We start from the raw sequence: 57,671 nt of genomic DNA, 5'->3' as shown, positions 1-57,671 counted from the left end.
CCGCCATATTTTTTTGTTAGCAATTCTATGATATCGGTATATATTACGTTTAAATAAGACTTGAGTTCTGACCTTATTCCTTGATTTTTAGTGACTTCTGTCAGAAGTTTATATATTTCTGCTAAGAAAAAACTTTTAGATGATCCATCTAAATCAGGGTTTTTTAATTGTGAAAATGTAGCAGCAATAAACTTTAGCTTAGTATAAAGATTATCATCAATATTTGAACAACTATAAACACGATTTACTTCAGCAAGAAATTTTTCTTGGTCTGGTAGGGCCTTGAACTGAGATAAAATATGCATTGGTCTATCAAGTGGGCCTACTACATGAGTTCTGCCTCGGGTGGGAGTGGGGGGTTGCTTCAAGGCATCATCTAGTGCGTTATGCGTTACTTGCGACCTTTTGGGTTTTGCAGGTGGCTTTATTTGAGGACTTCTTGGTGGCTTTGCAGGTATACCACTTCTTGGTGGTTTTGCAGGTATACCACTTCTTGGTGGTTTTGCAGGTGCATCTTTAGCTTGTGGTGATGTTCCTGTTCCTGGCTTTAACTGGCTTTGTTTTAGAACTGCAGCTTCAGCAAGTGCTTTCATATTTACAGTTGGGGTGCTTGATGTTGTATTTCTGCCCATGATTTTTTCAGTTGTCCATAACTGAGTCAATTGTAGACAATATTTGGCTGCAGTTTTGCCGATAAGAAGATAAAATAACCGGTTCGAACCTATCACTGCGACCTTGCATGTTCTTTACTGATCAGCGACTTCACTTCTTTCGCCCCCTTACCGGCAAGTACCGGGAAGCAGTGGTGCAATGCCTGCGGCTACTTTATCGTCGTCAATTCAGTGCCTTAGCTGACTACGGACATCATCTATCGCGCCAGCAAATCCTTGAAATCTTTACCGAAGCACTGGTTCAGGCACCGGCTTTGGAAGACCAAGTTGCTCAGCTAGATGAAGATCATGAAGCGGTTTCAGATCGTGAACGTGCGGCGCAATTACTCAATAGGTTGATTGAACATGGTTGGATCGAACAGCATTTAGACGATGCAACCATGCAAACGGTGTATCGTTTTTCTCGTATGGGTCGTCAGTTCACCCAGCCTTTGGTTGATAGCGAGGGGGCTCGAGTTCATACCCGCCAGCGCAATACCCGTAATTGTAAAAATTCACTGCGGGCGTTTCTGGATAATGGCGAAGTCTATGAATTACTCGATGCTTGGGAATTCTCTGAGCGGATTATTTCCGACTTCACTGATTTGATTACCGAACTAGAAGATCGCAAGCGCGAGCTGGTTAAAGATATTGAAGTGCAGCACCAAGTAGAGTTAGCCAGTGAACAGTTCTTCGATTATATGAACCATCGTTTCCAGCCAGATATTTCAGTGCGGCTTTCGGCAGACTCGGTAGAAAAGCACCGGGAAGAAATCCGTGATTTGATTGACCAGATCATGTCACTGTCAAAAGAAGCCAAAGCCAATTCTGAGCGGCGGTTGCGTGAATTATTGCCAGAGTTGCTAGACGATTCTCGCCAATCATTATTGTGGATGATTCTGGAAGGTATTAATCAGCGCTTAAAGAATGCCTGTGAAATTATGATGCCTGAAATTCGCCGCGCCCTGCAAAGCTACACCAATCGAGCCGATATTATTATCCGCCAGATGACCTGGTTAGCTTCCCAGCAACAAGAAGATATTCGCGATGTTTGCCAGCAACTTAACGATCTAGAACCAGAATTACAAAAGCAGCGATTAGAACGCGCTGCTGATTTAATGACCGGTATTTCGGTGGGTTATCTCGACCCGGCCAGTTTGAAAATGCGCCAGCCTCGCCGAAAATCTGCCGAGCCAGTGTTTAGCGAAGCGCCGCCAGAACTCGATCAGCATTATCGTAAGCAACTGTTTATTCAAGATGCACTCGATCAAGCATTTATGCTCAATAGCAGCGGCCAGATTGAGTTTTTAAAGCAGCAGCTGGCTGATGGTAATGAAATCACTACCGAAACGATGATAATTAGTAGTGCACCTGATTTGCTATCGAGTGCGCATATTATTGAGCTAGGTACGATTAGTAATCGTTCCAGTGAATATCGCTTCAAAATTGAAAAAGTGTTGGGCAGAGAGCAGGTGCAAACTGATTACTTTGTTAAAACCGACAATTACCGTATTCAAATTCTCGAGGAATAACAGAAAAAGGATTGTCTGTTTTTACCGTATTTTAATGGAGAGCAACCTTGCTTAGTCAGTACCTTGAACAGCAGCTGCAGTCTCGCCAGCTGGAGTTAAATGACTTTCGAGTCGTGACCCAGCGTTTGCTGGACTTTGGCGTGTTATGCCGCGATGAAAACCTGACCGAACAGCAGTTGTATGATCAATACCTGCGAATGCGTGATCTGGTGGATGACTACATGGCATTGGTTGGTGTTCGCCTGCAGCACGATGGGCGATTTAATACGGTACGGCTTTTCCCGCCAAATGCTCGAATTCCGGGTGAAGAAGACCAAGAGCAGCCCTTCTCTGGAATGCGCGCTCGCCTAAGTCAAAATGAAGTGGCGGTGGTGCTGGTATTACGCAATCAATATGAGCAATTGCTGCGGGAAGGCAAAATTGATGAGCAAGGCTGTGCAGCATTATCGCTAGAGCAGCTATCGATTGCGTTGAAATCTTTATTAGGCCGCAGCTTGCCAATAAAAGCCGTTGAACGAGCAGAATTATTCCGCCGTTTACGCCGACTACGAGTGATTCACTATCGTAATGAAGAAGATCAGTTTGGTACCGATGTTTGGTTTAGAATTCGGCCGATGATTACTTCAATGGTTCCACCGCAAGTGATGGACGAACTCATGGGTAGAACTGATGAAGACTCACCTGTTGAATTAGAACAATCGCTTGATGACAATATGCCTGTCGAACAGCAAGAAGAAGATGTAGCGATTAATGTTACCAATTCAGATGATTCATCTGAAATCGAGCCGATAGCATCACCTGACCAGTCAGCGGAATAACTTTATGTATTTAAAAAAATTCATTTTTGTAAACTGGGGCAATATTCCTGATCAGGAATTTGAATTAGGCCCGGTTAATTTGCTGTCTGGTGCTTCTGGTTCGGGTAAAACTACCGCAGGTGATGCAATTCAGACCATTATGACCGCGGCTAAAAGTTCGCTGTTTAACTTCAACCCAGGTCAGGAAGAAACCACTCAACGTGGTCGCAGCAAACAGGTTCGTACCCTGGCATCTTATGTTTTGGGTTGTGATGACGGCTCTTTCGGCCGCACCAGTCAAACCAATGGTTATTTGGCCGCGGTGTTCGATGCCACCCAAGGCGAAGAAGACGGTAGCTTTACCGCGATTATTGCGATTCGGGCAGATATTGAACGGGTGGGTGAGCGCAAGGTGGCCCGTGAGCTAGAAAGTCGCTTTTTAATCGTTCCCGGCCAGCAGCTAACCATTGAAGATTTCCGAAAATCAGTCGATAAAGACCGTTATTTAGTGACCGGTCTCGATGCGATTACTCGAAATTTGCGCAAAAGCTACGGCGAGAAAACTATCGAAGAATATCCGACTAAAAAAGGGTATTTATGCCGATTGTATGGCGTGCTACGTGGAAAAAAAGGCTCAGTTTCAGAACGAGAGGCCAATTCAGCTGCTAAAGCTTTTTCTCGTTTTATGGCATATAAACCGGTTGGTTCAATTAATGATTTTGTTCGCCAGGAAATTTTAGAAAAGAAAGATCTTGGCGAAGCGATTCGTGCTATTTCTAATCTGATGAAAACCATTAATGCGATGGAACAAGATGCCCGATTAATTCAGGGCTCTATTGATGTATTAAATCAGGCTGGGCAATATTCTAATGGTTTCATTAAAGACTGGATCCAGTTAAATCTTTCTGAATATACCTTGGCGCAAACGCGTTATTTGCAAGATCAGAAAAAATATTTAACTGAAAAAGAAAAACAAGTTCAGTTACGGCACAATTTACAGCAAAATCGTGATGAATCAGAAAGCTTACAAAAAGCCCATGATCAGTCAGAAGAGTTATTAGTTCAGTTGCGTGCTCAAGCTGAAGGTGTTGATGTTCTACGGCGTAAAAAAGAGCTAGATGAGCAGAAAAATACCCTGGCGAGTCAATTGTCATCTAATGGCGCTGAACTATTACGCCAGCAACATCAGCTGGGGACTAACTTAAAATCAGCAGAACAGCTGGTTGCCTTGTTAGATACACCCGCACCAGAAATGGCGCTGTTTGCTGATAAAAACTTAGTTAAATCTGCCAAAAATGTTTTAGAAGCCGGTGGTGGTGATTTGGATTACCACCATTTAATGAATCATGACTGGATTGATTTATCTCCATGGCAAGGGCATTTAGAGCAAGCGCGTAATATTCAACACATGCACGGAAAATTGGCTGAGCAATTAAGCCAGTCCAATGGATTACGTGACCAGCTACTGGGGATAAAAAGCCGCCGCCAAGAGGAATTGGTCACCCTTGAAAACCGACAAAAACTGCTAGAGCGGGATATTGCCAGTTTGCAAGCCGGCCATAGAACTCGTTACCCGAAATATGTTCAAGAAGCGCTGGAAAGAATTCACAGTGAATTACCCAACGCCGATCCAAAAGTACTCTGTGATTATATTGAAGTCACTGATTCCGGTTGGCAATCGGCAATTGAAGGTTATTTAGGGCAAAACCGCTTCTGTATTTTTGTTGATGCAGAATATGAAGCGGAAGCAATTCGACTGGTTCGTGGCATGAAGGGCCGCAGCCAAGCCAAGGTAATTCAGGGCGAAAAAGCCCGCAGCGATGCCGCCAGAATGTCAGACACTAAAGATTCGATTATGGAAGTGTTGGATATTGGCCATGCAATTGCTAAAGGCTACCTTCAGGCAAGTTATGGCAACGTAAAACGAGTTAAAGATGCCGAAACATTGCGCCGTACGCCCCGAGGAATTTGTGCCGATGGCATTGGTTCTGGCGGTTATGCGATGTTCCGCTGTGATATTGCTGATGCTGAATTAGTTTTTGGTAAGGCAGCTCGCCAGCGAGCGTTAGCAGCTAAGCAACAATTATTAGAACAGTTACACATTGAATTTAATCAAGCTAAACAATTACTCAATTCGCTTAACCAGTTGTTTAATGCAGCAGATAGTTTCCAGCAATTAAATCTGGGTGAGCAGGTTGACGGTTTGTTGGGTGTATTGCGACAACTACAGCAAGTTGAGCAAACTCTGTCTGGGCTAGATCTTACTGACGCTAAACAATTGCAAACACAACTGGTAGAAGTAAAGCAGCGTCGAACAGAAGAAAAGAAACGGTTGATGCTGCTGGAGAATGATTTCGGCGGTATTGAGAATGAATTAAAGTCGATCACCCGTCGGGTAGAAAACCTTAGCGGCCAGCAAGAACAAACCGAACAAGAAGTTGAGCAGCGGGCACAAAACCTTGAGGCGATTTCTAGAGTCTGGGAAGTGTTTGATCCAGAAGCTCGGTTAGCCAAGGCCGACGAGGCGGCAAAGTCAGCAAATGCCAACCGGTTGGTTGAGCAGATCGAAACAGTTCGTGGTGACTTAATCGGCGAGACTGCTTCTTTAGTCAGCATTGTTCGCGACCACAACCAGCATTGCCAGAAAGGCGATAGCATTTACTTAATGGTCGATCCACAGCAAAAGCCTTGCCCTGCATTGTTTGCTCAGATCTGCGATATTCAGCGAGATATCGACAAAATACTCGATCGCTTGAAAGGTAATGTGCTGGTAGAAAAGCGCGACCAAATTTTAAAGCTGAAAGACAGTTTTGATTCCACTTTTATTGACCATTTGTGTGGTGCGATTCACCAGTCGATTAGTGAAGGTAAGCAAATTCTTGAAGAATTAAACCGGGAATTAAAACATCACGCATTCGGTAATGAGCGAGAAACCTATCGCTTTGACTGGAAGTGGGTGCCGGAATATAAAGAATATTGGCAATTCTTTGATGATATTCGTGCCCTGCCAATTGGTGAAGGTGTCAGCTTATTTGATAACAGTCGTTTATCTGAAACATCAGAAAAAATTCGTGACAAATTAATCGAATTATTACTTGATGAAGAAGAAGATCGAGCATTGCGTGCGCTAGAGCGAATTTCTGATTACCGCAATTATCGTGATTATGAAATTTACAAACAGGTGCCAGATAAACCAGAAATTGCCTTATCAGAATATGGTACGGGCTCGGGCGGTCAGTTGGAAACCCCTGCTTATATTATTCGTTCTGCAGCCATTACTTCAGCTTTCCAGTTTGGTCAATCAGGTAGTCACTTACGCATGGTGCTGGTTGACGAAGCCTTCTCGAAAATGGATGAAGCCCGTTCACGGGCAGTGATTAGTTATTTAACCGAAACCTTAGGGTTGCAACTGGTCTTTATCATGCCGTCCAAGGCTTCGGGTGCCTTTATGGATATGATCTCTAATCAATTTGTATTCGCCAAGAGCCCATCGGTAGAGATGGTAGGTGAACTTCATACCCGAGTGCATGTTGACCGCAAGATGCTCGACTCTGAGAGAGTGCAGGCTCTGTGGGAAAATCATCGTAAAACGATTCGTCATCAAGCGATGATGGATTTTATGGAAGAGTTTGCTTAAGTATTTTCTAAAATAAATGACTTTGTTTAAAACAAAACATTTAAGACGAAATATCTCAAATAAACCATTTAAAAAACCGGGTTACCTCGGTTTTTTTTCGTTAGTAATTGTTGTTTTATTAAAAATAAAAAAAATATACTATGTTGCGTTTCATTGTGGCAAGTTTTTTTTCTTTAGGACTGTTAGTGGCTTGTCTGACAGGTAATACCAATAGTCTGCTTTAAATGCGCTACGTTAGGAAGTTCTGAAATAAAAATTACTGGAACTAATCAAAAAAATATAACCTAATTGCCTCAGGTAAATTAAATAATAAAAGACATTTAGTCTTTATGTTTCTAACGACAAAATTGTCGAAAACCCCGAGGAAGTAGTAATGAAATTGTCCCTTGCATTGCGTCTTAGTTCTGTTTCTGTGGCGGTTGCAGCATCAATGATGGCGACGAGTGTCTCTGCACAATCGCTGGAAGACCGCATTCATCAGTTGGAATCACAAATTGGCCAAATGGAAACTGTAGCTGGACAAGGTGCTGGTGGCTCGGTTGAATTGTATGGCTCATTGCGTCCAAAGCTGAATTACACCAATACAGACCCTGCAACCGGCTCTGATAACAGCACAACAGATGTTCAAGATGCACTGTCACGTGTAGGTATTCGTGCTAAGACTGATATTGGTAATGGGTGGCATGCCGCTGCTCGTGGCGAATGGCAAGTTGCTATTGATGGTGACGGAAGTTTTGGTCTCCCACGTTTAGCATATGTAGAACTGGGTAATGAATCTTTTGGTACGGTTGCTTATGGTCGTCAGTGGACTGCTTTTTACAATACAGTTGGTGAATTAACTGATATTGCCAACCATAGAGCTAGCCCATTTGGTTATGACGCCATTGCATCTTTCCGTGTTGATAATCTAGTAACTTATCGCAATGACTTTGGTCCGTTGAATATTCAACTTGATACTCAGTTTGATGGTAAAGGTGAAGGTGACTCTGAAGCAGCTAATTCTGATGGGTTAGATCGTTATACCATCGCTGCTGGCCTGAATTTAGGTGCGTTGCGTTTGGGTGCAGCCTATGAAGAGCGTGTAATAGCAGGTGCCGATAATAATGAATTAATTGGTTTGGCAGCTTCCTATAAAGTCGGCGATTTATATCTTGCAGCAACATGGGTAGATCGTGATAGCGGTAACAGCTCAGATCAAACATCAGTGGATTTAGCCGCTAGCTATGGTTTGGGTAATGGTTTGACTGTGCAATCAGTTATCTCAGATGTTGATGATAGCAATAACGCTAATGACACCGATTCTTACTACTTTGCAGTGCAAAAGCAGTTAAACGATCAGGTTCGCGTCTGGACAGATCTTCGTTTCTCTGAAGTAGGCAGAACAGCCTCTACAGATGTAGTCGAAGCTTCTATTGGTCTGCGTTACGACTTTAGCCTTAGTTTGTAATATATAAACTAAAGCAATAGAAAAAAGAGCTCTTAATGAGCTCTTTTTTTATGGAAAGTCAAAATCTGTAATTAATAAGAATTGAGAATGTGATTTCTTATCATGCATTCCTAATTTTTATTTAAGCGGATAAAATGAAATGCAGTGCTTTCTCTAATGACTTGTATGACCTTGAATAGTGATTGGCTAAGCTGTTGTTTCAAAAATATTTGATGGAAAGTTTTGCTTGAAAGATACAAATGTTGTCAAAAAAACAACTTAAACAATAAACTTTTTGTTACAAATAGATTACTGAACTAATTTTGACAGGCGATCTAACAAAAAAAGAAAGCGAATTAATCGTTTCGTTTCTTTCCTTGCATTTTTGCTTTGCACTCCATCGGGGGTGTAGTTGGAGGTATCCAGTAATGCGTTTGTCCTTTGCTTTTCGTCTGTCTGCAATTTCTTTAGCTATGACAGGTTTATTCGTTTCAACAGCCGTTTCTGCTCAGTCTCTTGAAGATCGAATCAGATCTCTTGAATCACAAATTGGTCAGATGGAATCTACACCCGGCCAAGGCAGTGGTGGTGCGGTTGAAATTTATGGTTCTTTAAGAACCTTCGCAACCTATCAATCGGTTGATTCAGATCTTGGTGATGACAGCTCTACTGATATCAATGATGCTGCATCACGTATCGGTATTCGTACCAGCACCAGCCATGGTGACTGGACTGCGACAGCTCGCGGTGAGTGGGCAGTCAGAATTGGAGGTAATGCTGACTTCGGTGATGGCCGATTAGCTTATGTTCAAGTGGGTCATAAAGCACTTGGTAAAATTGGTGTTGGCCAGCAGTGGGGTGGTTTTTATAACCATGTCGGCGCAGTAACAGATATCGGTAACAACGGAACACCAGGTGGCTATAGTGCTATTGGTGGTGGCTTTCGTTTAGGTAACTTGATTAGTTATACCAATTCTATCGGCCCTGTTGCTATTCAAGTTGATAACCAATTTGATGGTGAAGACGATACGAGTAGCACTAGTAATAACAGAGATAACCTCGAGCTTTATGGTCTTTCAGCATCAATATCAGAAAGTAATTGTACTGTAGGCGTGGCTTATCAAGAACGTAAACTAGATGATTCAAATGGCTCCGATAAGCTGGCGGGTATTGCTGTAGGTTACAAGTTTGGCTCGGCATATATCTCAGCATCTTATGTAGATCGTGATAATGCCACTGGTGCAGATCCTAAAGCTTATGATTTGTCGGGTTCTTACTCTATGGGTAAAAACACGTTAATCGGTCATTACTATAATCTTGATACAGATAATGCCGCAGGTGACAAAACAAATGGTGTGTTGCTGTCAGTGCAGCATCAAATGAATGACCAGCTTCGTTTGTGGACTTCATTGCGTCTCGATGACGCCGATACTGATAATAAAGAAACAACTTCTGTTGATTTTGGTATGCGCTATGACTTTAGCATGAGCCTATAAGCTTTTAGTTTGTTTCAGTAGTGCGCAAAAAAAGGCCGGGAAATTTCCCGGCCTTTTTTTTGGTCAAACCATTTGAATAAAAAAGAAAAATCACTCAACTGTTTGGCTGAAATCAAAATAACCTTAATCAAAGTGTGGCACTTTGAATCTATTGCTTAGGTTTGGATTTAGGGCTGCTTTATGTCAAAGAAGTAATTAAGCTGCTAGCGCTTCTGGCAGCAGTATTTTCTATCTATTTACTGGTTAATATTCATCAGACCAATGTGCTATTGGAGGATTTAGGCCTTCCAGGCTTACTATCTTTGCCGATTAGCTACCTGCTGACTGGTGGGTTGGGTGTCTGTTCTATCTTGGCATTATTTCGTCGTATGCCGTTTTGGATATTACTTATCCCGCTTATCTCCCTCGCCTCGATTTCTATTTTAATTCAATACCTTGGTTTAGCAGTAGACTGCGGTTGCTTATCGCCTGAAAGTATCGAATATAAAACCTATCGAGCCTTGCCGATTAATTTGGCGGTCATTATATCGATGGTCGTATCGATTTTTATGGTTTTTGTTTTGAGTCGAATTCGCAAGCCAATAGTTGTTTGAGATTTTGATTTTTTGTTTGGTTGTTGGAGGCTAATATGTCATTTAGGTTAATGCTCGCATCATTGTGTATCTCATTGCCGGTTGTTTTTTTTGGTGGCGCGGCTAATGCAGGTTTACTCGATAGTAAATTTGAAAAAGAGGTACAAGCAGAATCTATTGCAGTTAAGTTAGTGAGAGATACTCAAAAAAGTGGCTATCAATTAATCACTACGGCTGAATTGAAGGCCAAGATGGATGCTGGCCAGAAAATGTTGGTGATCGATGCGATGCCGTACAAAGGTAGCTATGTAAAAGGCCATGTGCCGGGTGCAGTTAGCTTTGAGTTTCCGATCAAAGACATGTTGCAATGGGATAGTCAAAAAACAGCCAATAAAACGCAATCAGATTACCTTCAATTATTAGGTAATGATAAAGAAACAATGATTGTGGTTTACTGTGGTTTTGTAAAATGTGGCCGTAGCCATAATGGTGCGGATTGGGCTGTAAAGTTGGGCTATAAAAATGTTTATCGCTATCCGGGTGGTATTTTTGCCTGGAAGGGTGCTGATTTTGATATCGAGAAGTAATTGAATATTTGGTTTTAATAAAGTCGGCAGTGCCGGCTTTTTTTATGCGTAAAGTTTCTATTTGGTTTTTCAATATCGACGAATTTTAACAGTGGATTTCTTTTTCTCTTTGGTTATGAAAAGTGCCGCCGAAGGTGGTAGGTTGTTAGATAAATTTGATCATAAAAATATCCATTAATTAAGTAGTTTATGCTATTGGTAGGCCAGAATACTAGTATTTTAGATGACTAATATCTTTAAGCTACTAGTATACTAAGAATTGCTTGGTAATTACCCACTGATAATAATGTAATTACCGTTTGTGATGTGTGATCTATCTTTAGTTGTCATGTGATCCAAACTTGACTTGTTGCGAACTAAAATTAATTAAAGAGTTAATGTGAGGTATTTATTTTGATCAGAACGCTAACCTTATTGTTACTCGTACTTTTGTCGCCTGCAGTTTTTGCATTAGAAGACCCATCAAGCATGCTCTCTCGAGAGTCTTCAAAGTTGATTCAACTGGTGACTCAGCATCAAGACCAGCTGAAGCAAGATCCAGTATTTGCTCGAAGGTTGATGAGAAAAAACATTGTGCCATTGGTTGATGCGAAAGGATTGGCTAAGGGAGTTTTGGGGAAATACGGCCGTCAAGCGAATCAGCAGCAAATAATGGCCTTTCAACAGATACTGACAGAGGTATTAATTCGTACCTATGCCAAAGCATTTACTCTATATCGTAATGAAAAAATTGAATTTCATCCTGCTCGATTAAATAAAAAAAGTAATCGTGCGAAAGTTAAAGCCGAATTATATCTTTCTAATGGCGCACCACCGGTAAAGCTAATTTACAAGTTGGTGCTCATTGATAAGCGTTGGCTGATCAGAGATTTAACCGTTGAAGGCATTAGTTTGGTTGGAAGTTACCGGTCGCAGTTCGCTTCTCAAATACAAAGATATGGTGTGGCAGAAACTATTGATCGCTTTGATCGACAACTGCAAAAGTTAAAGTCAAATGATGGCTCGGCTTGATAGATTGGCAGATGCTTGCTTGTTGGTTGGCTGTGTTTTTGACTGGTGAAGTTGGTCTGAATTACCTTACCGATCTCTGGTCTATGTTATGCTTGCCCAGTCCACCGACAGGTGTGCTGACCTGTTGATTTAAGCTTTCAGGATACTATGAAGTTACAACAAATAATTGAACAGAAACTGAGTCAGGGGCTTTCACCCAGTCACCTGGAAGTGGAAAATGAAAGTCACCGTCATAACGTACCACCCAATTCAGAATCTCATTTCCGAGTAGTTGTGGTCAGTGACCAGTTTGACGGAAAGCGCTTGCTGCAAAGACATCGTTCGGTAAACCAATTGCTAGCTGAAGAGCTGGCTAATGGTGTGCATGCGCTAGCAATGCATACTTATACCGCGACTGAATGGAGTGAGCGAAAGGCTCAAGCTCCTGATCCTACCCAATGTAAGGGTGGAGCGTAATTACTTTGCCCGATTTAAACGGGAAAAAGGAGATTCGAATGCTGACTGAGAAAATGGTCAAACAGCTTAATGAGCAAATTAACCTGGAATTTTATTCTTCCAACTTATATTTGCAAATGAGCGCTTGGTGTGAAGACAAAGGTTTTGAAGGTGCTGCAGGATTCTTGTTGCTGCATGCAGATGAAGAAATGCAGCACATGCGCCGTTTGTTTAAGTACGTGAGTGAAACAGGCACTATGCCGGCTGTGGGTGCGATTGAAGCGCCACCAGCAAGCTGGGAGTCGTTGGCTGACGTGTTTAAAGATATCTATGAGCATGAACAACTGGTCACTCGAAGCATTAATCAGTTGGCACATACTGCATTTACTTCACAGGACTACAGCAGCTTTAACTTCCTGCAATGGTATGTCTCTGAGCAGCACGAAGAAGAAACGCTGTTTAAAGGTATTCTAGATAAAATAGAGCTGATTGGTTCCGATGGAAAAGGCTTGTTCTTTATTGACCAGGAAATTGGCAAGCTAACCGGTGGTGCAGTAAGCCCAATGTCGCCACCAGAAGGTGGTGCATAGCTATATTGTTTTACCTATCTTGGTAATGCTTTAAGCAAAAGGTTCAGTCGGTTTCGATTGAGCCTTTTTTATTTGCTCGGCTCTGCTGTTTTGGAAGATAACTGTTCTAGTTTTATCCTCAATAACAGCATCGGAATAATTAACCCAACAATGCATACCAATAAAGTGATTGCGATAATCCTCTCTAACCAAAGCATAATAAGGCACTCCTAATATATTCAACGTTATTTAGAGTTTACTTAAGAATATCAAGATGCTATTTCGATGACAGAATGATTAATTATTAGTGATATCTAAATCAGAGGAAGGTTTTATCGCAGGTACTTTGCTTCTAGTTAACCGTTTTGAAATTTGATTTTCTTTTCTATTAATGGCTTGTTGGCGCTGCTCAACCCACTTCAGTATGCGTTGACGGTCTGCTTCATCGCGCTGTTTTTTCTTGGCATATCTAACCGATGCGGCAGTGGCTGCGATACTGAGCAAGCCTAAGCTCGGGATTAAAAAACTACTAGAGGACATGAAACAACAGCTTGTTGAAATTAGCCGTGCATTCTATACCCAAAACGCTTCAAGGTGAAAGTGCGTGTTGAAATGGTTTGGGTATAAAAAAAGACCAAACTTGAAATAGACAGTTTGGTCTTTTAAAAACTACATCATGTCTTATTTAAATTTGACAGCGTGTTTCTTTGCTAGCGTCTGTTTTCCACTGATTGTTAGGTAGTTGTTCTAGCGAAAGATCTCCAGAAACATCGGTGACCGTTCCAAAAAATTGGTTGTCTGAAATTTGATGCTCACCGGTTTTTTGTAGATTCAGATTGTTTGAATCACCACAAAAGACATTGCCTTGTATTTGGCTGTTGATGTAGCCAATGGAAACTGTCTGATCTTTCAGAAAGTCATTGCTCTGTAGTTTTATGCTGCCATTGTCGTTAATGAAGCCTTGTTGAGTAAGGCTTGCAGACAAATCAACATTACCGCTCAGGCGACTATTGCTGATCTCAATTCCGCCGCGTTGTGCTTGAATATTACCTTCAATTTGACTGTAGCTAGCGCGCAAAATGGCATTGCTATCCAAGGCAATCGATCCGTTTAGAATTAGCTGCTGCTGATCTTCTCCAGCCAGAATCAGTGCATTGTTGGTGAGCGTTAGTTGGGATTGTTCATTGTGGCGAATATGCAATGTGCTGCCGCCATCAAAATTAATCCGGCCGCCAGAAGCGGTGGCAAATCCGTCTTGAGTGACATAATAAGCGCTAGGAAAGTTTTCAAGCGCCGATAATTGCTTATTTAAAGGCTGCCACACCGTAACGGATAGACTTTGCTGCTGCAGTTGCTCACCTTCGCCAATGGTTGCCTGAATCGTAATGACGCCCGTTAAAGACGGTGCAAATTGCAGTGGGTTGGTCGTCTGCGGGATAACTAGCTCGCCGTTAGCCCGAGTAACGGTCCATTTCAAATTGTCGTTAGAAGATGACTCGATAGAAAGAGATTGATCAATTAAAGGGTATTCGCCAGCATTTGAGCTGATGGTAAATATGCTGCCGACGTTATCTCCTGGATCCGGTCCATTTACCGTTGGATCGTCACTACTGCTACATGCACTTAAACCAATTGCCAGAGAGGCTGACATGATTAGAATCGAGGTCTTTTTCATTATTATTTTTCTGATTCAGCAAACCAATAGTGAATCAGTTTACCGACAATCCATGACAAGGGAATGACTGATTATCTATCTGCTGTATTTTTTCTAAAGCTATTGGGCAAATTTGAAGCATATCTAGCTATATGTAAGTTGCATGTCTAAATCACAAGCCAGCACTTTGTTATGATTTGAGGATGAAGTAGCGAAATGAAGTATTTTGAGAGGTTAAAAGTGGGTTTAGTGAGAATGTTGATCGGTAGTTTGCTATCGATTTTGGCTTTGACTGTTTCTGCAGAGCAAATAGTTAAGTTGGAAGACGGTCGTAGTGTTTTATTGAAAGATGATTTTAGCTGGCAATATGTAGTACCAACAGTTGCAGTTAAAAATGATGCGAATGCTGTTTTGCAGTCAAGTACTTCAATCAACCCGCTTTCGGTTGCTATCCCGGTTATCTCCTCTGTTAAAGGCACCAGTATTTTCTTGGGTAGTAATAAGCCAGTCATGCAGCTGAGTGACAATGGCGTAGATCTTTTGATTGGTGCGGCGAGTTATAAAAATGGTCTGCTCATTATGCCGACTCAATTAACCAATCAAAGCAGCCAGTCTGTAGTGTTGGTTGAGGTGGAGGCGACGTTATCTGACTCCAAAGGTAAGCAATTGCTGCAAGAAGAGTTGAAAATTTGGTCGTCAATCAAACGGGTTGCAGATACTTACTTCAGACCGAAAACCCAACGTCAGGGTAAGTCTATTGAGCTGAAAGTACCTGAGCAATCTGAATATAACTTGCAGCTGGAAGTTATCAAGGTTGAGCATTGGTAAAGCAACAGGTGGGTAACTGCAGTCATTGTTTGTCTGCGGTAACCAACTACTTTTTTACAGGCAAAAAAAAGCCGTTCAAAAGAACGGCTTTTCAAATATGGTAGCAAAGGGCAGATTCGAACTGCCGACCCCATCATTATGAGTGATGTGCTCTAACCAGCTGAGCTACTTTGCCACTGCTGTGCTGCTTTGCTTTCGCTCTGCAACCAACGGGGGCGCATTATCCATATCAGACATGATTCTGTCAAATGATTTGCCAGTAATTCATTGCGATTCTTCAATGCTATAAAAATAACATCCGATTATTAGTAGGTTACCTTGCTTGGGCGTGGTTGCTAGTGATGATTTAAAAAGACTGTAAACATCTCCCGAAAGAGCGTTTATCAATTTTGCTAAACAGTTCCGTTATCTATCTAGTTTACTGGTTAACTTACTCGAAAAGCCTTTTTTGAGTTGAAGAAATAATTAGGGATAAATAAAAAACGTGCGACATGGATTCAGTTGCAGGAGTTTTCCATGTCAGAAACTTGTTGTGTTGTTTATTTGTGGTTGCCTGGACGAAAGTATTCGGCTGCTCCTAAGGGGTTTGCTGCAGACAATGTTGCTGAGGGAAGTCGTCATAAGAACGCCGCTTTGAGTCAGCACAGCAGCTTACTTCAACTGTTTCCTTCAGGTGAATTTGATCGTGAAAAAATGGAATTAGCATTCCATGAAAATCTATTGCACCAAGCGCTAGGCATGAAGGCCGTTGATATGAACTGGAAGCTGCAGATTGATTTTCAAGATAACCAAGGCCTCTTTATGATGGAAATGGCTCAGCAGTTAAAGCGGCAACTAAGTTCTGCTAAAAGTGATATTGAACGCTTGTTACCAGTTGAAGCTCAAGATAGTACGCCTTGGCGTATCAATTTATCCGGACTCAATGAGCAGGCAATGTTGGACGCATGGCTGCAGATTAAAGGCAAGTCAAATGGCCACTATAGAATTTTTCGAAAAAACTGCGCCACGGTTGTGCATCGAGTTTTAGCTGCTGGAGGTGCTGATCAGCTAGCTGGATGGAGTGCAAGTCATGCAGGTGTTTGGACGCCAGGTAGATTGTTTAATTATTGCATGAAGGTTCAAGGTCGATCTGTTATGTCAGCCGCTTAATCATTGATAGATTCCAGCCACAAAAAAGCCGAAGCAATTGCTTCGGCTTTTTTGCGCGTACTAAGCGTCTATACGTTAAAGCGGAAGTGAATCACGTCGCCATCAGAGCAGACATATTCTTTACCTTCCAGGCGCCATTTACCGGCATCTTTTGCGCCGGCTTCACCCTTGAATTCAATAAAGTCTTCATAGGCCATTACTTCGGCACGAATGAAGCCTTTTTCAAAGTCGGTGTGAATTTTACCAGCAGCTTGTGGTGCGGTAGCGCCAACAGGAATCGTCCAAGCGCGAACTTCTTTAACACCCGCAGTAAAGTAGGTTTGCAGATCGAGCAGGCTGTATCCGGTATGAATTACCCGATCTAAACCTGGCTCTTCAAGCCCCAGCTCTTGTAAGAAGTCGGCTTTGTCGTCGTCGTCCAGCTCGCTGATTTCGGCTTCGATTGCTGCGCATACCGCAACAATTTTTGCACCTTCTTTTTCAGCCAGTGCCGCTACTTTGTCTAGCAGCTCGTTATTTTCAAAGCCGTCTTCGTTGACATTGGCAACATACATCACTGGCTTGCCAGTCATCATAAATAAACCATCAATGACAATTTGTTCTTCTTTGCTGCATTCAAAAGTGCGTGCCGGATGGCCTTCACCTAAATGCTCGGCTAGTTTTTCGACTAGCACTAGTTCAGCTTTAGCTTCTTTGTTGCCGCTTTTCGCGTTGCGAGTGACTCGCTTAACTGCTTTTTCTGCAGCTTCCAAATCGGCTAAAGCTAATTCGGTATTGATGACTTCGATATCATCTAGCGGATCGATCTTGCCTTCAACGTGAATAATGTCGTCATTTTGGAAACAGCGAACCACGTGAGCGATTGCATCGGTTTCACGGATATTGGCTAAAAACTGGTTGCCCAGACCTTCACCTTTAGAAGCGCCTTTTACCAAGCCAGCGATATCAACAAATTCCATAGTGGTTGGCAGGATTTTTTGAGGATTGACAATCGCTGCTAATTTGTCGAGACGTGGATCGGGTACCGGTACGATGCCAACGTTTGGATCAATGGTACAAAATGGATAGTTGGCTGATTCGATGCCTGCCTTGGTTAAGGCATTAAACAAGGTCGATTTGCCAACATTTGGTAAGCCGACAATTCCGCATTTGAAACCCATGGTGAAATCCTTACTTGCTGCGCGTATGCAGCTGATTCATTGCCTTTTGCCAGTCGCCGCCGAGCAAGGCTTCCGATACATCAAGACTGTCGTCTATGGCGCGTTCGATCTGCTGTTCTTCGGCACCAGTTGGCCGATTCAGCACAAAGCTGGCAACCCGGTTTTTATCACCCGGATGACCAATGCCTAAACGCAGTCGCATAAAATTCTTGTTGTTACCCAGACATTTGACAATATCGCGTAAACCGTTGTGACCGCCGTGGCCGCCACCAACTTTTAAGCGCGCAATACCGGGCTCAAGATCCAGTTCATCATGAATGACTAAGATCTCTTCTGGAGTAATTTTAAAGAAGTTGGCCAGGGCTGCTACGCCGGTGCCGGATCGATTCATAAAATCGGTGGGAAACAGCAACCGGCAATCAATGCCGGCTGACTGTATGCGAGCAGACATGCCGTGAAAACGGCTTTCTGCTTGCAATGACTGGCCAAAACGTTTGGCCAGTGCTTCCAGAAACCAGACGCCTGCATTGTGCCGGGTCTGTGAATAATCGGGGCCGGGATTTCCCAAGCCGACGATCAGTTTGACCGAGTTGCCCAATGCAGGCCTCCTTAAGGGTCTGGATTATTCTGCTGCCGCTTCTTCGCCTTCAGCGTCGTCTACAGCGCCTTTAGCTTTATGTGCAGCTGCGATCGGCTGGTCATTATCAGCACTGATAGACTGGGCAAGTTCTACGCCTTCTGGCAGAACTAAGTCAGATAAATGCAGGATTTGACCAACTGTGATTGCAGACAAGTCTACTTCGATAAACTCAGGCAAGTTAGCTGGCAAGCATTTGATCTCAACTTCGTTCAAGTTATGAGAAATGTTTGCGCCGCTTAACTTAACTGCGTCGCTGTTTTCTGCATTGATGAAATGCAGAGGTACAGAAGTATGCAGAGCAGCATTCGCGTCAACGCGTTGGAAGTCCAAGTGGGTAACCTTAGGCTTGTAAGCGTGACGTTGCATATCTTTTAAGATTGCTTGAGTTGGCTTGCCATCGATGTTGATGGTCAGGATTGAGCTATAAAAAGCTTCCTGGTTAGCCAGTTTAGCAACTTGACGATGCTCCAGAGTCAGAGATTGTGGGGCTTCTTCGCCACCAAAAATCACTGCTGGAACCTTATCTGCGTGACGCAGGCGGCGGCTCGCACCTTTCCCCAGCAATACACGAGTTTCAGCATTTAAAGTAAATTCGCTCATCAGATTCTCCTGATAGATTAACTACAGAACCGGTTTTCGCGACCAAAATACCGATTCCTGAATGGTCCGCCCACAAAAAAGCGGCGGCGGATTGTATCAAAAAACCACCACCCCCGGATAGAGGCAGTGGTATAAATTTCAAATGGTTTTGCGGGTTGTGCTTCGCTAGAGGCTTAACACAACCGACGTTGAATCGTTACAGCAGGAACATCGAGCTGATAGATTCTTCATTGGTAATCCGGCGTACTGATTCAGCCAAGATATCGGCCAAAGTCACTACACGGATTCTGTCGCAAGCCTTGGCTTCGTCAGTCAAAGGAATGGTATCGGTGACAACTAGCTGGTCCAGCTTGGAGTTTCTGATGTTTTCCATTGCTTTGCCCGACAGTACCGGGTGAGTACAGTAAGCCACTACACGCTTGGCACCATGTTCTTTCAAAGCATTGGCTGCATTGCACAAGGTTCCTGCGGTATCGACCATGTCATCGACCAGGATGCAGGTACGATCTTTTACATCACCGATGATGTGCATAACCTGAGAAACGTTAGCCTTGGAGCGACGCTTGTCGATGATGGCCAAATCGGCTTCATCAAGGCGCTTGGCAATCGCACGTGCACGGACTACACCGCCAACGTCTGGGGAAACGACCACGATATCTTCGTAGTTTTGACGCTCAACGTCATCCAGCATAACTGGAGTCGAGTAAACGTTGTCGACAGGAATGTCGAAAAAGCCCTGGATCTGATCAGCGTGAAGGTCAACCGTGAGTACTCGGTCAACACCAACGCCAGTGATCATGTCTGCGACTACTTTTGCTGAAATCGCCACTCGGGTTGAGCGAGGGCGGCGATCTTGGCGAGCATAACCAAAGTAAGGCATTACTGCGGTAATACGGCCTGCAGATGCACGGCGCAATGCGTCAGCCATCACCATTACTTCCATCAAGCTGTCGTTGGTCGGTGCACAGGTTGATTGGATGATAAAAACATCCTTGCCGCGAACATTTTGCTGAATTTCTACAGCAACTTCGCCATCGCTGAACTTGCCTACTTTGGCTTTGCCAAGGGGGACAGAGAGGTAACGAGCGACTTGTTCGGCTAGTTCTGGAGTTGCATTTCCGGCAAATACCATCAAATCGGCCACAATCGGATTCCTTGAGATGTCAGATTCAGTTTGGGTGGACATATTTTTTCTGTGGAACTGGGCAAGAATCGCGGTGGAGTGAGGGGTAGAGACACATAGACATGTCTATAACGCTATCCTAACCTTTTGATTCTTGTTAGGTTCCCCTCTGGGTTGCTGCCCATAATTTGTACCGGCGCATTGTACTTATTTTCACACGTCAGGCAAGTGTAAATAAAACAACAAAAAAAATCGCCTTAGGTAAAACCAATCGTGAGCAAATGACAGTTACGGCTTTATACCCAAGCCACTTCAAGATGCACCTCTTGAAGTGGCTTGGGTATATGTCGCTAATCTGAGCGGTAAACAAATTTCAAGCAAAAAAAATCCGACTTATAAAGTCGGATTTTTATATATGGCTGGGGTGAGAGGATTCGAACCTCTGAATGGCAGGATCAAAACCTGCTGCCTTGCCGCTTGGCGACACCCCAATAAAACTGGGTACTGCAAAATATGGCTGGGGTGAGAGGATTCGAACCTCTGAATGGCAGGATCAAAACCTGCTGCCTTGCCGCTTGGCGACACCCCAATAAAACTGGGTACTGCAAAATATGGCTGGGGTGAGAGGATTCGAACCTCTGAATGGCAGGATCAAAACCTGCTGCCTTGCCGCTTGGCGACACCCCAATAAAACTGGGTACTGCAAAATATGGCTGGGGTGAGAGGATTCGAACCTCTGAATGGCAGGATCAAAACCTGCTGCCTTGCCGCTTGGCGACACCCCAGTAATCAACGGAAAAAGCACTTAAAGCACCTGAGCTCCCGCCAACAGGGTGCGCACTTTAACAGCGAGTGGAGAGTTATTCAAGCCTCTTGCAATAAATCCTGTGAAGGGTGAACGATCAATGATTTGCTGTGCTTGTTGTTCAGTTTCACATTTCATAAAAACGCAAGATCCAGTACCGGTCATCCGAGGTTGGTTAGACTCAGAGCTAAATTGTGCCAACCATTTAATGACTTCAGATACTTGGGGGAATCTTTGCTCTGCAACTGGCTGACAATCGTTGTGCCCTGCACCGTTTAAAAAATCTTGTTGAGTAATTAATGGGCTGTTTCTAACCAGCTTAGGGTCGCTGAAAATATCGGCTGTAGAAATATTTACTTGTGGCTTGAGCACAATAAACCATGGTTCGGGTAAATCGATTGGCTGTAATTGCTCGCCAACCCCTTCGGCCCAGGCTGCTTGCATGCGAACAAATACCGGTACATCGGCACCCAGTGTTAAGCCCAATGCCGCTAGCTGATCAGTTGATAGATTAAGTTGCCATAAATGATTCAGCGCTAGCAACGTGGTTGCGGCATCTGAGCTGCCGCCGCCAAGTCCGCCACCAGAAGGTAGGCGTTTTTCTAGCTGGATATCAGCGCCTAGTTTGCAGCTTGTGAATTGGCGTAATAATTCAGCGGCTCGAATAATCAGGTTTTGCTGGTTGGGCACGCCGGGCAATTCGGGGGTTAGCTTCAATTGGTCATCGCTACGCAGCTGAAAGCTCAAGCTGTCACCAAAATCGAGAAACTGAAAAACGGTTTGCAGATTGTGATAACCATCATCACGGCGACTGGTGATGTGCAAAAATAAATTCAGCTTGGCCGGAGCTGGCCAGTTACTTAGCTGGTTCATTCGAATCCTTGTTAACTTCCTGTGCTTGTTAAATTAAGCAATCGCGGTGTGTTGTGGGCAGAAAATCGGATCTGTTAACGGTAAAAAGCATTAAATCGCTTGCCAGTTTTTAATCGCCAACGTCACTTTTAAGTCTTTTTGATCAGTCGTTTTGTCGCGAATTTGTATTTTGACTCGGCTTGGCAAATTAAAGCCACTGCTGGCTTTGAATTTGTCAGCGGCGATAGTCCAATTGCCTTGGGTAAAACCTTTTTCAGTTTGCTGGTGGGGATATTTCGGCCAAGGTAAACCGCGCACCCAATAGGGTAATGCCGCTATTGGCAGGGTTAGCCCAAGCTCTTGATGAAGCCATAACCGAGCCTGATGCTGGTTTAACTCAGTGTCACTGCTTTTTATTACATAAGCATCGGTGTTGCCTACTAAGTGGGTTCGACCAATGCCAAAAGCGCCGGCAATGGTGATATCAAACTGCTGTTGCTGCTGTTGCCAGTTTAAACTGGCAGACCAAGCTTTATCGCCGGAAATTAAACCAATTCGGCCTTTGAGTTTCCAGTTCTGTAGCGCTTGGGCTTCGAGTATGGGTTGGTTAATTGTTGAAGCTGGTGGATTATTTAGATTGGCTGTAAATAATCCACATCCATTGAGCAGCAATGTCAGCGAAACAATTAAAACCGAAAAACATCGTTGGAATTTACTAGCGACGATCATTGATTATACCGCTCCAGCGTTTGACGAAGAATTTGGTGCTCGGGTGCTGTTTCTATACCTTTCTTCCAGATAATAGCGGCTTCTTCTTGGCGAGATAGCAGCCACAAAACTTCACCGAGGTGCGCAGCAATTTCTGGATCTTGATCGCCATCCCAAGCTTTTTGTAAAAATTCCAGCGCAGCGTGTGGGTTGCCTTGTTTAAATAATAACCAGCCCATGCTATCGAGAATTGCCGGTTCATCAGGAGCCAGTTTAAGGGCGCGTTCAATCAATTCTTGAGCTTCATCCCAGCGAGTGGTTTTATCAACCAGCGTGTAACCGAGTGCATTTAATGCAAAAGCATAATCAGGGCGCAGTTTGATAATTTTGCGCATGCCGGTTTCAAAACTTTCTAGGTCGTCTTGCTTGATTACCAGCATGGCTCGAGCATATAACAGGTCAATATCATCGGCACGAAGCGTCAAGCCATGATCAAGAATTTGCAGTGCTGATGGGCGCTTGCCCTGCTGCTCATAAATATCTGACTGCAGCAGCAATAAACGACTGTACTGCTGGTTGCTACGAGGGCGAATGGTTTGGCTAACCTGAAGCGCTCGTTTGAATTTCTTTTGATCTCTCAGCAATATTACGGCCTGCATTCTGGCAGCAATTTGCCTTTGAGCACCTTCAACTTTCAGGTAATAGCTAATGGCTTGCTCACTATTGCCCTGATCTTCGTAAATGCTACCGAGCATCAAAATTGCTTGGTCATATTCAGAAGAAGTTCTGGGAATACGTTTTAGCAGTTCGATCGCCTGATCAATTTGCTCGCCTTGAAATTTCAGTCGGCTTAATGAAATTAAAGCGATGGGATTGGTTGGATCAATTTGCAAAATTGCTTTAAAGGCTTGTGCTGCTTTTGCGGTATTTTCTTGCTGAATATATAAACCGGCACTTTGCAGGCGTAATTCGAAATTGCGCGGGTGTTGCTCAATTTGCTGCTGCAAGAATGTCATGGCTTGCGGCGTTTTCTGAGCTTGAATTAATAAGCGTACCTTAAGCTTGATCGCATTAATCCAGTCAGGCTGATTCTCAAGTACATTGTCTGTTAATTGCTGGGCAATTAGCAGTTGATTCAAACTTTGAAATAAATAAGCTTGGCTGAGCTGAATGGTGGGTAACTGCTGGCTAGAAATTGTTACCTGTTGCAGCGCTTGCAATAACTGAGCGGTTTTATTGCCGTTAGCAATTTGGGTAATCAGAATGACAAACTTGTCTTTAGGTTGATTGGCAACTAACCAGCCAAGGCTTTGTTCAAGTGTTTTAGCATCATTGTTTTGCAATGCGAACAGCGCCGAGCGGACCCATGCGGCAGGGTTCTCTGGCCGCAATTCCAACCAAATCTTTGTCGCATCAGCTGCTATTTGGTATTGCTTGAGCTGGTTAGCCAGTTCGACAATTCTTTCTACTATTTCAGGGTCTTTTTGTTGCGCCAATGTCGGCAGATAAACATCAAGTGCTGCCGCTAGTTCGCCCCTGGAAAGTAGTAATTCAGCAGAAAGCAGTTGTTCCAGCTGTTTAGCACTGGTTAAACTGGCCTTGTTGGCTGTTTTAGATCTACCTGAAAGGGCTACCTCTGTAGGGGTAGTGGCGGTTTTGACCTGAGATGTGTCAGGTTGTGATGCCTGCGCAAGTGTTTCTGGCGTGTTAAGATTCGCACAGCCAGACAAGAGCAGAAGCATCAGGCCAGTGGTCGGAAATAGCTTCATAAGTGGAGAGGGTCCTTTAGAGGTATCCAGACTTCCTGAAATCATGCGGTATAGTGACACTATAACCAACTGTATGAAGTTGGTATGCGGAAACTATCCTTTTTTTTTGACAGGCCGTGACGGCTGCCGGACATTCAGTTGATTCTATGATCATTGTTGTTCTGGGTGTGAATCACCAGACCGCCCCGGTCGAAATTCGCGAACGGGTTGCATTTGGCCCTGACATTTTGCAGCAAGCGCATCAGTCTTTGCTTGAGCAAAGAGGTGTGAGGGAATGCGCGATCCTGTCGACCTGCAATCGCACCGAAATTTATGCCGTTATTGAAGGCAGTGCTGAATCAGATGTAGAAACTGCCCTAGCCAATTGGTTAGCCAGCTTCCATTCGCTGGGGCTGGATTCTTTATCGCCTTATTTATTCCGTTATCGTGAAGATGAAGCCATCAAACACATGATGCGAGTTGCTAGTGGCTTAGATTCAATGGTGCTCGGTGAGCCGCAGATCCTCGGTCAGGTAAAAGATTGCTGGCAACAAGCCAGCGAATTCAAAACACTCGGCCGTTGGTTAAAACAATTATTCCGGCATACTTTCACTGCTGCCAAGCAAGTGAGAACCGATACCGATATCGGCACTAATCCGGTATCTGTGGCTTTTGCTGCAGTTGATATGGCACGGCACATTTTCAGTGATTTTTCTCAAATTACCGTATTGCTAATCGGTGCTGGAGAAACTATTGAGCTAGCTGCCAAGCATTTAAAAGCCAAGGGCGTTAGCAAAATGATTATTGCTAATCGCACGGTAAAAAGAGCCGAAACCCTTGCCAAAGAAATGAGTGCAGAAGCGATTGCACTCGATGCTTTGCCAGATTATCTGGCAAAAGCCGATATGGTGGTATCATCTACCGCGGCGCCTTTACCAATATTGGGCAAAGGCATGGTCGAGCAGGCATTGAAACAACGCCGCCGCCAACCCATGTTCATGGTCGATATCGCAGTACCTCGCGATATAGAATCTCAGGTCAATGAGCTAGAAGACGTCTATCTCTACACTGTGGATGATCTTCGCGAAGTGATTCAAGATAATCTGAGTAGTCGCCGACAGGCTGCAGTACAGGCCGAAGAAATGATTGGTTTGCATGTGCAAACTTTTCTGTCGTGGCGTCGTTCGCTCGATGCGGTGGATACGATTTGCGCCTATCGCCAGGAACATGAACAGTTGCGTGACGCCGAGCTCAAGCAGGCAATGGCGTTGCTGGCTGCTGGCGCTGACCCGGTAAAAGTACTGAGTCAGATGGCAAATCGCTTAACCAACAAATTCTTACACCAGCCGACACTCTGTCTCAGGGATGCTGCCGCACAGCAGGACTATGAGCTGATCAGCCAGCTGAGAAATATTTACGGAATTCAGTAGCACAGATGAAACCCTCTATAAGAATGAAACTTGACGGTCTGATTGAGCGTCATGAGGAAATTTCTGCCCTGTTAAGTGAGGTAGAAGTGATGGCGGATCAGAACCAGTTCCGTGATCTGTCCAAGGAATACAGCCAATTGGAGCCATTGGTAAAATGCTTCAGTGAGTTTCGTCAGTGCGACGAAGATCTGGAAGAAGCCAAGCTGATGCTGGATGACCCAGAGATGAAAGATATGGCCGAAGAAGAAATCGGGCCATTGAAAAATCGCATGCAAGAATTGGAAGGCGAGTTACAAATTCTGCTGATTCCAAAAGACAAAGACGATAACAGCAACGTTTACCTGGAAATTCGAGCAGGAACCGGTGGTGACGAAGCAGCGTTGTTCTCTGGCGACTTGTTTAAAATGTATGGCCGTTATGCGGAAAAGCGTCGCTGGAAAGTCGAAATTGTTTCGGAAAGCCAAAGCGAAATGGGCGGCTATAAAGAAATTATCTGCCGGATTACCGGTGATGAAGTCTATGCCAGTCTGAAATTTGAATCGGGTGCACACCGAGTTCAGCGGGTGCCAGAAACCGAATCGCAAGGTCGAATTCATACCTCGGCTTGTACGGTTGCGATCATGCCTGAAGTTGATGATGTTGATGAAATCGAAATTAACGCAGGTGATTTGCGTGTCGATACATTCCGTGCTTCAGGCGCAGGTGGTCAGCACGTAAACAAAACCGACTCTGCAATTCGACTGACTCACTTGCCAACAGGCGTAGTGGTTGAGTGTCAGGATGAGCGTTCCCAGCACAAGAACAAGGCTAAGGCGATGAAAGTCTTGCAGTCTCGTTTGTACAGTGCCGCCCAGGAAGCGCATGACGCAGAACAGTCAGAAGCACGTAAAAAGCTGGTCGGTACCGGCGACCGTTCTGATCGAATCCGTACCTATAACTATCCACAAGGCCGGGTGACTGATCACCGCATCAACCTGACTTTGTACAAGCTCGATGACATTATGCAAGGCGAAATGGGTCAGCTGTTACAGCCGCTGGTTCAGGAATATCAAGCAGACCAGTTGGCTGCTCTGGCCGAAGCATAATGCCCACAGATAGCCTTACCATTGATCAGCTGTTGCGTGATGCCACGCAACAGCTCGATCGAGCCAATATTGAATCTCCCCGAATTGACTGTGAATTGTTTCTTGGTGATCTGCTAGAAAAAGATCGAACCTGGTTACGCTGCTGGGGCGATAAAATAGTTAATCAAGAAATAATCCAGCAATTCCAACAAATGATTGGTCGCCGAATTAAAGGTGAGCCATCGGCTTATATTGTTGGCTATAAAGAATTCTGGTCATTAAAACTCAAGGTGACTGCTGCAACATTAATTCCACGGCCGGATACTGAAATTCTGGTGGAGACTGTGTTGCAAAAAATAACGAATCCAAATGCAAAGCTAGTTGATTTAGGTACAGGAACCGGTGCGATTGCTTTAGCGATTCAATCAGAGCAAACCGGTTGGAAAGTTTCGGCCAGTGATTATTCTGTTGATGCACTTGATGTTGCCAAAGCCAATGCCGCTGCGCTCAATCTTCCGGTAGAATTTTCCCATGGTAGTTGGCTAGAACCATTTGCTGGCCAGCAGTTTGACTGTATTGTTTCCAATCCGCCTTATATCGACCCGAAAGATGTGCATTTACCCTCATTAGTAAATGAGCCGATTACTGCGCTGACCGCAGAAAATCATGGTCTGGCAGATTTACAACAGATTATTGCCCAAGCTCCTGATCATTTGAATGAGCAGGGCTGGCTAATGCTTGAGCATGGTTTTGACCAGGGTGAAGCCGTTAGGGCTTTATTAACTGAAGCTGCTTTTTCAGCGGTAGAAACCATAAAAGATTACGGTGGAAATGACCGAATCTCGATTGGGAAAAAGTGTTATTAACTTCCTTGGCATATGAGTTTGCTGGGAGCGCAGGCGGCCCGCCTGCAAAGTGCCGTAGGCACATGGCTGTGGAATAAAAATGCTATCGCATTTAAATGCAGGCAAGCTGCCTGCGCTCCCGGTAAAATGCATTTAAATAAAGTTATCTTGGGAAAACTCTATGTACCAGCTAGGTGATCAACAACTGCTCCGTTACAGTCGGCAAATTTTATTGCCACAGTTTGATTATACCGGTCAGGAAAAAATTTCCCAAAGCTCGGTATTAATTGTCGGTAGCGGTGGTTTAGGTTGCCCGGCTTCACTTTATTTAACAGCTGCCGGTGTCGGTAAAATCATTCTGGCTGACCCAGATACGGTAGAGCTTTCAAATCTTCAGCGGCAAATTAATTTTTCTACCGCAGATATTAACCGGCCTAAAGTAGAAGCGGCAGGTGAGCGGCTGGCAGCAATTAACCCAGATGTAGAGTTAGAGCTGTTGCAGGAAAAACTGGATAGTGATCGCCTGCTTGAGCTGGCAAAACAAGTCGATCTGGTGGTGGATTGCTCAGACAGTTTTGCTACGCGCTTTGCGGTTAATCGCGCCTGTGTTGAGGCCAAGAAACCTTTGGTAAGTGCTGCAGCAATTGGTTTTGAAGGCCAATTCAGCGTATTTGATAGTACTAAAGAAAACTGCCCTTGCTATGCCTGTTTGTACCCGGAAGCTGATTTTAAAGATCAGAAAATGAGTTGCAGCGATAGCGGCGTAATCAGCCCGTTGCTCGGTATCATGGGCTCTAAACAAGCATTAGAAACCATTAAATACCTTGCCGATATCGGCAAAAGCCCACTAGGTAAACTCTGGATATTTGATGGCACTGAATGTGAGTGGCGCTCATTGCAAATGTCACGGGATAGCGAATGTGAAGTCTGCGGTGATTGCGGTTAAAAAATCATATAAAATAATGACGTCGGCCAATGTGCCGGCGTTTTTTTTTTGCACTGACATTTTTGCTTATTTATATTGTACGCCTGCAGGCTCTAATGGGAGGCTTGCGCATGAATATAAGAGATGTGTGTTATGAATAAAAAGATATGGTTAGTGTTGCCTTTAGTTTCAGCCTTGGTTGCTTGTGGTGGAGGATCTAGCTCCAGTTCAACGCCAACGCCAACGCCAACGCCAACTCCAACTCCAACTCCAACTCCAACTCCAACTTCTTTTGTAGGGTTTGACGATCCAAGATTTACTTTTGAACAGGTTAGAAGTACTTACCCCGCCCTGTCAGGATAGTTGTCTCTTAACTTAATCCATCCTTTTTCAATTGAGGATGGCAGGAATTACGGACATGCCCTCTTATTCTGAAGAAAGAAAACACGCTGTTTTAAAACGATTATTACCTCCTCAAAGCTTATCTATTCCTGTGCTTGCTAAAGAAGAAGGTATTTCTGAGGCAGCATTGTACAATTGGCGCAAACGATTTAACCTCTCTGGTCATCCCATGCCTGAAAAACATCTGAGTTCTGAACAATGGTCTGCTGAAGCTAAGTTTGCTGTTGTCCTTGCAACTGCCAGCTTTAATGAAGCTGAACTGAGTGAATATTGCCGTGAAAAAGGTCTGTATCCAAACCAGATAAAGCAATGGAAACAAGCCTGTATTCACGGTAACCAATCGGCGGAAAAAGCATCCAAAGCGCCTCGAAAAACGCTTAAAGAAAAAACAGATGAAAAGAAAATCAAAAAGTTAGAAAAAGAATTGAGACGTAAAGATAAAGCACTTGCAGAGGCGAGCACGCTGTTGATTCTTTCAAAAAAGCTCGATGCTTGGTACGGAATCGACAGCGAGGACAACTAACGTCACTTGCACAGCGCCAGCAGTGTTTGGAATGGTTTCATCAAGCCATTACTGAGGGTGCGCGCCGTCGCCAAGCTGCTGATATATTGAATATCAGCTTGAAAACACTGAACCGTTGGCAAGACAAAGCAGGCAAAACTATAGAAGACCAACGTCCATTGGTGGTGAAAGATATGCCTGCTAACAAGCTGTCAAAGGAAGAAGAAAAGACAATATTAAATATTAGTAATCAAAAAGAATTCAGTCGGTTACCGCCTTGTCAGATTGTCCCTACGCTTGCAGATCGCGGCACCTATATTGCCAGCGAATCCTCTTGGTACAGAGTATTAAGACGAAATGGCCAATTAACGCATCGAGGCCGTAGTAAAAAGCCTCATAAACGGCGAAAGCCGACAACGCATATCGCGACAAGCGCAAATCAAGTCTGGACATGGGATATTAGTTATTTACCTTCTCGAACCAAAGGCTTGTTCTGGTATTTATATTTGATTGTCGATATTTACAGTCGAAAAATTGTTGGCTGGGAAGTCTATGAAGTGGAATCGGGTGAGTATGCCAAGGTATTGGTAGCGCGCACTTTATTATCAGAAAATTGCTTGAAAAACCCACCCGTACTTCATTCTGACAATGGTGCGCCGATGAAGAGTTTTACCTTTAAGGCGCGCCTCGAAGAATTAGGTGTTGGATCTTCATATAGCCGTCCTAGAGTCAGTAATGACAACCCTTATTCAGAATCGTTGTTTCGAACGGTGAAATACTGCCCTGAATATCCGAGCAGCGGCTTTGCAACTCTGGATGATGCCAGAAGCTGGATGTTAAAATTTGCACGTTGGTACAACCACGAGCATCGACATAGTGGTATCAAATTTGTGACGCCGCACCAGCGCCATAATAATGAAGACAAGCAACTACTTGAAAAGAGAGTGGCGGTTTATGAATTGGCTAAATCAGAACATCCAGAGCGATGGCCAGGCGCAATCAGGGATTGGAGCCATATAAATGAAGTCGCTTTAAATCCAGAAAGAGAAAGGGCGGGTATAAATTAATCTAAAAAGGGACAACTACCTTGAAAAATACCGTTACCTGCCTACATTAGATTTTAAAGAAGTACCGGTTGAGTCTTTGGTGGCTGCCGCTGAAGATACTATTTATAACTCCGGCCTTGATTGGCACTTGGTGAATGAAAAGACCAGTTTTAAAGTTGCAGACTATCAAATGCCAGGTAGTGGCAATGAGTGCTCCAGTACTGGTGATGCTTTTGAATTCTTTGGTGTGAATTGTGACTTTAGAGCTATTTTTGATCTGGTTTTCAAAGGTCAGTTTAAAGTAGTTGATGCTGAAGACGGTTTCGATGTACTTGCATTGGTTGAACGTCAAGTATCTAATACGACAGCGAGAAAGCTTAAAACTGTAAATCAATATCGAGTTGAGGAGCAAGCGCTTTCAGTTAATTTCAAGACAAACTTTTCAAAGCATGAAGATGTAGATACAGGCTTGGTTAGTTATGATGTGACCATGAAATTTTCCAATGACATTTGGAAGAATCGCGCTGTAGCTAAAGGGTCATATGGGGTTGGCCTTGTTGAAGATTATTATGGTAAGGATGGTGTGACTATTAGTGGTAGTTACCACGGAAGAAAAGACATTGATGATTCTGCAGTAAATGGATATGAAATTGATGGTGGATTCGACTTTGAAGTGATTCAACGTAGCGACGAAGCAGTTTCTATGCAAGCGGGTAAAAATTTCTTTTATAAGTTCACTAATGCTTTTGAAAAAACTGTCTGTGCTGTTCCAGGAGCTACGCCATCTATTTTAGATGCTGACTGTGATGGCGTTGCAGAGTAATTATTAGTTATTTTAAAAAATGCCAACCTTCGGGTTGGCATTTTTTTTTGCGCCTAAATCTTTGTAATTTGGTATTGTTGCATCGCTGGCCTTGATGGGAGGTCGGCGCATGATATTGAGAGATGTAGGTTATGAATAAAAAGATATACCAGATATTACCACTAGTGGTTTTACTTTCAGCATGCGGTGGTGGAGGCAGTAGTGAAAGCGGCAATATTAGCGCTCCCGAATTTTCGATAGAAGCCGTAGCAGAGACTAAGGCAGAAGCAGTAGATCTAAAAGTATTCGATAGTAATTTGCTGGCAATCAGCATTCATAACACGCTTTCGAAAGTTTCTATTGACTGGAATGCGCTGGGAAAAAATAAATTATTAAATCTATCTTCAGAAAAACAGTTAAGTGCCAGCTGCACGCGTGAAGGAGATGTTTTAGCGCTAGAAGTGACTGATTGCGGTAGTACGCGAATTGAGATAAAACAAAGCAATGATAAGAAAGGTTTTTCTCAACTGGTGAGAGAAGAGCGCCCTTCAGATAACGGGTATTTTACAACGGTTTCAGTTGCAGCTGATTATAAATTGCATAGTCCTGAAGCAGTTCAGATAAATGAAAAACGCTCGATAAAAACAGTTGACGATATCTCGACGCCGATCGACGCATCAACTGCCTCAGTAGATCTGAGAATACTGACCAAAAGCTTTACCGGGCAAGCAATCAGTCAGGAAGATCATCGGGTAGATCAAAATTACCTTTTAAACTCAAGTGTCTACCAATCGATTTCAGGTCGGGTAGCTACAGCACAAAAAGATATTTCATATAGCTACACTTTTGAACGTATTGCTCGTTCTGAAGAAGCACAAAAAATTCAGCCAGCATCGCCATTAATGTTCCGTATTGCTTCTGCTGGAAGTTCACTCTGTTTGTTTACTGAAAATGAAAATAATCAGTTTTATTTAGAGGGTGAATTGAATGTTCAGTTAGATAAAAACTGTAACGGCGTAGTTGATAACATGGATTCGAACTTTACCATTGAATCTTTGCCAGAATACCAAGCTGCCTATATCGACCTTGACTTAGTTAAACCTGAAGACATAGCCAACATTCTACATGAGCAAATAGCATCTGTTTATATTGATTGGCCTGAATTATCTAAAAAAGGGTTAATTGATGAGCCTATTGAACGTCAAATGCAAGAAGAGTGCCATCAGCAGGGTAGTGATTGGACGTTCAATGTCCAAACCTGTAATGATGACGAAACTGAATTTCTGGATCGAAAAGAAAGTAGTGGGTATTCAAGAGAACTGAGGTTTGAATGGAATGGTGAAAACCTGGGTGATAAAGATACGTGGACGGTTAATGAGCAATATTCAGTCAAAGATAATATTGATTTGCACGTCAAATTATCTAAAAGATTTACGCTTGATTTCAATATAAATCAGCAAGTTTATAGTGATACAAAAGTTTCTATAATGCTGGATGGTATTTTTGATCAAGGCTATCAGCTTGGGGTGTATCAGTTTAATAACAATGCACTTAGTGCTAATAAATATGAATTTACGATTGATTCGACTGTTTATGTGAAAACATTTTCTGTTGACAATGTTTCCTTCAACGGCGCATTCGATTTTAAATCAGTATTGAGAAGTGAGCAGGCTAAAATTGCTGAGCTTGGTTCATCGGTGATGTATGAAATAACGTCTCAGGGAAAAAACGTTTGTCTTTTTTCTAAAGTGGATGACATAGATATAGCATTTGAACCAGAAAACTTGCTGGTTGATTCTAACTGTGATGGTGTCAGTGATGGTCGTGATCCAAACTTTACGATTGCTGAATTACCTGAACTTGAAGCTGAGTATATTGACCTTGATTCAATTGATTTAAACTTGGTAGCGAAAGTTTTAGATAATGAGTTTGGAAATATATATATTGACTGGGCTGATTTTTCGGAAAAAGAATATCTCGAATTTGATGTGTCTGTTGAATTATCAGACACCTGCACTCAAACTGGTGGTCTTTGGGGTTTTACAAAAATAGAATGTACCTTAAATGATCAAAATGTAGGGTTGTTTCATTTTGAAGAGTCGGACTATAAAATAAGTAATGGGTTTTCTAAGGATAGTAGGGATTTTTATATGGCTGATAATGTGAGTTATATATCGAATTCCAAAAGCCAGTATGTTTTTTCAGATTTAATTGAAATTAATGAGAGCAATTATTTTGGCAGGCGTTCTGGTCAAGAATTGTCTATGAAAAAACATACTAATATAGTAATCTCTATCGATAAGAAATCTCTGTTTACAGAGGGGTATAATGTTTTTTCACATGGCCGATTTGAAAAAAATTATTTATCGGCATATGATTACGAATTTTCCGCAACAGGCACTATTAAATTAAAAAATGGCGACTATGCAGGCGTAAGCTTTTCTGGTGCATTCGATTTTGAAGCGATAGTGCGGTCTGATGCTGCGCAGCGAGCACAAACTGGTTCTAAATATATGTATAAGATTACTTCTCAAGAAAAAGAAGTATGTTTATTTCTGGATGATCAACTTGGATTAACGCTGAGTGATAATTTAGCAATTGACCCTGATTGTGATGGTATTACAGAAGTCGTAGAATTTAGTTTAGCTAAGGCAGAAATATTTCCAGCCTCTGCGGTTGATCTGGATTCAGTGGATCCTGAATTTTTGAAAGCTTCAGCCGTTCAAACGTTTCGTTCAGCATTTATTGATTGGCAAAGAATGATCAATCATAACTGGCTATCGGCTACATTTGTTGAACCACCGCTAGGAGGTTGTCAAAAAGATGCACTAGAGAATTTCACTATTGTAAAGTGTGTTAATGATAATTATGGGTTGCTTATTGAAACTCAAGAGTCTCCTATTAATCAAAGCCATTTTTCAATTGATTTCCGCCAAAAAACAACAGGACTGAGCGTTACTGATTATCTAAAAAGCAGTGTGACCCATTACCATAATAATGCTGGTAGTGCTTCTTTAAATATTAGCGCTGGTAAACAGTGGTTAGAAAACGCTGATAAAAATCAATTCAGCGCAGATATTCAATTATCAATGGATTTGGTTGATTTCTCTGGTGAAAATCTTACTCGATCTCGCGAACCATTCGAATATGCCTACTTAAATCCTGGGTGGGATATTGGCTTTTCGGCACAGGTTAAGTCTCGTTATACTAATTCGTCTAACGTGACTACTGTAGGTGCCTTTGACTTGGAACTGATTGCTCGTTCTGAAGCAAGTAAAGTTAGTCAGAAAGGATCGCCACTCATGGCAAAATTCTCTAGCCAAGGTAAATCATTTTGTATGTTTAGTTCGACTGAAAATGGTTACGAATTTGATGACAATACTATTATGGATATGAATTGTGATGGCATAGCTGAGTAACTTTTTGACAGCCATTGTATAAAAGCCAGCAGTTACCGCTGGCTTTTTTTATACGGCCTTGTCATCATTATTCGGCACAATATGTCTCTGAGCTGCTAGGTTGTTATCGTGCGGCTCGATGTTTCTAATAAAAATAGAGTGTTATATGAAGTTGAACCAAATAAAACACACACTTCTACCCATGCTTTTTGTCTGCGCTGTTGCTGCCGTTACTACTATAACCACAACAAAAACAGCCATTGCAAATACCGCTGAAGAGGCAAATTTTGCTGCTTCTACTCAAATCTATCTGGATAGCCTTCCGGGTGCATCATGGTCTAATGAGCCGTTTCATGGTGCAGTTTTGTTAACCCGAGATGGCAAAGCTATATTTGAATATGATGATTCTGGCGTAAAACAGGCGACTTATGAGATTGGCTCTACCACCAAGCTGATGGTTGCGACAGCGATTATGCAGCTTGTTGAACAAGGCAAGCTCTCGTTAACCCAAAGTGTCGGTTCGCTATTGCCACGATTTGCAGAGCAGTATCCGGATGTCACGATTATCCATTTGCTATCGCATAGTTCTGGAATTAGCGAGTATGTTACCTCTGAATTGCTAAAGCGTGGCTCAGCTTTCAGCCGTCAAGAGATTCGCCAGATTATTTCTGATCAACAGAAAACAATGCCGGCTGGACTCGAACATGAGTATTCCAATACCAATTATTTACTGCTGGGTTTGATTATTGAAAAACTGTCTGGACTGACATGGCAGCAGTATTTAAAACAGAATGTTTTTCAGCCTTCCGGCATGCTGCATATTTCAACCAAACCCGCGACGGCGCCTTTATATTATCTTGAGCAGGATAAGTTGATTGCTGGTGATCCAGTGAATGCTTCTTTGGCGTTTAGTGCGGGTGCTTTGACGGCATCGCCACAGGACTTGATGGCTTTTTATAAGGCATTTACTTCTGATCAATTGTTGAGTTCATCATCTCGTAAGCTGATGAGTCAGGAAGTAGCCCCCGGATCTGATTATGGTCTGGGAGTAATGCTAGAAAATGCGAGTATTAAAGATCAGAAGATTCGTTACATGGGTCATGGTGGTTCAACGCCGACGTCTAGCAGCCATTTTGTATTTGATGATATTAATCGCTGTGCGCTGGTAATTTTTCAAACGCCCAGCAAGGCTTTTGATTTGTACCGTGTGCAAAAAACACTACTGAACGCTTGTCAGAGCGGAGTTGCACCAAAAGCATTAGCAAAAAAAGAAACGATAGTGCTATCTGATGAGTACCGAACTCAACTGCCAGGCGATTATCTGATGGAAGCCAAGGTGCTGGAGATTGTTAAGTCGCAATTGAGTGTTGAGTTGGCTGAGCAGATAAAAACCTTGCAGGTTCGACTGGAAAACAATCAATTGATTTTTGATTTTGTTGGTCAGGAAGCATTCCCTGTAGAGCCAATGTCTGATGGAACGCTGCAATTCAAATCGGCAAAAGTCACGATTGTTCCCCGGAAAGAAGATGGAAAAATTACAGGTTTTATTTTTAAGCAGCCAAGAGTTGGGCTTCCTTACATAAAAACTAAGCCATTGTTGTTAAAATAGAGCATAAAGTTGAGCAATAAAAAAGCCCCATGTCAGAGAGATGTCATGGAGCCTTCGGATCTTCAGAATGTTGCGCATTCCTGAAGTACTGATTAAGACAGTGCTTCAAAAGATCAGTTCCCAAATAGATAGAAAATTAATTTTTTTATCTATTTGGTTCACATCAGCATTTAATGCTTTTATCAACTACGGTATTTCAAATACCGTAGTTACTAAGCAAACTCTGTTTTAGAAGATGCTGGTGCTGTAATTGATATAGACACGTTGGTCAGTTGCATCGCCAGAGTTGAGGCCAAATGCGCGATCTCCATCATTACGTTCTTGAGTTCCTACCCAGGTCAGGTTTAAACCATCAACTGCTGGTACGTTGTAACTCAGTATTAACAAACGCTCCCACGCTTCTAGATCTTTATCGATACCGGCATCAAATTTACCTTTGCCATAAATAATACCAGCGGTCAGACCTTCAGCAATACCTTGATCAAAGCTATAGAACAGATGGCCCAGTAAGGCTTTGCCGTTTTGATCCGACAGGAAGTTAGTGTTCAGATCCTGAAAGCTGTTGGTGGGTGAGTAATCAACATTTTTGGCGTACAAGAAGTTATAAGCATCGCCAACGACTCGGCCATAGGTCAGCTTGCTGCTCCAATTGCTAACATTGACGCCGGCTGCAAGGTTGTACCAAGTGCTCTAGTAATCAGCGGCATTGCCAGTTCGTGACAGGCTACCTAACAAATCACTATTATTATTGCCCAAAGTACCGGCAGATTCAGCCTTGAAAACGCGGCCATCAACAGTGACTTTATAACCTTCGCGCGGCTCTAGCTTCCAAGTAGCCCGGGCGAAACTCTGTTGTAGATAATCTTTGGACTCACCACGACCTAGTTCAAAACCAAGGTTCTCGGTAGGGTCATAAGTTGCACGGACAATTTGCAGGTTATCGATTTTAGCGCCTGAGAAGGTTTTTAAATCATCAAAGCTACTGGAAAAACGCTGTGATGATTTTTCTACCCAATTATAGTGCAGACCAAAGTCAGCAAATCTTAAGCTGGTATCGATACCTTCATAGGAAGATGGGGTAGCACGAGATGACAAACCATTTAGCAGCGGGTTATCGATAACCTGGAGACCGATTTTAGCGTTCAATGCTACGCCATTTTGTTCCAGTTTTAATTTGACTAGCGCTTGGCTCAATTTGCTGTAACCATCTTCTAGCTTGCCATCATTACCAATCTGGAATACTTCACTACGGTTGTTATCGGCGACACTATTTAAGCGAATCGCTGAGAATAGTGGTGCATCAAAACCAATCACATTGTTGAAGTAACCAGATTCGAAATCTAACTTGAGTGCTTGCGCCGAAGCATCGACTTTTTTTCCGCTATTGTTTTCCGGATAATCACAGAAAAAATATAGTGCTCTAAAAATCCGTCTAGGCTGGCTCCTGAGATCAAATCAGAAGTAGTGTTTTCAGAAAAGGCAGGTGCAAGCAGTGACAATATGACTGCCGGAATGGCAGTACGAGCAAACAACTTCATTGGAATATTGTTATATAATTATTGAATATTTGAAATGACTAACTTAATTAAGTCATTTCGAATTGAGCTAGTTCAAGATTCCACAAAGACATCAAAGAAACATAATATAGCTGTTGGTAGGCTTAACGTTTGTGACAAAAGCTTGCGATGGTTGCTGTGGGAGTAATCAGAATGGTTTTAATTCTATTAAATTAAATTTTGTATGCTTACTTTTTAGAATGTCATTATTCTATTGCGCCAAATATATGTCGTGCAGCAAAAAAAAGCCCAGCAACTATTGGATTTAGTTAGCTAGGCTTTTTATATAAAAGATATAAGGTTAGAAGATATTAACGCTGTAATTCATATAAACACGCTGGTCTGTAGCATCACCAGAATTTAAACCAAAGGCTCCGTCACCATCGTTGCGCGCTTGAGTGCCAACCCAAGTGAAGTTTAAGCCTTCAACTGCTGGAACATCGTAGCTAACAACTAATAATCTTTCCCAGGCTTCTAAGCCTTTGTCTTGCCCATCATCAAATTCACCCTGTCCATAAATAATGCCAGCAGTCAGGCCTTTTGCAACACCTTCGTCAAAGCTGTAGAACAAGTGGCCCAATAATGAGCGGCCATTTTGATCGGCTAGGAAATTAGTATTTAAATCTTGGAAGCTATTGGTTGGTGAGTAATCAGAATTACCTGCCCACAAGAAATTGTAAGTATCGCCATCAACTCGACCATAAGTCAGTTTGCTGCTCCAATTTCCAACATCAACGCCTGCGGTCAGGTTATACCAAGTACTTTTATAGTCTTCGGCATTTCCTGTTTGTGATAATTTCTCAAAAATACTGCCACTCGCTAAAGCTAAGTTTCCGGCAGGTTCTGCTCTAAACGCACGAGCATCTAATGTCACTTGATAACCATCTTTTGGCTCTAACTGCCAAGTCGCCCTAGCAACTCGTTGGCGTAAATAGTCTTTTGACTCTCCAATACCAATTTCGAATTCTAGATCTGACGTTGCATGATAAGTAGCGCGCAGCGTTCGAAGATTCTCGATTTTTTGATTGGTATTAACTGTTACAAAATCGCTAAAACCATTGGAGTAGCGAGTAGAGGTTTGAGTAATCCGATTCGCATTTAATTCAAGCGGTCCAATATTTAATTGGCCAGTAATGCCTGAGTAAGCGGAAGGATTCGCTCTGGAAGGAAAGCCATTTAACAAAATATTGTCGACTACTTGGCGACCATATTTGGCACTACCATTAACGTACTCATCGCCAAATTTCACTTTAATTAATGCCTGGCCAAGCTTGCTATAGCCACTTTTTAACTTGTTGTCGTCGCCAAGTTCTACAACTTCAGAACGGCTATTGCCATCAGAATCATTTAAGCGAACGGCAGAGTATAATGATGCATCGAAACCAATCCAGTCTGCGATATAGCCTGATTGAAAATCTAAGCGACCACCCTGTACAAATTGTTCTACTTTGGTTGCTTCTGGGGTGGTTTCTGAGAAATCTCTGAAGAAATAAACAGTTTTAAATGTTGCATCTAATGTTGAATCAGTAACAAAAGAAGAATTAGCATCAGCTTGAACAGTAGATGTAATAGAAAGAACGGCAGCGGCAATAGTCGATAAGTAAAATATTTTCATAAAAATCTCAATATAATAAATAGAATTCGATAGTTGGTTTAGCGTTTACCAGCTATAGCCATAGCCCACAGAACCAGCGGTATTTTCACGCTCGAATGCTGAACCGAAGTTGATTTTTATGGTGTGTTGGTTGCTATCGCCAAAGTTATTTGAAATGCCTACTGCAATAGCGTTTGCGCTTTGATAGTTGCCTACACCAAAGCCAATTGTACTTTTACCATTAACTGCCTGTGGAATACCTGCGAACGCATTAGCAATTGCAATGCCGTCAAGGACTAATTGTTTAGTCGCCGCCAAGTCAGTTTGTAACTCTTTAATGTCTCTGTCGTTGCTTTGGATCTGTAAAAGGTTGGATGCAATATTCTGACCATTGCTTTGAATATCATTAGCATTATTACCGATGCTGGCGGTATTAGCACCGATGCTGGCGGTATTAGCGCCGATGCTGTCGGTATTAGCGCCGATGCTGGCGGTATTAATATCGATGCTGGCGGTATTAGCACCGATGCTGGCGGTATTATCGCTGATGCTGGCGGTATTATCGCCGATGCTGGCGGAATTAGCGCCGATGCTGGCGGTATTATCGCCGATGCTATCGGTATTAGCGCCGATGCTATCGGTATTAGTATCGATGCCGGCGGTAGCTACAGAACTTATTGAAACTTGATCTTGCAATGCAGAGAGTGCTCGCTGATTTTCAATAACTGCAGTGCCAACAACTCTAAGGTCGCTTTTTAGTTCATTTTCAATTTGACTGACACATGTTGCAGCATTCTCAAAAACCTGTCGTCCATCTGCTGCAGAGGCAGCTCGGACCGTTCTACAACCGCCAGATGGTATGTTTTCTCCTGTCGCTGTTGCGCCAGTGAATGCATTGTTTATTTGAGTTTCAGTTACTGCGAATGCTGACTGACCAGATAATATAATAGACAAAGCGGTGGCAATTTTTAAAGGTGAAAAAATGTTTTGTTTCATAATGCTCTCAAAAATTAGGTTTGATCAGCATTCTTCCCCGAATATGTTTTATTATTTATTGGTTTTGTATAGGGTTAGATGCGGTAGACCGGCATATTAGAACCAAATAATGAGGTAGGTCAATAAAGATTAGTTGATGATGTGTTGCGAAATAATAGAAGTGTTCATTGTGTTTTTGTTATCTATTTGTTTAAAAAGAAATAGTACGGCGTGCGATAGTTAATAAATAAGATAATTGCAAATGATATTATTTATTGTTTAAGATTTTTTTGGTTCAACTGCTATTTTTTTATCTAAAATTAATTAGTCAGACCAAAAGGTCAAATTAAATAGTGTTGTTTAATCAGCTTTAGCTAGACCTTCAATAATCGGGCAGTCTGGTCGATCATTTCCCTTACAGCATTGAGTTAAAGATTTTAAACTGTCACGCATTTGCGTTAGCTGTTGGATTTTTTTATTCATATCTAGGATCTTTTCTTCGGCCATTTGCTTTACATCTGCACTTTTTCGGTCTTTGTTCTGCCACAGTTCAAGCAGGCTTTTGCATTCTTCTAGGGTAAAACCCAGTTCCCGTGAGTGCTGAATAAAGCCTAATTCTGTTAGATGTGCTTGGGAGTATTCTCGATAGCCGTTGTCTCGGCGTTTGGCAGGAGAAAGAAGGCCGATCTCTTCATAGTAGCGAATGGCCTTGCTGGTGAGCCCAGTTGCTTTAGCTGCAGATGAAATATTCATAGTTGCTCTTTGGCTTAAAGTTATTGAATTATTTGACAATATTTGTAATCAAATGGTTTTAGCTATTTTAGCCAAAACCACCAAATAATCGCAGCGATCATCAATAGGCCAACTAGGTTGATTGCAATGCTCATATTAATTGTCCAAGTTGGTTTTGCGGCTAGATGAAGGTTTGAATGATTTTAAGCGGCGAGCATTAGACACCACAGTGAATGATGAAAATGCCATGGCAGTGCCTGCAATCACCGGATTCAGTAATATTCCCCAAACGGGATAGAGCGCCCCGGCAGCCACTGGAATGCCTAAGCTATTGTAGGCAAAAGCACCTAAAAGGTTTTGTTTGATATTGTTGATGGTGGCTTTTGATAACTCTATTGCATCTGCAAGGCTGTGTAGTGAGTCGCGCATTAAAGTGATATCGGCAGCTTCCATTGCTACATCGGTGCCAGTACCTATAGCAAAGCTGACATCAGCTTGTGCAAGTGCTGGTGCGTCATTAATACCATCACCGCACATGGCTACTTTGTGTCCTTTTTTCTGCAAGCTTTTAATGACATCGGCTTTATCTTGTGGCAGCTGGCGCGCATAAACTTGATCGACCCCTGCAAGCTTGGCCACTGCATTGGCAGTTTCTTTTGCATCGCCTGTGACCATCACTACTTTCAAACCAGCATTATGCAAACGCCGAATCGCTTCAATTGAGTCATCACGAACCGGATCAGAAATACCAAATAGCCCAGCTAATTGATTGTTAATAGCAAAATAAACTGGCGTTTCACCCGCCTGTGCTAATTGGTTGGCTTTTTCGATGATGGCTAGTGGAATTTCAATGTCATGCTGCGCGAGTAATTTTTCACTGCCCATAAATAGCGACAAAGACGGATTATTATCTGCTAATAGAATACCCGATACGCCTAGTCCGCTGTGAGCATGAAATTGTTCGATTTTTTGCAAGGTAAGTTGTTGGGCTTTTGCTTTATTTAGTATTGCTTGTGCTAATGGGTGCTCAGAATCTTTTTCTAACGAAGCTGCCATTTGCAAAATATCAGATTGCTCAAAACTATTGCAGCTGATGATTTGGTTAAGCGATGGTTTTCCTAAGGTGATAGTGCCGGTTTTATCTAATAAAACATGACTGATTTTACTGGCACCTTGCAAAGCTTCACCATTACGAACCAGCATTCCTAGCTCGGCTGCTTTTCCGACGCCAACGATTATTGACATAGGTGTTGCCAGCCCTAAAGCACACGGGCAGGCAATAATTAGCACCGTTACCGCGGCAGTCAGCATGTAAGATAGTTGTGGTTGTGGGCCGAAGTTGTACCAAGCTAGCGCAGCAATAATTGCCACAATCATAACTGTTGGGACAAAGTAACCGGCAATGGTATCGGCCATACGAGCAATCGGTAGTTTGCTATTTTGCGCTTTGCGGACCATTTCAATAATTTGAGCCAAAGCAGTTTCGTTACCGACTTTTTCGGCGCGGAAAATTAAACTGCCCTGGCCGTTTAAAGTACCTGCAGAGACTTTGTCGCCAGCTTGCTTATGAATCTGCATCGGCTCGCCAGTCAGCATCGATTCATTAATCCAGGTTTTGCCATCGATCACTTGTCCGTCAACCGCAATGCTTTCTCCAGGGCGAACTGAAATTAGCTGACCTTGAGCAACCTGTTCAATTGGCATTTCTCTGCTGGCGCTGTTGCTGTCGAGTGATTCCACAACACGAGCAGTTTTTGCTTGCAGCTTAAATAGTCGCTCGACTGCCTCGCCTGTTTTACCGCGTGCGCGTTGTTCCATGGCGTGGCCAAGATTAACCAAGCCAACAATCATTGCGCTGGCTTCAAAATATAGATGGCGAGATTGTTCTGGTAATACATCAGGAAAAAGCACTACCAGCATTGAATATAACCAAGCGCTGCCGGTGCCCAGCGCCACCAATGTGTCCATGGTTGCATCTTGATGTTTGAAAGATTGCCAAGCGTTGGCGTAAAAATGACTGCCTGAAAAAAACATAACAAAAAGTGTTATTAAGCCGACAGTGCCCCAACTGATTTGCTCGCTAACGCTATTTACCATCATATCGCCGGTAATAACGCCCCATAGCATTAAAGGGATGCCGACTAATAAAGCCAGCCAGCTTTGGCGGAACATTTTATTTACGTGCTTTTGTTGTTCTTTCTGTTGTTTGGCCCGTGCTTCAGCGGCAGGGTTAACTAAAGTGCCAGGCTTATTAATTTTTTCTAATGCATTAAGTAGTGCTGCTAAATCGAGTTGCCCTTTAACTGATGCTGTTTTATCAGCTAAATTAACTTCGGCTGATTTAACACCATCAACAGCAAGTAATGCGTGTTCGACATTTCTTACGCAGCCTGCACAAGTAATTTTAGGAATATGTAAATGTAAGGTGCTGGCTTGATTGCTATTCGCGCAGGCTAATAGTTCAGCGGGCTTTCCTGCAGCGCTCAGAGCATCGAGAATAGATGAAAGCTCAATGTTGCCGCTGATTTGAGCAGTTTTATCAGCTAAATTAACATTGACTTGGTCAATACCCGGAATCGCAGTTAAGGTTTTTTCAACTTTTCGAACGCAGCCAGCGCAACTTAAGCCTGCAATTGATAGGTCAAATTCTGCATAGGGCGCTGATGATTGAATAATAGTGGCTGGTTTGCCGATATCATCTAAAGCAATTAACACTGATTTTCGGTTAATGCTGCCTGAAATTTGAGCAGTTTTATCGGCAAGGTTAACTTGAGCAGAGATAACACCGGGAAGTTTAGACAGAGTTGTTTCAATTTTTTTAACGCAGCCGGCGCAACTTATTCCGGGTATCGAAAGATCTAATAAGAAAGGTAGAGAAGTCGGCTCGGTTGCAGTGGGTTCTATTTCGATGATTGTTGCTGGCTTTCCAATATCGGCAAGTGCATCTAGTAAGACTTCGGTTGCTACATTGCCAGTGACGATTGCTGTTTTATCAATCAGATTCACTTGTGCATTAGAAACGTCAGCCAATGCATTTAGTGTTTTTTCAATTTTGTTTACGCAGCTTGCGCAATTAATACTATCAATCTTTAGTTGAACACTCATCGTTTTCCTGCAACGCGATAAACTCAGTAGCTATTGCTTATGTACAATAGCTACTGAGGTTTGGCGCTGAAGCAGTTAAAACTTAACAGCCCAAACAATAACTGAAATTGCAACAATCAATGCTAACCATGCTTTTTTAGTTGGCAATGATCCGTCGCTGAGATCTTTCTGTTCACCTGAACATTCCATGCTGAGAATCCTGATAGCTGATTAAATTAATAAGTTCACCGATGAGACTGCCTTACGAATAGAAAGGTCAATTTTTACGACGAACTGTTATTAAATACAGCTAACTGTCTCTATACCCATCGTACTTGAAAATGCTCAGGCGTTGGCTGCTTCGCTCACTTGCCGCCAACTAGCACCTCCGATTACTTTGGGTATAACACCTCTATTGATTAAATCGTAGGTGTTGTCCAGCGCTTACTAGCTTAGGCGGCTCAGGCATAGCTCAAGGCTGAAAAGCCCAACTTGCTAAGATAATTAGCAATATGAACGCCAGCCACCCCCATTTGCTTGGTGGTTGCTTGTCTTGCCGATCTTTATTTAATGCATCGTGGTTCAAATTGCCGCCACAACATCCCATCGACTACTTCCTGAAGGACTAATTTAGCAGAACTCTAACCTTTACCCTAACTGGAAGGTCAAGGTTTAGCGTGACCTTTAGTCGTTTTTTCTAGGTGGCTATATCACAGCCCAAACGATAGCCGCTAGTGCAATGACTGAATGCCCATATTGAATCGGTCGCTTTGCATCAGCAGGAAAGCTCGCTGTGCGTTGTTGACCCCGCTGATTTCTCACAATCTGGGCTTGATACTCAACCACCTTACGCTGGATATGGAGCTCGATTACTTGAACCCACCGATTCCCAGCACTGCCGTTAGGCAAGCTGCGCTTGTCTAACGGCAGTGTGACGACTTCATCAAGATGATCAACCGGCTTCAGCGTGCTTCCAATATGGCTGGGTTGTCCGCCTGGTTTTTTACCGGTGACTGCGCGTTTGTTTGTAGCGGGCTTTTTGCGATGGATATCTTGAGAGGGGGGCTGCTATTGCGACTATTAAATCCTAATTTATTTGCTATCAACTCAACCACCAACAACATGATTTGAAAGACGGCGCAGGTCGACGCTGAGATCAACTGATCTTGCTTTAGCGCCTGCCTTTCGTCATCTAGAGTCTGTGTGATGTTAATCTTATCGATAGTCAAAATGAGGTGCCAGCACTGTAAAATTGAAAATCGCTATCTTGCAATAAAAAAATAAAAATGCTGTATTTATAATGTCGAGTAAGCCACAGAAACAAAATAGTAAACTAACGTAAGTCGTATGATCTATGCTGAATGGTTGTAATAACTAAAAATCAATTAAATATCGGCAGAAAAGAGTTCGGCTCTAGATAGATTAAAAGATCGATTGTTTAAATAATTGATTGGTCAATAACCCAATGGGCTATATAGTTTGAGGTTGTTGTTATCTGTGCGCTATTTATATTTATAATATTTAGTTTATAAAAGTCCAGGCCCGGTGCTTTTGCTGATGCTTTACATCATAAAGCAATGCTGAGCTGTATCGACAGGGCTTTTCTGGCTTTGTGAATAAATGTTATTTAAATGTTTCGGCACTATGTTGGTCTAGACTTCTATGTCGTGATATAACTGTAATACAATTAAATATCTTTCTGGATATATAATTGTATTTCAGTTTATGGTTTTGTATTTATTTTTGTATTGCAGGATGTGGTTTAATGGCTAAGGTTGTATCTAGAAAAGTAATGGATAAATGGTTGTGGCGATATAATTTGGACTTTCCAGCTGCTCAGTTATTAATCAGTTCTCATGGCATGAAAAATAACAGCGTGTTTGTTGTGCCAAAGAAAACTAGAATTTGGTTCTTTTGTCCCGATAGTCACTCGTTGAGTGACTCTGGAATAATTAATTTTATTAATGTCAATACGCAACCATACGAGGTATATGAAGAAGGTACCATATGCCCTGACTACCTATTACAGTATTATGAGCGGGATCGTCTCATTGACGAATCGATAATACGCTTTAAGGAATGGATGGAAGATAAAGCGCTTACCCGTGAGATAAGAGCCGATAGTAAGGCAAGCGGTGTTGTACTAGACGCTCAGACGGAAGCGACATTAAATAGGATGGATAAAGGGGTGGAAACGAGACCAGTTGCTATTGTAACTGTTGAGCCAGCCCCTGCAGTGCCTTGGTATAGTTTTGCGAGCCCTAAAATTACTACTCTGCAAGATATTGTGCGTTGGAATGATTCTTTAGGAATGTTCGATGGTTATGGTGATATTTTGTGTTCTTTTTGCCGAGCAGTAGATGGGAGTTCTGTAACGTATAATGCTATTAAAATGAATAAATTTGAGAATATATGGTATGTTTCTAAGAATGGAAAAGAGCAAAGAAATAAATAATAAACTTAGTGTCGCTATTGAATAATTAAGCTGCTTTTTAGAGGAGGAGTTCAAGGTAAGCGCATGAAAAAATGTTAGAGTACAGATGTTTTTAATCTTAGTGTTTAGCCATGTCACCCACTGTTCTTGATTACTTTTTAGATATCGAAGATCTTCGCTAAAAAGCTAAGGTCCTTAGATAAAGTTCTTTTGATCAGACTCTGCGGTGCAGATGACTGGGAAATCATTGAAACATTTGCTGAAAATAAATAAGAATGGCTTGGTCGGTTTGTTGATATGAGCGATGGCGTTCCCAGTTACGATACTCTTGGGAGAGTATTCTCAAGAATACGACCAAAGCAATTCACTCAATGCTTTATTGAATGGGTTCAAAGCTTTATAGAACAACATAATGATGTTGATGAAGAAAAATTATCAGTCATCGCATTCGATGGAAAAACAGCTCGAAGAAGCCACGACAGAAGCAATAGCAAGAGCGCAATGCACATGATGAATGTTTGGTGCTGTGCAAGTCAGTTAGTGCTGGATCGATCAGAATGGGCATCGCTAAATAGCATTGTCCGAATAGATAGAATTCGAACAGCAGATGATAAAACATCCTACGAAACACATTATTATATCTGCAGTAGTAATTAGTTATCAGCAAAAGAGATACTATCAGCAGCCCGTCAGCATTGGCAGGTTGTGGACGGATGGACGATAGAGTGCTTGTCACTAAAGTCAGAAATGATATTAAGGCAACAGGTTTTGCGCTGGACGCTAAAACTGAAGTGATATTGAATAAGATGGATCAAAGGGTAGAAACGAGCCCCGACGCTATTGTAACTGTTGAACCAATCCCTGCTGTACCTTGGTATAGTTTTAAGCCCCCCCCCGAAATTACTACTCTGGAAGATATTATCCGTAGGAATGATTCTTTCGGAATGTTTGATGGCTATGGCGATGTTTTCTGTTGCTTTTGCCGAGCAGTGGATCATGATTCTCCATCGTATGATTCTAGTATATTAAATAAGCATGAGAATATATAGTATTACTTTAAAAATGGAAAAGAACGAAGAAATAAGTGGTGGTTTTATGATATGATTCCGTAAGTTTTTTTCTTTGTGAAAACATTTATGGCGAATATTAAAAAGAAGTCTTATACAGAAGGGTTTGACATTAATTTTAATGAGCATCTACCTGCCGCTCAGCTGATTGTTTCTTCTCACGGAAGCAAATGTGACAAGGATTTGTCTTTCCATAAGGCATCAAAATATTTTAAATTACCGAGAGGAATTGATATCTGGTTTTATTGTCCAGATGATCATGAGCTAAGTAGTTATAGCGTTATTGATTTTAGTAGGCTAGATTCGCATCCTTATGAAATATATAAGGGTGGAGCTATGTGTCCAAATTATTATTTGACTTACTTTGAAGATACTAAAAGCTCTATTGAGGGCGCTGCACGACTGTTTGAGCTGTGGACTGTAATGACGAACAATGGACTGGGCAACGAAGTATCATCTTTAGGTGAATTTCGGCCTGTAGATATTCTGACAATACAAGATAATAGGCTTTCAGGTTTTCTGTCTATTTTTCAATCTCAACCAAGAAAAATTGTTTTGACGCTTGAAGAAGTAGTTCGTCGCATTGAATTGCAGCAAAGTAACCCTTTATTTTGTGATCGATATTACAGTGCGATATTATGTTCTTTTTGTCGTACTTCAAGGAACAGAATAGGTGAGCCGCCGAGCTATATGTTTAATAGAAATTCTGAAGATAACATTATTATCCATAATTAAAAGTGTGGTCGTTATTTTTCATATGATATATTTTAGAAGTTTAATTGAGGAAATAAATTAATGTTTTATAGAGTCCATTCAAAAAAGATTCTCAAAGTTGGGGTTAATTTTCTACGTTTGTTTTCTATTCGGGCCAATCAATTAAATAATATCAGGCAGATTTATTGCAGATCTTAGGGTCGAAGAAATTTTAAATTGCTCTAAACGGTTTCAGTTTTTGAAATGATTTTTCTGGAACGGAGCTACCATCCCTAGGATATAGATTCCGGCTTCTCGGCTTTGGTATCCTGCGTCGCCCTAATCCGTGCATCCACGCACTCTCGTCCGGAATGACAGCTCGGAGTATGTTGTAAACTACAGCGCTTCATTAGCCACTCCGTCATGCTCGCCATGGAAAGCGGGTATCCATAAACAGGGAGAGCAAAATTCTAAAATTTTCCCACATCTTCACAGGTAAAGCTGAATAATTAGCAACCGGTCCATTATTTAATTCCGTAGCCCTTATGTGTGCTCTGGTGCGGGATTTAGAGTTAATAGAGGTGGATTTGCAGAATATATTTGAAAATTAACAAAAGCTAAATATTATACTTTCGGTGCCATATTTGCTGTCTAAAATGGATTCGATGGTGCTTGATGGGTTGGGTATAAGTAATTGTATTTATCTTGTTTTATGAATTGTCTGGAAAGTTTAATGGCAATTATCGAATAAGATTATCCCGAATGGGCTATTCATCAGAATGCTGATTTTCCAGCTGCTCAAGTAGTGATACATTGCCACGGTGGATGTGAGCATGATTACTTTATTGTTCCACAAAGAATGCAAATTTGGTTCTATGGCACTGAAGGAAGTGCGCTGCTTAACCGTGGGATACTTAGTAGCTCACTAAGCAATGTTGAACCTTATGAGATTTTCGAGACTGGAACAGTCATGGTTTAGATCTCTGATTTCTTCTCCGGTTAGGCTTAAACGAGTGTAACCATTCAGCACAATTTAATATAAAAATCGCTTGACAGGTTTTTTTGATATTTTCCCGAATTTAAGCACCTCTTTCAGAATACCACTTAAACGCCGCATTAAACTGCTATTAACACACCTGATTATCAATGTTTTTTGCTCAGAATAGCGCATCAGCATTCCGCTTCTAAAAAGTCGCCACAGTAAGCCTCAGAGACAAAAAAACCACCCTGAAAACCTGTGCGATAATAACCGCATGGACTCAATCGAAATTAATAAAACCATCGCTGAAACCGAGCGATTGTTAGCCAAAAGCAAACGCTTACCGCCCGAACTGGTGGCGATGGTTCGTATGCTGATGCTCGTCGTTAAGATATTGCTTGATAGCAAAGGGCTAAACAGCAAAAACTCCAGCATTCCGCCATCGGCAGATCCTAATCGAGAAAAGAAATCGCGCGCCAAAAGCAATAAAAACCCAGGCGGGCAGCCTGGCCATAAAGGCAGTAATTTATCACCGGTGAAAGACCCAGATGAAGTGCTGGATATTACGATTGATCGTAGCCAATTGCCGAAAGGAAAATACCGTGTTGTTGGCAGTGAAAGCCGCCAAGTAGTTGATGTTCGTATTACCCGATATGTCACCGAATATCGGGCGCAGATTCTACAAGACGAGAAGGATAACCAGTTTGTTGCGGAGTTTCCGCAAGGGGTCACTCGGCAAATAAAATATGGCAATGAGTTTAAAGCCAACGCGGTTTATATGTCGAGCTACCAGCTGATTCCTTATGAACGGACTCAAAAGCACTTCGCTGAGATATTGGATGCGCCAATCAGCACCGGTAGCCTTGCCAATTTTAATCAGGAAGCTTTTCATCGACTGAGGCCATTTGCTCAGTTAGTACCGGCTATTTTGCGTGCTGGAGATTTGATTCATGCCGATGAAACCGGCGTCAATATCAATGGTAAACGAAAGTGGCTACATGTCGCGAGCAATGACCGCTGGACGTGGATTGAAGCGCATGAATCAAGAGGTATCGAGGCAATGGAAGCGATCGACATCTTGCCTAAATTTACCGGTTTATTGGTACACGATCACTGGAAAAGCTACTACCGATTTGTGCTGTGCTTGCATGTATTGTGTAACGCCCATCATGTACGTGAATTGGCGCGAGCCCATGAGCAAGATGGCCAGCAGTGGGCCAAGGCAATGGAAGATCTGCTTTATGAAATGAATACAGCAGTCAATGAGGCGGGGGGTGAGTTGGATGAAAAGCAGTGTCAAAAATGGGTGAAGCGATATCGAAAAATATTAAAAGCAGGTGATCGGGAATGTCCGGCACCTGAGCCAAAAAAAGCGGATAAAAAAGGTCAATTAAAACGAGGGAAATTAGCACGAAGTAAATCGAGAAATTTATTAGAACGGCTGCGGGATTTTGAAGCAGACGTGCTGCGGTTTATGAGTAATACCCGAGCACCGTTTACCAATAATCAGGGTGAACGGGACTTCCGTATGAGCAAGGTTCAGCAGAAGATATCAGGCTGCTTCCGCTCATGGGATGGCGTGAAAGCGTATTGCAGAATCCGGAGCTATATATCGACCTGCCAAAAACATGGGGTCGGTGTTGGGGAGGCTTTGTCGTTATTATTTGCGGGTAAATGGCCGGACTTTATTCAGAAGAAATTGGATCGGTTGGTGTGACATGCTGAATGGTTACAAACGAGTCATGCTTTGCGATATCGTTAAATGGGCTTCTGTCTTATCTGCCACCAGTGGCCATGGTAGTGTGCTTTGTTTTTTTTCCGGTCAAAACCAGGTAGGAATGCACTGATACATACTGCATTTTCAAATAAATTTGAAAACATATGGCATAACACTAAGAGCAATAGGCGCATTTAGAAAAATAAAGTATCGCAATAGAATTTATTAGGTTGATAAATTATTAAATAAAAATTTATTTAATAATTCGTGATGTAATTATTGTTTTTCTATGCGTAGCTGGTAACTTTTTGCTAAATAAATTAAAGTTTGATAAAACCCACCCTTAAGAGAGAAGCCCAAGGGTGGGTTTTATCAAGCGATGAAAGCTTTAGTTCTAAGCAGCTAGAATTGCCCAAGTAATTGCAGACAATGAAATTGTTAGCGCAGTCCATGCCCACAGCGGAGGCATTTTCTCATGGTCTTCAAAAGATTCTTTAACAATGTTGTGACGGCAACAAGTTGATCCTACTAAACAAGCTTCCATATTCTGACTCCACAAAATTAAATTAATTGTGATGGCAGCTAGCGGCTTTGCCAGATCGTAAATTAATCCAGAGAGAGGCTGGAGTTATCTACCATCCTGGGAGCCCTGCTATCAAACATGCACTGCTATAACGGCAATTAACACGTATTATTTTGATAGCTTGCGAAGCAGCTGATCTGTTGCCATCAGACGGAGCGATTATCATCGGCAAAGGCTAGTTGGATAAACCGAAGTGCGACATCAGATGGCTTTAGGTCGATGATCGGTAGTATGACTTGTTTTGTGGTACTTGATTTACCTAAATAGTAGGTAGCACAGTTTAATGGAGTCGATAGAAGTTGGAAAAATAGAGGTAGTTCAATAGCTTTAAGATGAATTTAAATAGAAGCATTTCAAGAAAGTTTAATCAAAGTTGTCTGACCATCAATGGTCACGCTAGCCAATAATTAATTGTGTAAAATAGATAAGAATTGTTTTGTGCTGTAATTATTTTTTCGCTTTGCCTGTGCGTTCTGATCCTAAGATGTGATGTGGTTAATTGTGGGCCCGTGCGTCATCCTCGCCATGGACGACTAAATGGATTTAGAAGGTAGGGCGACGCAGGATGCCAAAGCCGAAGTGCGGGAACCCATGAGCAGGGAAGTTAAACTGGTAAGCTCTTACGCAACTTAATTCTTTATCCTCCTTGGTTTATGGATTCCGGCTTCCCTATCCGGAATGACAGCTTGAAGAAAACTGTTTAACCAGAGCTCTGACTCGTACATTTATGTACTCCCTGGAAATAATGACGGTGTGGTGGAAGGCGTGCGTTACGAAGCTAATTGCTAGCCCTTGCGCCATCTCGAGCATGAATGCCGGAACCCAAGCACCATGGAAGGGAACACCAAACGAAGCTGTAATCACAGAACAAGAAAATATCTATTAAAGTATCGACACAACGGAACATACATGCAGGCAAGAATGACGATATAGTGACATTGCTAGGGCGTTCTTCATGATGAGTTGCTAATCTTTTTTACTCTGAGTTTAAAACTAGATGGAATTGTGGAAGAAGTTATCGTGGAAATCGACTCATTCTCGCAGTTGAAGGAAGCAATGAAAGGAAAGGTATTTCATGTCACTTCGATGGAATCTCTCTTGGAAATAAAAAAAAGCGGTTGTTTTCTTAATAACTTATCAGAAAACCGCTCGTCATGGTTTGGCAACACAAATGGCTATTTCAGAAACAAAGGTTGTATTTCTTTTTTTGATTATAGAAAAATTGATGATTGTCCAGAATGGTTGCCGGGAAGGTGTAATCCTCTGGATATTTTACGTCATGATAGTATGGCTCTTTTGGTGATAAAGCCTGAAGCCTATTTGAAGTTAGTCGTGCCAGGGAGGCGGGAAACTTCTAAAGAGAGAAAGATGAATCTTGTTCCAATGATAGAGGTAGGAATCAAATCATCTTTATCGCTTAAGTTAATTGAATGTGCCTATTTGGTTTATAAAAAAAGCCCCGCCACAATTAAGTAGCGGGGCTTTTAATAAATCGTTACGATTTACTAAAGCGCTATCGCATGATTGTTTTTACAACGCCGCAATAGTCTCACGCTGCTGTTGCAGGGTTTCCAAAGTGGATTTCTGCTCAGCTAATGTGTTGCGTTCTTTTTCAACCACCGCTTCAGGTGCCTTGGCAATAAAGCCCTGGTTGTTCAATTTACCTTCCAGCTTGGCGATGTTCTTACCTAGCTTTTCCAGTTCCTTGTCCAGACGCTTTAATTCAGCATCTACGTCGATTAAACCAGCCATAGGTAATAGCAGCTCTAACTCACCAACAACCGCAGTTGCAGCGGCAGGCGCTTCACCTTCTAACCATTCAATCGATACCAGCTTGGCTTGGCTCTTTAAGTAAATTGCACAAGCTTCAACGCGACGTCGGTCTTCATCGCTACCCGCTTTTAAAATCAGCGGCACTTTCTTCGCTGGGGAAATATTCATTTCACCGCGAATGTTACGAATAGATGTGATGACCTGCTGGCACCATTGAATATCAGCAGTAGCTTGCGCATCAATTTTGCTTTCATCTGCTTGAGGGAAGGCTTGCAGCATAATGGTGTCACCTTCTGCCAGCTGCTTGCCAGCTAAAGGTGCTACGGTTTGCCAGATCTCTTCGGTAATGAAAGGCATGATGGGGTGCAGCAAACGCAGGGTTGCTTCCAGAACACGAACCAGAGTGCGGCGAGTGCCACGAACTAGTTCTGCCGGCGCGTTTTCGTCCCAGAATACCGGCTTGGACAGTTCCAGGTACCAGCTGCAGTATTCGTTCCAGACAAAGTCATACAGCTCTTGCGCCATTAAATCGAAACGGTACTGTTCATAATGACGAGATACTTCTGCTTCAACCTGTTGCAGGCGTGAAATAATCCACTTATCTGCAGCGGTTAATTCAACCGTTTCGCCGTTTTGGCCGCAATCCTGACCTTCAGTGTTGGTTAATACATAACGGGCGGCATTCCATAGCTTGTTGGTAAAGTTGCGATAGCCTTCTAGGCGTTTCATATCCCAGTTGATATCACGACCGGTAGATGCCAGCGCAGCTAAGGTAAAGCGCAATGCATCAGTGCCGTGTGGCTCAATACCATCAGGGAACTGACGGTTTGTGCTGTCGGCAATTTTCTTCGCTAATTGTGGCTGCATCATATTGCCGGTGCGTTTTTCCAGCAATGTATCTAGGTCGATGCCATCAATCATATCCAATGGGTCAAGTACGTTGCCCTTGGACTTGGACATTTTCTGACCCTGCTCATCGCGGATCAAACCAGTGACATAAACCGTTTTAAAAGGAACTTGCGGCTTGCCGTCTTCGTCCTTCATAAAATGCATGGTCATCATAATCATTCGGGCAACCCAGAAGAAAATGATGTCAAAGCCGGTAACCAATACGTCAGAAGCGGCAAATTGCTTCACACGCTCGTTCATTTCTGGCCAGCCCTGAGTACCGAAGGTCCATAATGCAGAACTGAACCAGGTATCTAGAACGTCTGGGTCTTGATTTAATTCAACGCCAGCGTCGATATTATGTTTGGCGCGAACTTCGTCTTCGTTACGGCCAACATAAATATTGCCTTCATTGTCATACCAAGCAGGAATCCGATGACCCCACCACAACTGACGAGAAATGCACCAGTCTTGGATATCATTCATCCAGCTGTTGTACATATTTTCGTACTGCTGTGGTACAAATTTAATATCGCCGTTTTCAACCGCTTCAACAGCTGGTTTGGCGAGGGTTTTCGCATCAACAAACCATTGGTCTGTCAGCAGTGGTTCAATAATCAAACCGGAACGGTCACCGCGTGGTGCCATTAATACGTGGTCTTCAACTTTTTCCAGCAGGCCGAGTTTGTCGAAATCAGCAACAATTGCCTTACGGGCATCGAAACGGTCCATGCCGGCGTAAGCTTCAGGCATTACGGCTGGGTAGGCTTCAGATTCTTTGCCTTCAAAATCGAAAATTTCAGCTTCGGCACGAATCGCTGCATCGACTGTCATGATATTAATCATTGGCAGTTTATTGCGACGGCCAACCATATAGTCATTAAAGTCATGTGCAGGGGTGATTTTTACGCAACCGGAGCCTTTTTCCATATCGGCATGTTCGTCAGCAATAATCGGAATGCGACGGCCAACTAATGGCAATTCAATAAATTTACCGATCAGGCTTTGATAGCGAGGATCTTTGCTATTCACCGCAACCGCAGTATCACCCAACATGGTCTCAGGACGGGTAGTGGCAACAATCAGGTAATCTTTACCTTCCGCTGTTTTCTCACCGTCAGCCAGCGGATAACGCAGGTGCCAGAAGAAACCTTTTTCTTCGGTATTTTCTACTTCTAGGTCAGAAATTGCGGTGTGCAATTTCGGATCCCAGTTGACCAAGCGCTTGCCGCGATAAATCAGATCATCTTCATACAGACGAACAAATACTTCTTGAACTGCTTTATAAAAACCGTCGTCCATAGTGAAACGTTCGGTGTCCCAATCAACAGAAGCGCCCAAGCGACGCATTTGGCCGGTAATCGTACCGCCAGACTGGTCTTTCCAGTCCCAAACTTTTTCGAGGAATTTTTCACGGCCCAGGTCATGGCGAGTTTTTTGTTCTTCCGCGGCTAGCTTGCGTTCAACAACCATTTGAGTTGCGATGCCAGCGTGGTCGGTACCGACTTGCCATAAAGTGTTATGACCATCCATACGCTTATGACGGATCAAGGCATCCATAATGGTTTGCTGGAAGGCGTGACCCATGTGCAGGCTGCCGGTGACATTCGGTGGCGGGATCATGATGCTGTAAGGTTTGCCTTCACCGGAAGGTGCAAAATGCTTCGCTTGTTCCCAGTTGTCGTACCATTTGCGCTCAATCGCGCTGGGGTTGTAGGTCTTATCCATGATTTTATCGCCGAATTAGGTAAGTCGGGCGTACAACCGGGCCAAAATTACCCGCCGTTCACCGTGAAGAATCAAACCCGGCATTCTATCGAGAAAAGCAGGTGAGGGTAATAGCTTGCGGTCTGATTTATGAGGATTTGGTCATTTGAATCAAACCGATGATTTACCCTGTGAGACATGGCTATCGAGAAAAGCAGGTGAGGGTAATCGCTTGCGGTCTGATTTATAGCGATTAGCTCGGATTAGCTATTGGCCAATGAAACTGTAGGTTGATTAGAGCCACAGGCGAAAACCAACATGACCATGGCACAATAAAATCCAGTGTTTGTTGTGAACGACAACAGCGACATATTGTTTGCAGGGCATTTATCGCGATCCCCGAAAGTTGCATTTCGCCGTAGGCTCTATGTCAAGCTACGCGGTTAAACCATTAGTATGGGTATTATTGAACAAAGCAAGGAGCACAGAATGGGTTGCAGCAAGTCAGGCTGGTTAATGCGCATCTTTGGATTAGCTGTTGCAGTTGTCGTTGCGATGCAAAGCTTGCCAGTAGCGCAAGCACAGCAAAACAATCCGACTGAGCTGCCTTCTATCCATCAAGCTCGGCAAGCATTTCCTGTTTGTTTAAAACAGCTGGAGCAGTCGCCACCAGCACAAGTTCTGACCCCTGAAACCCGCCAGCAAATTGCCCAATTGAAGTTTATCTCCAAGGTGCTGGAACTGGATCGGGCGCAGCCGGAATTTACCTTGACCTTCGAGCAATATCTCAAACCCCGGCTGAGCCAGTGGCGAATCAATAAAGCTAAAGCCCTGCATAAAAAACACCAAAGCCTGTTGGCTGAGTTAGAAGCAAAATATGGCATTCCGGGTGAGTACTTAATTGCTTTTTGGGGACTGGAAACTAACTTCGGCAGTTATCTGGGTAATTTTAAAATTCTCGATAGTCTAGCGACTTTGGCATGTGACCCAAGACGGTCAGCGTTTTTTACCGCTGAATTGTTTCAAGGGCTGCAGATGATGGAAAGCTTTGGTTATTCCAAAGATAAAATGCTCGGTTCGTGGGCGGGTGCAATAGGCCAAACCCAGTTTTTACCATCGGCTTACAACCAATATGCAATAGATGGTGATGGCGACGGCACCATTGATTTATGGAATAGTGAAATTGATGCGCTGGTATCGTCTGCCAATTATTTACGACAGATTGGTTGGAAAAATCCATCGTTAGTTCATGGTGCCTATAACAGCTGGGGTTTTGAATTAGATAAAAATCAGATTAAATTATCTGATGAATTGTTAGCGCAGTACCTTGATCAGAGGAAAGCTTTATCTCAGTGGCAGGAGCTTGGAGTAATTATTCCAGGCACTATGCAAGCCGATTTATCGCAAATGGCTCAGCTGTTATTAATAGAGTCAGAGCGCGAAGGTGCACGATATTTTCTGACGTTTGATAATTACCAGGTAATTCTGCGCTGGAATCGTTCGAACTTTTACGCGATCTCTGTGGGTATGTTGGCTGATGTAATTAATTCTGATAAATGATCTTGGTTAAGAGTGGTTAAAGATCGAAAGGGTAACTTACAGCCCTGTGAGTATCTTCTTTATTTGGAGTTTGATAATAATGTCTGCAGCAAAAATTGGTATTGTGACGGTGAGTGATCGTGCAAGCCGTGGTGAATATGAGGATATTTCGGGTCAGGCGATCATCAATACCCTCAATGATTACTTAACTTCTGAGTGGCAGCCGGTGTATCAGGTGATTCCTGATGAACAGGATCAGATCGAAGCTATGCTAAAGAAAATGGTAGATGAAGATAACTGCTGTTTGGTGGTAACCACCGGAGGAACTGGCCCGGCCAAGCGTGATGT

47 protein-coding genes, 5 tRNA genes and 1 pseudogene (2 of these 53 only partly in view) are annotated in these 57,671 nt (G+C 42.8%); 30 read left to right on the top strand and 23 right to left on the bottom strand.

Going from position 1 to position 57,671, the window contains the following annotated elements:
* On the bottom strand, positions 1–632 hold the beginning of the coding sequence (locus DC094_RS05975; protein WP_133245476.1) for a hypothetical protein. Its footprint begins 961 nt before the window's first position; 632 of the gene's 1,593 nt are visible here — the first part of the coding sequence; the start codon lies at positions 630–632; its stop codon lies off the left edge, out of view.
* 107 nt (positions 633–739) lie between these two features.
* On the opposite strand from DC094_RS05975, the gene DC094_RS05970 reads away from it, so the two are divergent.
* The 10 genes from DC094_RS05970 to ftnA all read left to right on the top strand — a co-directional run bounded on the left by DC094_RS05970 (position 740) and on the right by ftnA (position 12,733).
* Entirely contained in the window at positions 740–2,182 is a 1,443-nt protein-coding gene (locus DC094_RS05970) for a Wadjet anti-phage system protein JetA family protein (protein ID WP_116686132.1), read from the top strand.
* Positions 2,183–2,229: 47 nt separating this feature from the next.
* Positions 2,230–3,000: a DUF4194 domain-containing protein gene (locus DC094_RS05965; protein ID WP_116686131.1), complete on the top strand. Its 771-nt coding sequence runs from the start codon at positions 2,230–2,232 to the stop codon at positions 2,998–3,000.
* A gap of 4 nt (positions 3,001–3,004) precedes the next feature.
* Positions 3,005–6,616 (top strand): ATP-binding protein, encoded by a 3,612-nt coding sequence (locus DC094_RS05960; RefSeq protein WP_116686130.1) that lies wholly within the window; start codon positions 3,005–3,007, stop codon positions 6,614–6,616.
* Positions 6,617–6,989: 373 nt separating this feature from the next.
* Entirely contained in the window at positions 6,990–8,063 is a 1,074-nt protein-coding gene (locus tag DC094_RS05955; RefSeq protein WP_116686129.1) for a porin, read from the top strand.
* 407 nt (positions 8,064–8,470) lie between these two features.
* Positions 8,471–9,538, top strand: a complete 1,068-nt coding sequence (locus DC094_RS05950; RefSeq protein ID WP_116686128.1) for a porin — start codon at positions 8,471–8,473, stop codon at positions 9,536–9,538.
* A 161-nt stretch (positions 9,539–9,699) separates the two neighbouring features.
* A complete protein-coding gene (locus tag DC094_RS05945) occupies positions 9,700–10,131 on the top strand; it encodes a hypothetical protein (RefSeq protein ID WP_116686127.1) in 432 nt (143 codons plus the stop codon).
* A gap of 35 nt (positions 10,132–10,166) precedes the next feature.
* On the top strand, positions 10,167–10,697 hold the full coding sequence (locus tag DC094_RS05940; protein WP_116686126.1) for a rhodanese-like domain-containing protein: 531 nt from the start codon (positions 10,167–10,169) through the stop codon (positions 10,695–10,697).
* Between the two features lie 393 nt (positions 10,698–11,090).
* The gene (locus DC094_RS05935; RefSeq protein ID WP_133245475.1) at positions 11,091–11,708 is read left to right on the top strand and encodes an MlaC/ttg2D family ABC transporter substrate-binding protein; all 618 of its coding nucleotides are present in this window, start codon (positions 11,091–11,093) and stop codon (positions 11,706–11,708) included.
* A gap of 147 nt (positions 11,709–11,855) precedes the next feature.
* Positions 11,856–12,164 (top strand): BolA family protein, encoded by a 309-nt coding sequence (locus DC094_RS05930; protein ID WP_116686124.1) that lies wholly within the window; start codon positions 11,856–11,858, stop codon positions 12,162–12,164.
* 38 nt (positions 12,165–12,202) lie between these two features.
* On the top strand, positions 12,203–12,733 hold the full coding sequence (gene ftnA / locus DC094_RS05925; protein WP_116686123.1) for a non-heme ferritin: 531 nt from the start codon (positions 12,203–12,205) through the stop codon (positions 12,731–12,733).
* Between the two features lie 276 nt (positions 12,734–13,009).
* Here ftnA and DC094_RS05920 read toward each other — a convergent pair whose 3' ends face one another.
* Together DC094_RS05920 and DC094_RS05915 are read right to left on the bottom strand one after the other, a co-directional pair.
* The gene (locus DC094_RS05920; RefSeq protein WP_116686122.1) at positions 13,010–13,252 is read right to left on the bottom strand and encodes a hypothetical protein; all 243 of its coding nucleotides are present in this window, start codon (positions 13,250–13,252) and stop codon (positions 13,010–13,012) included.
* 145 nt (positions 13,253–13,397) lie between these two features.
* Positions 13,398–14,387: a hypothetical protein gene (locus DC094_RS05915; RefSeq protein WP_133245474.1), complete on the bottom strand. Its 990-nt coding sequence runs from the start codon at positions 14,385–14,387 to the stop codon at positions 13,398–13,400.
* A 195-nt stretch (positions 14,388–14,582) separates the two neighbouring features.
* On the opposite strand from DC094_RS05915, the gene DC094_RS05910 reads away from it, so the two are divergent.
* Positions 14,583–15,194, top strand: a complete 612-nt coding sequence (locus tag DC094_RS05910) for a DUF3157 family protein (RefSeq protein WP_206605573.1) — start codon at positions 14,583–14,585, stop codon at positions 15,192–15,194.
* Positions 15,195–15,292: 98 nt separating this feature from the next.
* On the opposite strand, the gene DC094_RS05905 is transcribed toward DC094_RS05910, so the two are convergent.
* Positions 15,293–15,369: transfer RNA gene (locus tag DC094_RS05905), tRNA-Met, on the bottom strand.
* A gap of 341 nt (positions 15,370–15,710) precedes the next feature.
* On the opposite strand from DC094_RS05905, the gene DC094_RS05900 reads away from it, so the two are divergent.
* Positions 15,711–16,343, top strand: a complete 633-nt coding sequence (locus tag DC094_RS05900; RefSeq protein WP_116686120.1) for a hypothetical protein — start codon at positions 15,711–15,713, stop codon at positions 16,341–16,343.
* A gap of 68 nt (positions 16,344–16,411) precedes the next feature.
* Here DC094_RS05900 and ychF read toward each other — a convergent pair whose 3' ends face one another.
* From ychF to DC094_RS05845, 11 genes are all read right to left on the bottom strand, one after another.
* A complete protein-coding gene (gene ychF, locus DC094_RS05895; protein ID WP_116686119.1) occupies positions 16,412–17,503 on the bottom strand; it encodes a redox-regulated ATPase YchF in 1,092 nt (363 codons plus the stop codon).
* 10 nt (positions 17,504–17,513) lie between these two features.
* The gene (pth, locus tag DC094_RS05890) at positions 17,514–18,101 is read right to left on the bottom strand and encodes an aminoacyl-tRNA hydrolase (protein ID WP_116686118.1); all 588 of its coding nucleotides are present in this window, start codon (positions 18,099–18,101) and stop codon (positions 17,514–17,516) included.
* 24 nt (positions 18,102–18,125) lie between these two features.
* A complete protein-coding gene (locus tag DC094_RS05885) occupies positions 18,126–18,743 on the bottom strand; it encodes a 50S ribosomal protein L25/general stress protein Ctc (RefSeq protein ID WP_116686117.1) in 618 nt (205 codons plus the stop codon).
* 196 nt (positions 18,744–18,939) lie between these two features.
* Positions 18,940–19,887 carry a ribose-phosphate pyrophosphokinase gene (locus DC094_RS05880; protein WP_116686116.1) on the bottom strand — a complete coding sequence of 316 codons (948 nt, stop codon included), beginning with the start codon at positions 19,885–19,887 and terminating at the stop codon, positions 18,940–18,942.
* 395 nt (positions 19,888–20,282) lie between these two features.
* Positions 20,283–20,357, bottom strand: a tRNA-Gln gene (locus DC094_RS05875).
* A 23-nt stretch (positions 20,358–20,380) separates the two neighbouring features.
* Positions 20,381–20,455 (bottom strand) — tRNA-Gln (locus DC094_RS05870).
* A 23-nt stretch (positions 20,456–20,478) separates the two neighbouring features.
* Positions 20,479–20,553 (bottom strand) — tRNA-Gln (locus DC094_RS05865).
* Between the two features lie 23 nt (positions 20,554–20,576).
* A tRNA-Gln gene (locus DC094_RS05860) sits at positions 20,577–20,651 on the bottom strand.
* A 20-nt stretch (positions 20,652–20,671) separates the two neighbouring features.
* Entirely contained in the window at positions 20,672–21,544 is an 873-nt protein-coding gene (ispE, locus tag DC094_RS05855; protein WP_116686115.1) for a 4-(cytidine 5'-diphospho)-2-C-methyl-D-erythritol kinase, read from the bottom strand.
* 90 nt (positions 21,545–21,634) lie between these two features.
* Entirely contained in the window at positions 21,635–22,252 is a 618-nt protein-coding gene (lolB, locus tag DC094_RS05850) for a lipoprotein insertase outer membrane protein LolB (RefSeq protein ID WP_116686114.1), read from the bottom strand.
* Complete coding sequence (locus tag DC094_RS05845) at positions 22,249–24,000, bottom strand: tetratricopeptide repeat protein (protein WP_158527230.1); 1,752 nt, start codon at positions 23,998–24,000, stop codon at positions 22,249–22,251. Before DC094_RS05845 ends, lolB begins: the two co-directional genes overlap by 4 nt.
* 146 nt (positions 24,001–24,146) lie before the next feature.
* Between DC094_RS05845 and hemA the strand changes: the two genes are divergently transcribed.
* The 9 genes from hemA (at position 24,147) to DC094_RS05800 (ending at position 36,002) form a co-directional block, all read left to right on the top strand.
* Entirely contained in the window at positions 24,147–25,409 is a 1,263-nt protein-coding gene (hemA, locus tag DC094_RS05840; protein ID WP_116686112.1) for a glutamyl-tRNA reductase, read from the top strand.
* A 5-nt stretch (positions 25,410–25,414) separates the two neighbouring features.
* The gene (gene prfA, locus DC094_RS05835) at positions 25,415–26,494 is read left to right on the top strand and encodes a peptide chain release factor 1 (protein WP_116686111.1); all 1,080 of its coding nucleotides are present in this window, start codon (positions 25,415–25,417) and stop codon (positions 26,492–26,494) included.
* Entirely contained in the window at positions 26,494–27,339 is an 846-nt protein-coding gene (prmC, locus tag DC094_RS05830) for a peptide chain release factor N(5)-glutamine methyltransferase (RefSeq protein WP_116686110.1), read from the top strand. The genes prfA and prmC overlap by 1 nt, the downstream gene beginning before the upstream one ends.
* A 160-nt stretch (positions 27,340–27,499) precedes the next feature.
* Entirely contained in the window at positions 27,500–28,264 is a 765-nt protein-coding gene (locus tag DC094_RS05825; protein WP_116686109.1) for a HesA/MoeB/ThiF family protein, read from the top strand.
* A 132-nt stretch (positions 28,265–28,396) separates the two neighbouring features.
* Positions 28,397–28,606, top strand: coding sequence for a hypothetical protein (locus DC094_RS05820; RefSeq protein ID WP_116686108.1), 210 nt, complete (start codon positions 28,397–28,399; stop codon positions 28,604–28,606).
* Between the two features lie 55 nt (positions 28,607–28,661).
* Positions 28,662–30,214, top strand: a protein-coding gene (locus DC094_RS05815; protein ID WP_116686107.1) for an IS3 family transposase whose coding sequence is annotated in 2 segments (ribosomal slippage) — positions 28,662–29,121 and positions 29,121–30,214 — 1,554 coding nt in all. Because the reading frame shifts where the segments join, the coding sequence is not laid out codon by codon here.
* A gap of 79 nt (positions 30,215–30,293) precedes the next feature.
* Positions 30,294–31,016: a hypothetical protein gene (locus DC094_RS05810; RefSeq protein ID WP_116686106.1), complete on the top strand. Its 723-nt coding sequence runs from the start codon at positions 30,294–30,296 to the stop codon at positions 31,014–31,016.
* A gap of 131 nt (positions 31,017–31,147) precedes the next feature.
* Entirely contained in the window at positions 31,148–34,414 is a 3,267-nt protein-coding gene (locus tag DC094_RS05805) for a hypothetical protein (protein WP_116686105.1), read from the top strand.
* A gap of 145 nt (positions 34,415–34,559) precedes the next feature.
* Positions 34,560–36,002 (top strand): serine hydrolase domain-containing protein, encoded by a 1,443-nt coding sequence (locus DC094_RS05800; protein ID WP_158527229.1) that lies wholly within the window; start codon positions 34,560–34,562, stop codon positions 36,000–36,002.
* A 228-nt stretch (positions 36,003–36,230) separates the two neighbouring features.
* Here DC094_RS05800 and DC094_RS05795 read toward each other — a convergent pair whose 3' ends face one another.
* The 6 genes from DC094_RS05795 to DC094_RS05765 all read right to left on the bottom strand — a co-directional run bounded on the left by DC094_RS05795 (position 36,231) and on the right by DC094_RS05765 (position 43,964).
* Positions 36,231–36,599, bottom strand: coding sequence for a hypothetical protein (locus tag DC094_RS05795; protein ID WP_116686103.1), 369 nt, complete (start codon positions 36,597–36,599; stop codon positions 36,231–36,233).
* Positions 36,600–36,692: 93 nt separating this feature from the next.
* Positions 36,693–37,430, bottom strand: a complete 738-nt coding sequence (locus tag DC094_RS05790; protein WP_116686102.1) for an OprD family outer membrane porin — start codon at positions 37,428–37,430, stop codon at positions 36,693–36,695.
* A 429-nt stretch (positions 37,431–37,859) separates the two neighbouring features.
* On the bottom strand, positions 37,860–39,173 hold the full coding sequence (locus DC094_RS05785; protein WP_116686101.1) for an OprD family outer membrane porin: 1,314 nt from the start codon (positions 39,171–39,173) through the stop codon (positions 37,860–37,862).
* A gap of 45 nt (positions 39,174–39,218) precedes the next feature.
* Positions 39,219–40,148, bottom strand: a complete 930-nt coding sequence (locus DC094_RS05780; RefSeq protein ID WP_116686100.1) for a YadA-like family protein — start codon at positions 40,146–40,148, stop codon at positions 39,219–39,221.
* A gap of 339 nt (positions 40,149–40,487) precedes the next feature.
* Positions 40,488–40,880, bottom strand: coding sequence for a Cu(I)-responsive transcriptional regulator (gene cueR, locus DC094_RS05775; protein ID WP_116686099.1), 393 nt, complete (start codon positions 40,878–40,880; stop codon positions 40,488–40,490).
* A 135-nt stretch (positions 40,881–41,015) separates the two neighbouring features.
* Positions 41,016–43,964, bottom strand: a complete 2,949-nt coding sequence (locus DC094_RS05765) for a heavy metal translocating P-type ATPase (protein WP_116686098.1) — start codon at positions 43,962–43,964, stop codon at positions 41,016–41,018.
* 1,744 nt (positions 43,965–45,708) lie between these two features.
* On the opposite strand from DC094_RS05765, the gene DC094_RS05750 reads away from it, so the two are divergent.
* The 6 genes and pseudogenes from DC094_RS05750 (at position 45,709) to tnpC (ending at position 50,833) form a co-directional block, all read left to right on the top strand.
* Positions 45,709–46,398 (top strand): putative adhesin, encoded by a 690-nt coding sequence (locus tag DC094_RS05750; RefSeq protein WP_116686095.1) that lies wholly within the window; start codon positions 45,709–45,711, stop codon positions 46,396–46,398.
* 264 nt (positions 46,399–46,662) lie between these two features.
* A pseudogene (locus DC094_RS05745) lies at positions 46,663–47,034 on the top strand (ISAs1 family transposase); the annotation flags it as partial.
* Between the two features lie 56 nt (positions 47,035–47,090).
* On the top strand, positions 47,091–47,426 hold the full coding sequence (locus DC094_RS05740; protein WP_116686093.1) for a hypothetical protein: 336 nt from the start codon (positions 47,091–47,093) through the stop codon (positions 47,424–47,426).
* 87 nt (positions 47,427–47,513) lie between these two features.
* Positions 47,514–48,179: a putative adhesin gene (locus DC094_RS05735; RefSeq protein WP_133245472.1), complete on the top strand. Its 666-nt coding sequence runs from the start codon at positions 47,514–47,516 to the stop codon at positions 48,177–48,179.
* 763 nt (positions 48,180–48,942) lie between these two features.
* Positions 48,943–49,116, top strand: coding sequence for a putative adhesin (locus tag DC094_RS22835; protein WP_369406193.1), 174 nt, complete (start codon positions 48,943–48,945; stop codon positions 49,114–49,116).
* 274 nt (positions 49,117–49,390) lie between these two features.
* The gene (gene tnpC, locus DC094_RS05730) at positions 49,391–50,833 is read left to right on the top strand and encodes an IS66 family transposase (protein ID WP_116686091.1); all 1,443 of its coding nucleotides are present in this window, start codon (positions 49,391–49,393) and stop codon (positions 50,831–50,833) included.
* A 394-nt stretch (positions 50,834–51,227) separates the two neighbouring features.
* Here tnpC and DC094_RS22045 read toward each other — a convergent pair whose 3' ends face one another.
* Entirely contained in the window at positions 51,228–51,377 is a 150-nt protein-coding gene (locus tag DC094_RS22045) for a hypothetical protein (protein ID WP_158527228.1), read from the bottom strand.
* Positions 51,378–52,421: 1,044 nt separating this feature from the next.
* Here DC094_RS22045 and DC094_RS05725 point away from each other — a divergent pair.
* Complete coding sequence (locus DC094_RS05725; protein WP_133245471.1) at positions 52,422–52,892, top strand: hypothetical protein; 471 nt, start codon at positions 52,422–52,424, stop codon at positions 52,890–52,892.
* Positions 52,893–52,946: 54 nt separating this feature from the next.
* Here the strand turns inward: DC094_RS05725 and DC094_RS05720 are convergent, their stop codons facing one another.
* The gene (locus tag DC094_RS05720; protein ID WP_116686089.1) at positions 52,947–55,805 is read right to left on the bottom strand and encodes a valine--tRNA ligase; all 2,859 of its coding nucleotides are present in this window, start codon (positions 55,803–55,805) and stop codon (positions 52,947–52,949) included.
* 468 nt (positions 55,806–56,273) lie between these two features.
* On the opposite strand from DC094_RS05720, the gene DC094_RS05715 reads away from it, so the two are divergent.
* Complete coding sequence (locus DC094_RS05715) at positions 56,274–57,344, top strand: lytic murein transglycosylase (protein ID WP_158527227.1); 1,071 nt, start codon at positions 56,274–56,276, stop codon at positions 57,342–57,344.
* Between the two features lie 79 nt (positions 57,345–57,423).
* Positions 57,424–57,671, top strand: partial view of a molybdopterin adenylyltransferase gene (mog, locus tag DC094_RS05710; protein WP_116686087.1) — the beginning only. It continues 286 nt past the right edge of the window; only the first 248 of its 534 coding nucleotides appear in the window; its start codon is at positions 57,424–57,426; its stop codon lies off the right edge, out of view.

The organism is Pelagibaculum spongiae (genome assembly GCF_003097315.1).
In the GTDB taxonomy this organism is placed as follows: Bacteria; Pseudomonadota; Gammaproteobacteria; order Enterobacterales; family Pelagibaculaceae; genus Pelagibaculum; species Pelagibaculum spongiae.
Note: the sequence above shows the minus strand (reverse complement) of the source record. Positions and strands in the feature narration are given on the sequence as shown.

Coding starts and splice junctions, on each gene's coding strand:
- prmC (WP_116686110.1), top strand. CDS start 26,494: ATGCCCACAGATAGCCTTACCATTGATCAGCTGTTGCGTGATGCCACG.
- DC094_RS05735 (WP_133245472.1), top strand. CDS start 47,514: ATGGCGAATATTAAAAAGAAGTCTTATACAGAAGGGTTTGACATTAAT.
- DC094_RS05720 (WP_116686089.1), bottom strand. CDS start 55,805: ATGGATAAGACCTACAACCCCAGCGCGATTGAGCGCAAATGGTACGAC.
- DC094_RS05950 (WP_116686128.1), top strand. CDS start 8,471: ATGCGTTTGTCCTTTGCTTTTCGTCTGTCTGCAATTTCTTTAGCTATG.
- lolB (WP_116686114.1), bottom strand. CDS start 22,252: ATGATCGTCGCTAGTAAATTCCAACGATGTTTTTCGGTTTTAATTGTT.
- cueR (WP_116686099.1), bottom strand. CDS start 40,880: ATGAATATTTCATCTGCAGCTAAAGCAACTGGGCTCACCAGCAAGGCC.
- DC094_RS05785 (WP_116686101.1), bottom strand. CDS start 39,173: ATGAAAATATTTTACTTATCGACTATTGCCGCTGCCGTTCTTTCTATT.
- DC094_RS05740 (WP_116686093.1), top strand. CDS start 47,091: ATGGACGATAGAGTGCTTGTCACTAAAGTCAGAAATGATATTAAGGCA.
- DC094_RS05715 (WP_158527227.1), top strand. CDS start 56,274: ATGGGTTGCAGCAAGTCAGGCTGGTTAATGCGCATCTTTGGATTAGCT.
- ftnA (WP_116686123.1), top strand. CDS start 12,203: ATGCTGACTGAGAAAATGGTCAAACAGCTTAATGAGCAAATTAACCTG.
- DC094_RS05820 (WP_116686108.1), top strand. CDS start 28,397: ATGAATAAAAAGATATGGTTAGTGTTGCCTTTAGTTTCAGCCTTGGTT.
- DC094_RS05845 (WP_158527230.1), bottom strand. CDS start 24,000: ATGAAGCTATTTCCGACCACTGGCCTGATGCTTCTGCTCTTGTCTGGC.
- DC094_RS05910 (WP_206605573.1), top strand. CDS start 14,583: ATGAAGTATTTTGAGAGGTTAAAAGTGGGTTTAGTGAGAATGTTGATC.
- hemA (WP_116686112.1), top strand. CDS start 24,147: ATGATCATTGTTGTTCTGGGTGTGAATCACCAGACCGCCCCGGTCGAA.
- DC094_RS05800 (WP_158527229.1), top strand. CDS start 34,560: ATGAAGTTGAACCAAATAAAACACACACTTCTACCCATGCTTTTTGTC.
- ispE (WP_116686115.1), bottom strand. CDS start 21,544: ATGAACCAGCTAAGTAACTGGCCAGCTCCGGCCAAGCTGAATTTATTT.
- DC094_RS05765 (WP_116686098.1), bottom strand. CDS start 43,964: ATGAGTGTTCAACTAAAGATTGATAGTATTAATTGCGCAAGCTGCGTA.
- DC094_RS05805 (WP_116686105.1), top strand. CDS start 31,148: ATGAATAAAAAGATATACCAGATATTACCACTAGTGGTTTTACTTTCA.
- ychF (WP_116686119.1), bottom strand. CDS start 17,503: ATGGGTTTCAAATGCGGAATTGTCGGCTTACCAAATGTTGGCAAATCG.
- DC094_RS05825 (WP_116686109.1), top strand. CDS start 27,500: ATGTACCAGCTAGGTGATCAACAACTGCTCCGTTACAGTCGGCAAATT.
- DC094_RS05920 (WP_116686122.1), bottom strand. CDS start 13,252: ATGTCCTCTAGTAGTTTTTTAATCCCGAGCTTAGGCTTGCTCAGTATC.
- tnpC (WP_116686091.1), top strand. CDS start 49,391: ATGGACTCAATCGAAATTAATAAAACCATCGCTGAAACCGAGCGATTG.
- DC094_RS05885 (WP_116686117.1), bottom strand. CDS start 18,743: ATGAGCGAATTTACTTTAAATGCTGAAACTCGTGTATTGCTGGGGAAA.
- DC094_RS05780 (WP_116686100.1), bottom strand. CDS start 40,148: ATGAAACAAAACATTTTTTCACCTTTAAAAATTGCCACCGCTTTGTCT.
- DC094_RS05915 (WP_133245474.1), bottom strand. CDS start 14,387: ATGAAAAAGACCTCGATTCTAATCATGTCAGCCTCTCTGGCAATTGGT.
- DC094_RS05940 (WP_116686126.1), top strand. CDS start 10,167: ATGTCATTTAGGTTAATGCTCGCATCATTGTGTATCTCATTGCCGGTT.
- DC094_RS05900 (WP_116686120.1), top strand. CDS start 15,711: ATGTCAGAAACTTGTTGTGTTGTTTATTTGTGGTTGCCTGGACGAAAG.
- DC094_RS05960 (WP_116686130.1), top strand. CDS start 3,005: ATGTATTTAAAAAAATTCATTTTTGTAAACTGGGGCAATATTCCTGAT.
- DC094_RS22045 (WP_158527228.1), bottom strand. CDS start 51,377: ATGGAAGCTTGTTTAGTAGGATCAACTTGTTGCCGTCACAACATTGTT.
- DC094_RS05750 (WP_116686095.1), top strand. CDS start 45,709: ATGGCTAAGGTTGTATCTAGAAAAGTAATGGATAAATGGTTGTGGCGA.
- DC094_RS05930 (WP_116686124.1), top strand. CDS start 11,856: ATGAAGTTACAACAAATAATTGAACAGAAACTGAGTCAGGGGCTTTCA.
- prfA (WP_116686111.1), top strand. CDS start 25,415: ATGAAACCCTCTATAAGAATGAAACTTGACGGTCTGATTGAGCGTCAT.
- DC094_RS05955 (WP_116686129.1), top strand. CDS start 6,990: ATGAAATTGTCCCTTGCATTGCGTCTTAGTTCTGTTTCTGTGGCGGTT.
- DC094_RS05970 (WP_116686132.1), top strand. CDS start 740: ATGTTCTTTACTGATCAGCGACTTCACTTCTTTCGCCCCCTTACCGGC.